Below are 48,917 nucleotides of genomic sequence, written 5' to 3'. Positions count from 1 at the left end.
TCCATCGGCGGCGCGGCCTCCGCGGCGGACGCCCCGCCGGACGCCGAACGCGCCGCCTTCCGCGCCTTCCGCCGCTCCCGCCGCCCCGGCTTCTTGCCGACCTTCGTCGGCGCGGCCTTCGCCTCCGGCGTCCCGCGTTCCGGGTCCTTCGCGCCTTCCCGGGAGGCGGGTGTCCCCGACCCCGCGGTGGGCTGGGGAGTCACCGTCTGCTGAGCTTCGCGTCCCGGGCTCTTCGCGATCCCCCCGGGCGCGGGTGTCTTCGGTCCTGCGGTGGGCTGGGGATCCGCTGCCTCCGGCGTCTGGCGTTCCGGGTTCCTTGCGGTCTCCTCAGACGCGGGTGTCTTCGGCCCTGCGGTGGGCTGGGGGCCCGCGGCCTCCGGTGTCTGGCGTTCGGGGTTCCTTGCGGTCTCCTCGGACGCGGGCGGTGTCTCCGGCCCCGCGGCGGGCTGAGGGCTCGCGGCCTCCGGCGTCTCGCGTTCTTCCCGGCGTTCCGGGTCCTTCGTGGCCTTCTCGGGCGCGGCGGCCTCGGCGGGTGGGGGGCTCGTCGCCTTCCGTGCCCTCCGGCGTTCCCGGCGTCCCGGTTTCTCCGGCGCGGACCTCGTCTCCGGCACGGCCTTCGCCTCCGGCGCGGGTTCCGACGCGGGCGCGGGCTCGGGAACGGTCCGCGGCGCGGCGGCCTCCCGCTCCTGACGATCCTTGCTACGGCGCGGCACGACCCGCATCGTCACCTCCCCGGCGGCATGATCTACAAGTGTTCCAGCAACGGGCGGTCCCACGCACCGTGCGACCGGCCGAAGCCGGACACCGTCCGGCTCCGAAGGGGAAGACGCGCGAGGGCCCGGTTCCGTTGATCGGAAACCGGGCCCCCGAGGGTCGAGCCGACAGGTCAGTCGATCCGCCAGGTGTCGCCGCTGCTCAGCAGCGCCGCCAGATCGCCCGCGCCCTGCTTGGCCACGGCGTCGTCCATCTGCGCCCGCATCTCCTCGTCGTAGGAGGGGCGGTCCACGTTACGGAAGACGCCGATCGGGGTGTGCGTGAACGCGGGCTGGTCCAGCCGCGACAGCGCGAACGCCTGCGACGGGTCCGGGTTGCCCGCGTCGTGCACCGCGATCTCCGACGGGTCCACGTCGGTGACGTTGACGACCTCGAACGCGCCGGTGTTGGTCCGGCGCAGCGCCTTCTCGCCGTTCGCGCCGAACACGATCGGCTGGCCGTCCTCCAGGCGGATGGTGACGTCGTCGCGGACCGCGGCGTCCTTCAGCGGGTCGAACGCCCCGTCGTTGAAGATGTTGCAGTTCTGGTAGATCTCCACCAGCGCGGTGCCCTCGTGCTGGGCGGCCGCGCGCAGCACCGACTGCAGGTGCTTGCGGTCGGAGTCGATGGTGCGCGCCACGAACGTGCCCTCCGCGCCGATCGCCAGCGAGATCGGGTTGAACGGCGCGTCCAGCGAGCCCATCGGCGTCGACTTGGTGATCTTGCCGACCTCGGAGGTGGGCGAGTACTGGCCCTTGGTCAGCCCGTAGATCCGGTTGTTGAACAGCAGGATCTTCAGGTTGACGTTGCGGCGCAGCGCGTGGATCAGGTGGTTGCCGCCGATCGACAGCGCGTCGCCGTCCCCGGTCACCACCCACACCGACAGGTCCGGCCGGGACGTGGCCAGGCCGGTCGCGATCGCGGGGGCGCGGCCGTGGATCGAGTGGAACCCGTAGGTGTTCATGTAGTACGGGAACCGCGACGAGCAGCCGATGCCGGACACGAACGTGATGTTCTCCCGGCGCAGCCCCAGCTCCGGCAGGAACGACTGCACGGCCGCGAGGATCGCGTAGTCACCGCAGCCGGGGCACCAGCGGACCTCCTGGTCGGTCTTGAAGTCCTTCAGCGTCTGCTTGGCGTCGGTCTTCGGCACCAGCGAGAGCGCCCGGTGGCCGTGGCCGTTCACGCCGTTCACGCCGTTCTCACTCACTGTCGATCACATCCTGGATGACGCCCGCCAGCTCCTCCGCCTTGAACGGCAGGCCGCGGACCCGGTTGTAGCCGATCACATCGACCAGGAACCGGCCGCGCAGCAGCAGCGCGAGCTGGCCCAGGTTGATCTCCGGCACCACGACCCTGTCGTAGGAGCGCAGCACCTGCTCGATGTTGGCCGGGAACGGGTTGAGGTGGCGCAGGTGGGCCTGCGCGACGCGCTGGCCGGACCGGCGCACGCGCCGCACCGCCGCCGAGATCGCGCCGTAGGTGCCGCCCCATCCCAGGACCAGCACCCTCGCCTCGCCGGACGGGTCGTCCACGGCGAGCGGCTCGATGTCCCTGGCGATGCCGTCGACCTTGGCCTGGCGGAGCCGGACCATCCGGTCGTGGTTGGCCGGGTCGTAGGAGATGTTGCCCGAGCCGTCGGCCTTCTCCAGACCGCCGATCCGGTGCTCCAGGCCGGGCGTGCCCGGGATCGCCCACGGCCGCGCCAGGGTCTCCGGGTCGCGCTGGAACGGCTGGAAGTCCTCCTGGTCGGCGGGTGCGAAGTCCGGCTCGATGCGCGGCAGCGCGGCCACGTCCGGGATCTTCCACGGCTCCGAGCCGTTGGCCAGGTAGCCGTCCGACAGCAGGATGACCGGGGTGCGGTACTTGACCGCGATCCGGCCCGCCTCCAGCGCCGCGTCGAAGCAGTCCGCCGGGGACCGCGGCGCGATCACCGGGACGGGGGCCTCGCCGTTGCGGCCGTGCATGGCCTGGAGCAGGTCGGCCTGCTCGGTCTTGGTGGGCATGCCGGTCGAGGGACCGGCGCGCTGCACGTCCACCACGACCAGCGGCAGCTCGGTCGCCACCGCCAGGCCGATGGTCTCGCTCTTGAGCGCCAGCCCCGGCCCGGAGGTGGTGGTCACGCCGAGCGAGCCGCCGAACGAGGCGCCGAGCGCCGCGCCGACCGCCGCGATCTCGTCCTCGGCCTGGAACGTCCGCACGCCGAACCGCTTGTGCCTGGACAGCTCGTGCAGGATGTCGGAGGCCGGGGTGATCGGGTAGGAGCCCAGGTAGATCGGCAGGCCGCTGAGCTGGCCGGCCGCGACCAGGCCGTAGGCCAGCGCGGTGTTGCCGGTGATGTTGCGGTACAGGCCCGGCTCGTGGTCGGCGGGCTTGATCTCGTACTGGACCGAGAACGCCTCGGTCGTCTCACCGAACGACCAGCCCGCCTGGAACGCGGCGATGTTGGCCTTCATGATCTCGGGCTTCTTCGCGAACTTCTTCTCCAGGAACGCGAGCGTGCCCTCGGTCGGCCGGTGGTACAGCCACGACAGCAGGCCCAGCGCGAACATGTTCTTCGCGCGCTCGGCGTCCTTCTTGGAGATGTCGAAGTCCTCAAGGGCCTTCACGGTCATCGAGGTGAGCGGCAGCGCGTGCACCCGATACTCGCTGAGCGACTCGTCCTCGACGGGGTTGGACGCGTACCCGACCTTGGCCAGGTTGCGCTTGGTGAACTCGTCGGTGTTGACGATCAGGTCGGCGCCGCGCGGCAGGTCGCCGAGGTTGGCCTTCAGCGCCGCCGGGTTCATGGCCACCAGGACGTTGGGCGCGTCACCGGGGGTCAGGATGTCGTGGTCGGCGAAGTGGAGCTGGAAGCTGGAGACGCCGGGGAGGGTCCCTGCCGGGGCGCGGATCTCGGCGGGGAAGTTCGGCAAGGTCGACAGGTCGTTGCCGAATGCCGCCGTCTCCTGGGTGAAGCGGTCACCGGTCAGCTGCATGCCGTCACCGGAGTCACCGGCGAAGCGGATGATGACGCGGTCGAGTTGCTGGACCTGTTTGGTCACAGAGGATGACCTCCTCGACGCGCAGCGTCCGTCCTGGGGGAGGCACCCAGGATCGTGGCGCTACTTAGGCTTACCTTCATTAGGTTACGTCCGGGAACGAATGCTCTTATCGGGGAACGGGAACTCCGAGGGTCCCCGGGGGTGAGAGGGCGAGGCGGGGCGGCGGCTCGCGGGCACCGCGTCCGGTGCGCGTCGCCGTGGCTGGTGTCGTGGCGCGGCGGTAAGGCGCCGCCGTGGCCGGTCGTTCCGCCCGTCATGTCGACGTCCCGCTTCCAGCGAGTCGTAACCCCGTACTTCCAGAGGTATCACCTCAAAAACGAGTTCATGCGTCTCGCCGGAATTCGGGCGGGTCCTATCGGGTGGTACGACCTGTGCGGCCCCCGCCGTTCATGCCGGTCCCGCGCCGTGATGGGCACGGCTCGTCACGGGGCACGGGATCACTGCGGGCACGGAGTCACCGCGGGCGCGGGGTCACTGCGGACACAGGCAGCTCGCGAGGCGGCACAGGTCGACGTGCAGCCGGCGCACGAGCCGCGGGTGGACGCGCGAGAAGCCGGAGCCTCCCGGGGGGACGGTGTTCACGCGACGAACGATAGCGAGGCCGAAACCCGTCGCGGCGCACCGCCCCCCGGCACTCACGGTCGCCCTGACGTGGGCACGGAAGTGGGTACTGACGCGCTCGGGGTGGGACGCGCGGTCCCGCCGTCCGCCGCGGCCCGTTCCCTGTCGACCGCCGTGACCAGCCTGGCGACCTCGCCGGGCGCGACCGCCTCGCCCAGCACGCGGGCGCTGGCCTGGTAGGCGTGCCTGCCGGGCTCGTCCATCGCCCGCTGCATCCAGGTGCGCCAGCCCTGGCCGACGACCGTGCAGCGCAGCGTCACCGACCGGCCCTCGGGCACCTCGCCCGACGTCCGGCAGCGACCCAGCGCCCGCCCGTCCGCCGTGATCGTCACCCACAGCCCCGCCCGCGCGCCGGACGGCACCCGGCCGGTGGGGGCGGTGAGGGTGGCGGGGACGCTGACGGTGCAGCCGTTGACGTTCTCGTTGCAGTTCACGAAGGTCGGCTTGCCGGGGGCGAAGCGCAGCGCCGGGTCCACGGCCCCGCCGAGCGCCCGCACCCTCGGGCGCGCCTCGGCCAGGAGAGGCCCGGCGTCGGTGAGTTCCGTCACGTCGAACCGGGGGTCGCCGGGTCCGGCGGTCTGCACCCGCAGCAGCCGGTGCGGCGCGGCCGTGGCGAACAGGTAGTCGGCGCGCGGGGTCTTCACGCGGTAGGCGGGGGTGCCGCCGACGTTCTCGGCGGCGGGCCCGGCCGGGGCCCTGGCCAGCAGCCTCGCGATGGCCTTGGGGCTCAGCAGGTCCCGCACGTCCACGCCGAACAGCGCGGCCGGGGCCTTGGTCCAGCGGCCCGCGTAGTCCCCGGCCCGGGTGGGCTCGCCGCCCTGGTCGCGCCAGAACGCCTGGTCGGCCTTCACGTACGTGGCCCCGCCCGCGGTGACCAGCAGCGCCGTCGCCGGACCGGCCGTGAGCGATCCGCTGGCGACGCCCTCCCGCGACACCCGCAGCCGCAGCCCCAGGGACCTGCCGTTGGCGGTGACGGTGCCGGAATAGGCCAGTCCGGGATCGGCCAGCAGCCGCTTGCCCGCCGCCACCGCCCATCCCGACGGCGCGACGGCCTTCGGCCTGCGCTTCTCCTCGCCGCCGGTCAGCACCACGGCCCCGGTGACCGCGCCGGCCAGCACGACCACGGCCCCGGCGGCGATAGCGATCTTGGGCAGCGGCCGCTTGCCGGGCGGCTTGCCCGGTCCGCCCGGCCCCGCCGTTCCCGGTCCCGGCACACCCGGCCCCGGCATTCCCGGCGGCACGCCCGGCCCCGGCGCGACCGACGGGCCGCCGGACGCCAGCCGCCCGGCCACCGGAACGTCGCCGTGCGGAACGCCCGCCCCCCGCGCGGGAGGAGGACCGACGGGCGGACCGTCCTGTTCAACGCTCACTGAACCCTCACAGTGCTCTACGGGATCCGGGACACCGCTTCGGGAAACGGTCCCGGACACAAAAGAGTGCCGGACGGGAGGCGATGGTGTTGCCACAACGCGCTCTCGTCCGGCACCCGTAGCCGGGATCACGTCCCGGAGATCACTCCTGGCTCAGGCCGTTCTGCAGGGACTGGATCTCCGTGTCGGACGCGCCGCTGACCTTGAAGTCGGCGTTCTGGTAGTAGCTGCGGCTGCCGCTGCGCGACCAGCTCGACCAGGCGCCGCCGGACACCCGGCACTCCGCCCACACGCCCTCCGAACCGCGCAGCGTGACGTCGGTGGTGCAGTTGCCCAGGTCACGGCCGGTCGACGATCCGGCGGTCAGCCGGAACCGGACCTCCACCTTCACCGACTCCGCCGAGGAGGACAGCATCCGCACCTTGCCGCGCACCCGGCAGCTGGAGCTGTTGGTCTGGCACAGGCCCTTGGCGTACTCCGCGACCATGGGCCGCACCGACGCGTCGAAGGAGTCCTTCAGCTCGCCCGCCCGGGTCCGCATCTCGCTGATCTCCGAGGACGCGTCGCCGCCGCTCCGGGCGGTGATGTCGGCCGACACGCGCGGCAGCGTGCTCTCGTAGCGCAGCAGTTCGGGGTCGTCGGAGTCGCTGAGGTAGAACGTCCCGCCGAGCACCCCGGAGATCCGCTTGGCCTTGCGGCCCGACACGGTCGTCTCGGTCGCCTTGGGCTTGTACCGCGCCGCCTGCCGCAGCTTGGACGCCAGGGTGGCCGGGGTCAGGTCCTTGAAGTCCAGCGTGAGCTTGCTGGTGCCGAGCTTGCCCCACTGCGGGCCGCTGCCCAGGAAGTAGGGCTCGTTCAGCGACAGCGTCTGCCGCTTCCAGTAGGTGCCGTCGGCCTTGACGTACAGCTTGCCGTCGGCCGACAGCAGCGTGACGTCGTCGCCGTTCCACGACACCTGGCCGGAGGCGCGGGCGCCCTTGGTCACCGACAGCTCGCCGTTCAGGGTGTCGCCGCCGCCGCTGACCGACCCCTTGTACGACACGACCCGGGCCGCGTCGATCTTGGCCGCCGCCGCGGTCAGCAGCTGCTCGGGGGTCTTGCCGCCGCCAGCCAGCGCCACCACCACGATCGCGATCAGGATGATCACGACCAGGCCGCCGCCGACCAGCGCGGCGATCAGCGCGCCGTTCGACCGCTTGGGCGGCATCCCCAGCGGCGCGCCGGGGGGCGGCGGGAACGGCGGCTGGCCCATGCCGGGAGCGCCGAAACCGGGGCCTCCGGGCGGCGGCGGGGGCGCGCCGGGGCCGCCGAAACCGGGCCCACCGGGAGGCGGCGGGCCATAACCCCCGGGAGGGGGAGGCGTACCGGGCCCACCGGGAGGCGGAGGGCCATAACCCCCGGGAGGGGGAGGCGTACCGGGACCGCCACCGCCCGGCGGCGGGGGCGGCGGCCACGAGGGGCCTGCTGGGGGCTCCCAGCCCGGGGGCGGCGGGGTGTTGCTCATCCGGTCACGTCCTTCCAGGTCAAAACGACCTCAAATGCCCTATCCAGTGTGCATTAAAGGAACGACAGTGTGATCCCTGATCTGACGTAACCGGGGAGGGCGGCGTTCCGGGGGATACTTGACGGGAGGCGTGCGGGCGGCTCCGCGCGCCAGGGAGGTTCGGGTGCAGGACTACTTCGACAAGTACCTGGTGGTGCTGGCGTTGCTCCTGGTGGGCGGCGGCATCGTCGGCGGCGGCCTGGCCGCCAACCGGCTGCTGCGCCCGCACCGTCCGACACGCGAGAAGCTCACCACCTACGAGTGCGGCGTCGATCCGGTCGGCGCGCACTGGGCGCAGTCCTACGTCCGCTACTACGTGTTCGCCTACCTGTATGTGATCTTCGCGGTGGACGCGGTGTTCCTGTTCCCGTGGGCGACGGTCTTCGCCGCGCCCGGCTACGGCATGACGACGCTGGTGGAGATGTTCGTCTTCCTGGGCTTCCTGGCCACGGGCCTGCTGTACGCCGGGAAGAAGGGCGTGCTGTCCTGGGTGTGACGGGCCTGTAAGAATGCTCGGGTGAGCACTGTCGATCTGCCCCCGCCGAGCGTCGGCCCGCTGTCGCGGCTGGCGCCCAAGCCGGTCAAGTTCGTGCTCAACTGGGGCCGCCGGTACTCCCTGTGGGTGTTCAACTTCGGGCTGGCCTGCTGCGCGATCGAGTTCATCGCGACCTCCATGGGGCGGCACGACTTCATCCGCCTCGGTGTGATCCCGCTGGCCCCCGGCCCCCGGCAGGCCGACCTGATGGTGGTGTCGGGCACCGTCAGCGACAAGATGGCCCCGGCCGTGCGCCGCCTGTACGAGCAGATGCCCGAGCCCAAGTACGTGATCTCGTTCGGGGCCTGCTCCAACTGCGGCGGCCCGTACTGGGACTCCTACTGCGTCACCAAGGGCGTCGACCAGATCATCCCGGTCGACGTGTACGTCCCCGGCTGCCCGCCGCGCCCCGAGGCGCTGCTGCACGGGATCATGAAGCTCCAGGAGAAGATCGCAGGGGAGTCGCTGGGCGACCGGTACGCGCGGGCCGGCGAGCCCGTGGCGCCCGCCCCGCCCCGGCGACCGCTTTCGGCCACGGTGCTGCGCCGCCCCCTCCTGCCCCCGCCGACCCAGGACGAGACACCGACCCTGGAAGTCCCGGTCGTCCCCGACGAGGCCCTACCACCGGAGGCGCGGGGTCCCGAGTCAGGCCCGGCGGATCAGACGGCTCCGCTGCCGTCTGAGGCGGCGCCGGAGTCGGAGACGCTGGAGGTCCCGGTCGTTCCGGATGAGGCTCTGCCGCCGGAGGCACGGGAGCCCAAGCCGGGTCCGGCGGGCCAGACGGCCCCACTGCCACCTGAGGCGGCACCCGAGTCGGAGACATTGGAAGTGCCGGTCATTCCGGACGAGGTCCTACCGCCGGAGGCGCGGGAGCCCAAGCCGGGTCCGGCGGGCCAGATGGCCTCGCTGCCGTCTGAGGCGGCACCCGAGTCGGAGACGCTGGAAGTGCCGGTCATTCCGGATGAGGCCCTACCACCGGAGGCGCGGGGTCCCGAGTCAGGCCCGGCGGATCAGACGGCTCCGCTGCCGTCTGAGGCGGCACCCGAGTCGGAGACGCTGGAAGTGCCGGTCGTTCCGGACGAGGCCCTGCCGCCCGAGGCGCGGGAGCCCGAGGCGGGTCCGGCGGGCCGGACGACGCCGCTCCCACCACCTGAGCCGAAGCCCGAGGTGGCGCCCGGGGTCGCGGGTCCGAGTGACGAGACGGCCCCGTTGACGCCGGTCACCGAACCCCCGCCCGAACCCGAACCGCCGGTCGAGGCCGGGCCGACCGACTCGACCGAGCCGCTGCGGCCGGTCGACAACTCGATCGTCCCGGGCTTCGACGACGGTGAGGACGACGACCAGATCGGACGGGCCCCCCGGTGAGCGCGCAGGAGAGCGCGGCGGCCTGGACGGAACGGTTCGGCGACGTGGCGGCCGTCGAGGAGACGTTCGGCGGGCTGGCGGTGACGGTGCCGGCGACGGCGTGGATCCCGGCGCTCACGTTCGCGCGCGACGAGCAGGGCTGCGGGTTCTTCGACTGGCTGACCGGCGTGGACGAGCTGGAGGACGGCTTCGCGGTCGTCGCGCACGTGTACTCGCTGGAGACGGGGCTGCACCTGCTGGTCCGCACGCGGGTGCCGCGCGAGGACCCGCGCCTGCCGACCGCGACCGGCGTGTACCGGGGCGCGAACTGGCACGAGCGTGAGACGACCGAGATGTTCGGCGTGGTCTTCGACGGGCACCCGAACCCGGTCCCCCTCCTGCTGCCGGACGGCTTCGAGGGGCACCCCCTGCGCAAGGACTTCGTGCTGGCCTCGCGCGTCGCCAAGCCGTGGCCGGGCGCGAAGGAACCGGGCGAGTCGGGCCACGGCGCGCCCAGCCGCCGCCGCGTCCGCCCGCCGGGCGTGCCCGAGGACTGGGGGTCCGGTGCTTGAGATCATCCTGAAGCTGGTCGCGGTCGCGGCGGCGTTCGCCGTCCTGCCGCTGATCGTCGGGCAGGTCGAGCACAAGGCGATGGCGCACATGCAGGGCCGGCTCGGCCCGATGTACGCCGGCGGCTTCCACGGCTGGGCGCAGCTGATCGCCGACGGCGTGAAGTTCGCGCAGAAGGAGGACGTGATCCCGCGCGCGGCCGACCGCCGCGTGTTCAAGCTGGCCCCGGCCGTCGCGCTGGTCCCGTACCTGCTGGTCCTGCTGGTGATCCCGGTCGGCCCGGACGGCCAGGTGGCGCTGGACCTCGGCATCGGCGTGTTCTTCGCGCTGGCCGTGATGGGCGTCGGCGTGATCGGCGCGATCATGGCGGGCTGGGCGAGCGCGAACAAGTACTCCCTGCTCGGCGGCATGCGCGTGGCGGCCCAGCTGATGTCCTACGAGCTGCCGATGGTGTTCGCGGCGTCCTCGGTCGCGATGGCCGCGGGCACCCTGTCGCTCAGCGGCATCGTCGAGGAGTGGCGCTGGTGGTGGCTGCCGTGGCAGGCGGTCGGCGCGGTGGTGTTCTTCGTCGCGGGCCTGGCCGAGCTGCGCCGCCCGCCGTTCGACATGCCGATCGCCGACTCCGAGATCATCTTCGGCCCGTACACCGAGTACGGCGGCCTGCGCTTCGCCCTGTTCATCCTGGCCGAGTACGCGGGCATCGTGGTGCTGTGCGCCCTGACGACGGTGCTGTTCCTGGGCGGCTGGAAGGGCCCGTTCCTGGACGCGGAGCTGGGCTGGCTGTGGACGCTGCTGAAGGTCTTCGCCCTGTCGTTCGTGGTGATCTGGCTGCGCGTCAGCTACCCCCGCCTGCGCGAGGACCAGCTCCAGAAGCTGGCCTGGGCGTGGCTGGTCCCGCTGTCCCTGGCCCAGCTCGCCCTGACCGGCGTCCTCCGCGTGGCCCTCGCCTGACCAGCGGCTCGTCCGGCTCCTGGAGGTGCTCGGCGCGGCCGGACCGGTCGTGATCCAGGTCGGCGGCACCGTGGTCCGCCTGTCGCGCGGCGAGGCGGGCGTGATCTGGCTCGACCTCGTCCTGCTGGCGGCCGCCGCCACGACCGCCTGGCTGGGTAGCGCCTGGTCGCGAACGGGAACGACACCCCCACACCCCTTTCGTGATCAAGGAGATAGGTGATGGCTTCGACCACCGTGGACTTCTGGTTCGACCCCATCTGCCCGTGGACCTGGCTGACCTCCCGCTGGCTGACCGAGGTCGAACGGATCCGCGATGTCCAGGTGAAGAGGAAGCCGGTCGGCTGTGGGACGCCGCGGTCCTGCTGGCCGCCACCCCCGGCTTCTACGAGATCAGGCGCGCCCGCCCCGACGGCCCCGACCTGAGCTGACGGGCCGGTCCCGTCCCGATCCACCATCCGCCCCCAAGGCGGCGCGGCTGTGGCGATGGTGGGTTCGGACCTTCTTCACGCTCAGGCGCGACCCCGACGACCCTGGGATCAGCGGTCGCGACAGGCGTTCCCGCGGATCACGCGACGCGAACCGCGCACGTCACGCCTCAACCCCCGGAACGGTACTGGGCGGCGAGCTGGTGCAGCCGGTCGATGAGATCGGTGACATGCGCGGCGGCCCGCGCGGTGGCATGTTCGGAGGCGTGCAGCTGGGCGCGCGCCCGCTGGACGGCGCGGTGAGCGTCGGCGACGACCCGGGTGTTGGCCTGCAGGGTCTGCTGGCACTGCTGGGCGGCGTCGGCGGCGACCGCCACGGCCGCGGCCAGATCCGGGTCCGGATGGTGGGCTGGGGGGTGGGGCGGGCTCTGGTGGGAGGCGGGAGCGTTCATGGAACCGACCGGCTTTCGGTTGCTGACAGCACACGAGTGAGCACGCAAGGTTCAACTGTGGCACAAGTGGGCCCGCGCCGTGCCGTGGTCGAGCGGTTGTTGACGTTCGGATTTCGACGCCTGCGACCTGCGCGTCTTCAGGGAAAGGACGCATAAGTCAAGACACGTCACGGGCGCGGGGGCGTGTCACCACCGCCCGGAGCCACCGCGCCCGCTCCGACGCCACGACCTAGACCCGCTGCGCCTCCTCCGCGAGGGTGCGGGCGGCCGCGGTGACGCCCTCGCGGACGAGCGGGTCGGTGATCGTTCCCGTCGCCGCGTCCACGGCCGTCCGGGGGACGGGCACGTGCACGCACGCGGCGTCGACGATCCGGGCCCCGGTGTACCGCAGCACCGTGGCCAGGGCCCGGTGCGCCCCCTCGGCACCGGTCGGCGCGGAGGAGGCGTTGATCCAGCCGACGGGCTTGTCCACGATCTCGATGCCGCCGACGGTCCAGTCCAGGAGGTTCTTGAACGAGCCGGGCAGGTCCCCGGCGTACTCGGGGGTGCAGAACAGGACCGCGTCGGCCCCGGCGATGAGAGCGCGCATCCGGGCGACCTCCGGGGGCGGCGGCTCGACGTCGTGGTCCGGGTTGAAGTGCGGGAGCCCCGCCAGCCCCAGGTACGGGCGGGCCGCGTCACCGAGGACCTCGGCCAGCGTCCGCACCACCGCGGTGTTGACCGAACCGGCCCGCGTGCTGCCGCTGATCAGCGCGAGTTCCATGCCGGGGTCAGCCGATGCTCTCGCCGTAGACGTGGTCGACGGTCATCGTCATGAGCACCCGGCGGTCGGACACCATCACCGAGCGGTACTCGTCCCAGTCCGGGTGCTCCCCGGCGGCCAGGCGGTAGTAGCGCACCAGAGCCTCGACCTCGGGGCCGTGGGGGTCGGTCCCCGGGCCGGTGAGCGTCGCGACGCCCTCGGCGGTGGCCCACGAACGGCCGTCGGGACCGGTGACCTCCAGCGTGGCGCGCGGGTCGCGGCGCAGGTTCACCGTCTTGGCCCGCCCCTCGGTCATCGACACGTGGATGACGTCGTTCTCCGGGTCGTAGTAGGGCATGACGGGGGACAGCTGCGGGCGGCCGTCGGACTTGATCGTGGCCAGGACGCCGAGGCGGCTGTCGGCGAGCAGCGCGCGGGGGTCGAACGGTTCGTCGCTCATACCAGGGTCGAACCGCGGCCGGAGGTCGATCATTCCGGGGGTGTCAGGGCAGGAAGATCGCGTACTCGGCCAGCTTCGGCAGGGCGTCGGCCGGGTAGTCGACGTCCAGCGCCAGCTCCTCCGCCGACACGAAACCGCCCTGCTCCCGGCGGCGTTTCACGACACGGGCCACCAGCTCGTCGGTCATGCCCGGCAGCGTCGCCAGCGCCTGGGGCGCGGCGTTGTTGACGTCGATCAGGCCCCCGTCGTCGTAGGCGCGGGGGAGGTCGGGACGGCCGATGCGCAGCTCGTGGGCCAGGGCCGGGTCCTCCGCCACCAGGGCGCGGGCCTCCTCGCGGAGCGCGCGGCGGTACTTCGCCACCTGGACGGCGTGCTGGTTCATCCGGTTGGGCGGCGTGGTGGGCGGGAACACCGAGGGCCGCACCGCGAAGGCGTGCACCGTCCCGCCGATCCACAGCAGCATCAGCAGGAAGCTGCCGAGCATCTCCAGGGCAGGGACGCCCATGTTCATCAGCGTGAACACCGACAGCAGCGTGCCGCCGTAGCTCGCCGCCGTCAGGCCGTACCCGGCCGAACGCCGCCGGGCCGCCGCGTACAGGAACGTGAACGGCGTCCCGAACCCGAACGTGAAGAACGGCGTGAACGCCCACAGGTACCCGCGCGGCTCCGGCTCGGGCGGCGGGAACAGCGGATACGCCGGGGGCGGCGGGGGCGGCATCTGGTACGGGGCGCGCCAGGCGGGCGGGACCGGCGGGACCGGACGCGGACCCGGCGGATACGGGTACCGGGAACCGGACGGGTACGAGCCGGTCCGGAACGGCTGATGGGGATGGTGCGACCGTGGCGGATGGGGGTATGACGCGTGCGGAGGCACGCCCGGAGGGGGATCCCCGTCCGGGTTGTAGGGGCCGTACCTGTTGTCGCTCACGGGCCCTCCCGAGGGGTGTCGGCGGTGCCGGCGTGCCGCCTGACCCATGCCCCGTTTGACGAACGCGACCCCCGCCGCGTTCCCCAGCGACGCAAGGTAAGGAATCATGTGACCCGTGGGACGGCTACCAGGAGGCGGGCTGGCCAAGGGGCTGGCCGTCACGTTGCGGACGATGACCAGGCGTTCGATCACGCGCCAGTACCCCGACGCGCGGCCGGAGCTGCCGCCGCGCAGCCGGGGCGTGATCGCGCTGTTCGAGGAGAACTGCACCGTGTGCATGCTGTGTGCGCGCGAGTGCCCCGACTGGTGCATCTACATCGACTCGCACAAGGAGACCCTGCCCGCCGAGGGCGGCGGGCGGCCCCGCACGCGGAACGTGCTCGACCGTTTCGCCATCGACTTCGCGCTGTGCATGTACTGCGGGATCTGCGTCGAGGTGTGCCCGTTCGACGCGCTGTTCTGGTCGCCGGAGTTCGAGTACGCCGAGTACGACATCGCCGAGCTCACCCATGAGAAGGACCGGCTGCGCGAGTGGATGTGGACGGTCCCGCCGCCGCAGGCCCACGACCCGCTCGCCGAGCCGCCCAAGGAGATCGCGACGGCGGAGAAGTCCGCGGCCCGCGCGGCGCGCCGCCCCGGAGGGGGCGCGTGACCGGGCCGGAGGTCGTCTTCACGCTGCTGGGCGTCGTCGCCGTCGGTTCGGGGATCATGGTCGTCACGACCCGGCAGCTCGTGCACGCGGCGCTGTGGCTGGTGGTGTCGTTCGGCGCGCTGGCGGGCGGCTACCTGGTGCTGACCGCCGAGTTCGTGGCGTGGGTCCAGGTGCTGATCTACGTGGGCGCGGTCGTGGTGCTGCTGCTGTTCGGCATCATGCTGACCCGCGCGCCGATCGGCGAGAGCGAGGACCTGGACTCCGGCAACCGCTGGGTCGCCCTCGGCGTCGCGCTGGCGACCGCCGGGGTGCTGGTGACGGTGCTGGTCATGGGCTTCCGCGACGCCTACACGCCGCTGAAGGGCGACCAGGGCGCGGCCGAGGGGCTCGGCGCGAGCATCTTCCGGACGTGGGTGCTGCCGTTCGAGGTGCTGTCGGTGCTGCTGCTGGCGGCGCTGGTCGGCGCGATCGTGCTGTCGCGCTCCGACATCGGCCCGCAGGACCCGGCGTCCGGGAACGGGAAGGGGAACCGCTGATGCACCTGGCGTATCCGGCGGTGGTGTCGGCGCTGCTGTTCTCGATCGGCGTGTACGGGGTCCTCGCCCGCCGCAACGCGATCCTCGTGCTGATGTCCGTCGAGCTCATGCTCAACGCCGTCAACCTCAACCTCGTCGCCTTCGACGTCCACTGGCGCGACCGGCTGCACGGCGGCCAGGTCCTCACGCTGTTCACCATCGTGATCGCGGCGGCCGAGGTCGGGCTCGGGCTGGCGATCGTGCTGCTGGTCTACCGCAACCGCCGGATGATCGACGTGGACCGGCTGCGGACCCTCGCCGAGGACGGCACCAACGGGAACGCCGCCGGGGAACGGCCGGACGCCGACGCGCGGCACGGGGCGGAGGTCTCCTCATCGTGATCGTTCTCGCCTCGCTGACGATCCTGCTGCCGTTCCTGGCGGCGTTCGCGGGCTTCCTGCTCGGGCCGAAGCTGTCGGAGGCGCTGCGGGCCGGGGGCGCGACGCCCGCCGGGCCCGAGCCGCCCGAGGACCCGCGCGCCGTCGTCTTCGAGAAGGTGCCCGGCGGCGGCCCCCGCACCGGCGAGCGCGTCTGGCGGCGCGCCGCCGTCGTCGCCGAACGCACCCCGCTGCGCAACGGCCCCGCGCTGGCCGCCTGCCTGCCGATGGCGGCGGCGACGGTGCTGGCGGCGATCGTGGCGTTCACCGTCTGGCGGTCGCCGGGCGAGCGCGCCGGCACGCTGACGCTGGTCGGGACCGGGTCGGTGCCGATCCGGATCGGTCTCCAGGTGGACGGCCTGGCCGCCGTCGTCGCGCTGATGGTGTGCTGCGTCGCGCTGGCCGTGCAGGTCTACTCGGTCGCCTACATGGCCAAGGACCCCCGATACTCGTCGTACGCGGCGTTCATCTCGCTGTTCACGGCGGCGATGCTGCTGGTGGTGTACGCGGGCGACCTGCTGCTGCTGTACGTCGGCTGGGAGGTCATGGGCGTCTGCTCGTACTTCCTGATCGGCCACCACTGGGAGAACCGCGAGAACTCGCGGGCCGCGGTGAAGGCGTTCCTGGTCACGCGGCTGGGCGATGTCGGCTTCCTGTTCGGGATCTTCCTGCTGGGGATCGGGGCGGGGTCGTTCCGGATCTCCGACGTGCTCCAGCGGGTGCCGCAGATGCCCGACACGACCGTGACCGTGGCGGCGTTGCTGCTGCTGGCGGGCGTGGCCGGCAAGAGCGCCCAGTTCCCGCTGCACACCTGGCTCCCCGACGCGATGGCCGGTCCCACGCCGATCAGCGCGCTGATCCACGCGGCGACGATGGTCGCGGCGGGGATCTACGTGGTCGCGCGGCTGTACGGGGTGTTCCTGACCGGCTCGGCGGCGCTGACCGTGCTCGGCGTCCTCGCGGTGATCTCCATGGTCGGCTCGGCGTTGGCGGCCCTGGCCCAGGACGACATCAAACGGGTGCTGGCCTACTCCACGATCAGCCAGCTCGCGGTGATGGCCGCCGGGCTGGCGGTCGGCGCGAAGTCGGCGGCGATCTTCCACCTGCTGACGCACGGCGCGTTCAAGGCGCTGCTGTTCCTGGCCGCCGGATCGGTGATCATGGTCGCCGGGTCCAACCTGCTGCGGCACTACGGCGGGCTGCGGCGCGCGATGCCGCTGACCTTCCTGTCGATGACGGTCGGGCTGGCCGCGCTGGTCGGGATCCCGCCGGTGAGCGGCTGGTTCAGCAAGGACTCGATCATCGAGGCGGCCCAGCACGCGGCGCTGGACGGCCACCGCGCTCCGGAGGCTCCGGCGGCGACGCTTTCGCGGGCGCACCTGCCCGACCTGTCCGCCCACATGCCGGTGAGCGGGACACCCCATCGCGACCTGGTCGCGAGGAGCCTGGCGGAGAGCCCCGGGCCGCTCTGGCCGGGCGTCCCGGGCTGGACCGCCTGGCTGATCTACCTCGGGCTGCTGGTCACCGTCGCGCTCACCGCCGCCTACGCCGCGCGGCTGTGGCTGATGACGTTCTTCGGGGAGACGCGCGGGGAGTTCGAGCCGCGCGAGGCCCCCAAGATCATGGCGTGGACGGTCGCGGCGCTGGCGGTGCCGTCGGCGATCCTCGGGTTCTTCGGCCTGGGGGCCGAGGAGCTCCGGCCGCATCTCGGGTCGGCCCTGCTGGCGCTGCTGCTGGCCGCGCTCGGCGCGGGCGGCGCGTTCCTGCTGTGGAACCGCGACCCCGCCGCCGACCCCGCCGGGAGGCTCGGCCCGCTGCGGCCGGTGTTCGCGAACGCCTTCCACGTGGACACGCTCTACGACGCCGTCGTCGTCCGTCCCGTGCTCGCCCTGGCCCGGCTGGTCGTCCGCGCCGACGACCGGGGCATCGACGCCGCCGTCCTCGGCACCGGGCGGGCCGCGCGCCGTCTCGGCGGGCTGCTGCGCCTGCCGCAGAACGGCAACCCGCAGACCTATCTCACCGGCGTGCTGGCCGGTGTCGTCGTCATCGCGGCCGTGGTGGTGATCTCGCTTTGATCTTCCTGCTGATGATGGCGATCCCGCTGGCGGGGGCCCTGGCGCTGGCGCTGCCACGCGAGCGGTTCCTCGGCGACGACGCCGCGCTCGGCCGGTTCGCCGTCGGGCTGTCCGGCGCGACGCTGCTGGTGGGGCTGTCGGCGCTGACCGCGTTCGACTTCGGCGCCCCGCAGCGCATGCAGCTGCGGGTGGACTGGCCGTGGGCCCCGTCGATCGGGCTCCGCTTCCACCTCGGCGTGGACGGGATCTCGCTGCCGCTGGTGCTGCTGACGGCGCTGCTGACGTTCCTGTGCCTGGTCTACACCGCCAAGCACCCGCCCGCCGGGGGACGGCTCCGCCTGTTCACCGCGCTGCTGCTGGTGCTCGAAGTCGGCATGCTCGGCACGTTCGTGGCGCTCGACCTGGTCCTGTTCTTCGTGTTCTTCGAGGTCGTGCTGGTCCCGATGTACGCGGTGATCGCGATCTGGGGGACCGGTGACCGGCGCGCGGCGGCCCTGAAGTTCATCCTGTACACGCTGCTCGGCTCCGGCCTGCTGCTGGCCGGGATGCTGCTGGTCGGGGTCAAGGCCGGAACGCTCGACATGACCGTCCTGGCGCAGCGGCACGGCGAGGGCCTGACCCGCGGCGTGCAGATCGTCGCGTTCCTGCTCATGGCCCTGGGCTTCGGGGTGAAGGCCCCGATGTGGCCGCTGCACACCTGGCTGCCCGACGCCCACACCGCCGCGCCCACCGCCGGATCGGTCCTGCTGGCCGGGGTCCTGCTGAAGATGGGCACCTACGGGATCGTCCGGATCGCGCTGCCGTCCGCGCCCGAGGGGGCCGAGTTCTGGGCCCCCTGGCTCGGGCTGCTCGCCGTGGTCGGGATCGTCTACGGGGCGCTGGCGTGCCTGGCGCAGACCGACCTCAAACGGATGATCGCGTTCTCGTCGGTCGGGCACATGGGCTTCGTGCTGCTGGGCATCGCCACGCTCACGCCGGTCGGGGTGAACGCCGCCCTGTTCGGCAACATCGCCCACGGCCTGATCACCGGCCTGCTGTTCTTCCTCGCCGGATCGGTCAAGGACCGGTACGGCACCGGCGACCTGCGGGAGCTCGGCGGCGGACTGCTGACCTCCGCGCCCCGGCTGGCGTCGGTGCTGACGTTCGCGTCGGTGGCGAGCCTGGGGCTGCCGGGGCTGGCCGGGTTCTGGGGCGAGATGCTCGCGCTGCTCGGGGCCTACCGGCCGGACGCGGACCTGCCGCGCGCGACGTTCGTGACGTTCATGGCCGTCGGCGGGATCGGCGCGGTGCTGACCGCCGCCTACTTCCTGCGGATGCTCTCCAGGATCACGCACGGGCCGGTGCCCGACGAACGCCTCACCGCCGGGCCGGTCGCGGCGGTCACCCGCCACGAGTACGCCGCGTGGCTGCCGCTGGTCGCGCTGACCCTGCTGGTCGGGCTCTGGCCGAAGACGCTGCTGGACGTGACCACCGCACCGGTGCGCGCGTTGCTGGGAGGTGGCTGACCCCATGATCCAGGGGATCGACTACGCGGCGATCGCGCCGCCGCTGATCCTGGCCGTCGCGGCGCTCGGGGCGCTGCTGGCCGACGCGTTCGGCGCGCCCCGCCGGGCGCTGGCGCTGGTCAGCGGCGGGGCCCTGGGCGTCGCGCTGCTCGCGGTGGCCGCGCTGGCGTTCGGCGGGCGGCGGGCGACGTTCTGCCTGCCCACCGGGCTGCGCGGGAACGGACCCCGCTCCTGCTCCTACGTCGCCGACGACTTCACGCTGCTGTTCCAGGGCGTCGTGCTCGCGGCGGCCGTGATCGTGGTGCTGCTGTCGGTCCGGGAGGTCGTCGAGTCGCGGATCCCGGCCGGGGAGTACCACTTCCTGCTGCTGGCCGCCGTCGTCGGGGCGCTGACCCTGGTCGCGGCGCGCGACCTGGTGCTGCTGGCGGTGTCCCTGGAGACGCTGTCGCTGCCGGTGTTCGCGCTGGTCGCGCTGCGCCGCTACGACGGGGTCGCCTCCGAGGCGGCGCTGAAGCTGTTCCTGGTCTCGGTGATCTCGGCGGCGGTGATGCTGTTCGGGATCAGCCTGGTGTACGGCGCGACCGGCGCGATGCACCTGGACCGGATCGCGCCCGCCCTGGACCGGCTGCCCACGGAGCTGGAACCGGTCGCGGTCGTGGGGATCGTGCTGGTGCTGGCCGGGTTCGCGTTCAAGGTCGCCGCCGTGCCGTTCCACTTCTGGGCCCCCGACGTGTACCAGGGGGCCCCGCTGCCGGTCGCGGCGTTCCTGTCGGTGGTGTCCAAGGCCGCCGGGTTCGCGGGGCTGGCGATCGTGCTGGCGCTGGGCTTCCCGGCGTTCGGGCACGTCTGGGGGCCGGTGGTCGCCGTGCTCGCCGCCGTCACCATGACCCTCGGCAACCTGCTGGCCCTCCGGCAGACCACCGCGATCCGCCTGCTGGCCTGGTCGTCGGTCGCCCAGTCCGGCTACATGCTCGCGCCGCTGGCCGTCGGCCGTAGCCGCCTGCCCGAGGCCGTCGCCGCCACCACCGCCTACGTCGCCCTGTACGCGGTGATGAACATCGGCGCGTTCGCCGTCATCGTCGCCGTCCGCGAACGCCTCACCCGCGACGCCCTCGACGACTACCGGGGCCTGGCCCGCACCCGCCCCGGCCTGGCCGCCGCGATGGCGTTCTTCCTGATCTGCCTGGCGGGCCTGCCGCCCGGCGTGATGGGGCTGTTCGCCAAGGTCGTGGTGTTCCGCGCGGCCGTCGCCGGGGACGTCACCTGGCTCGCCGTCGTCATGGCGGTCAACACGGTGATCGGCCTGTACTACTACCTGCTGTGGGCGGTCCGGCTGTTCACCGCCCCGGCCGGGCGGCCCGCCGACGTGGCCCCCGGAACGCCGGTGCGGGCCGCCATCGCCGCCGCGTTCGCCGGGGCCGTGGTGCTGTCGGTCGCGCCGCAGATCGTCCTGCAGACCGTCGCCACGGTGAGCTGACAGGGCGCATCCGGGAACATTTCACCTGGTCAAACCGTTGCATTGAGTGACACTCCGACAACGGGGAGGCAGGCGGAAGTGCGGTTCAACGGCGTCAAGACGGCGGTCCTCATCGCCGCGCTGTCGGCGCTGATGCTGGCGGTCGGCTGGGCCCTCGGCGGTCGTGCCGGGCTCACCATCGCCCTGGTCATCGCGCTGGTCACCAACGGGATCGCGTACTTCTACAGCGACCGGATCGCGCTGCGGTCCATGCACGCCCACCCGGTCAGCGAGGTCGAGGCCCCCGCCCTGTACCGCATCGTGCGGGAGCTGGCCACGGCCGCGCGCCAGCCCATGCCGCGGCTGTACGTGTCGGAGACGAGGCAGCCCAACGCGTTCGCCACCGGCCGCAACCCGCGCAACGCCGCGGTCTGCGCCACCCGGGGGATCCTGGAGATCCTCGACGAGCGCGAGCTGCGCGCCGTCCTCGGCCACGAGCTGTCGCACGTCCACAACCGCGACATCCTCATCTCCTCGGTCGCCGCCGCCCTCGCCACCGTGATCACCTATGTGGCCAATCTGGCGATCTTCCTGCCGGTCGGGCGGTCCGACGACGACGAGGGGCCCGGCCTGCTCGGCGCGCTGCTGATGATGGTCCTCGGCCCGCTCGCCGCCGCCGTCGTCCAGATGGCGATCTCCCGCACCCGCGAGTACCAGGCCGACGCCTCCGGCGCGCGGCTCACCGGCGACCCGCTGGCGCTCGCCTCCGCGCTGCGCAAGATCGAACGTGGCACGCAGGCGCTGCCGCTGCCGCAGGACCCGCAGCTGGCCTCCACCAGCTCGCTGATGATCGCCAACCCGTTCCGGGGCGGCGGCGTCGGCAGGCTGTTCTCCACCCACCCGCCGACCGCCGAGCGCATCGCCCGGCTGGAGCGGATGGCGGGTCACCGTTAGGGAAGGGTCAGGACCCGCGGTCCGTCCGCGGTGATCGCGACGGTGTGCTCGAAGTGCGCCGCGCGGCTCCCGTCGGCCGTCGCGATCGACCAGTCGTCGTCCAGCACCCGCGTCTCGTTCCCGCCGCCCTCGTGGAACATCGGCTCGATCGCGATCGTCAGGCCCTCCCGCAGCCGCAGGCCCCGGCCGGGCCTGCCCCGGTTGGGCACGCCCGGGTCCTCGTGCATGGCGGTGCCGATGCCGTGGCCGCCCCACCCGTCGGGGGCGCCGTAGCCGTTCGCCCGCGCGACCCGGTCCACCGCATGCGAGATGTCTCCCATCCGGTTGCCGGGCCGCGCCGCCGCGATCGCGTCGTCCAGCGCCCGCGCGGTCGCGGCGACCAGGCGTTCGGCGTCCGCGTCGGCCTCCCCGACCACGAACGTGATCGCCGCGTCGCCGTGGTAGCCGCCGACCTCGGCCCCGCAGTCCACCGACACCACGTCGCCGTCCTTCAACGTGATGTGCGCGTGCGGGACGCCGTGGACGATCACCTCGTTGACCGAGACGCAGACCATCGCGGGGTAGGGAACCGAGGTCCAGTCCGGCCGGTAGCCCAGGAACGACGAGCGCGCGTCCATCTCCTTCAGCGTCCGCGCCGCCACCGCGTCCAGCTCGGCCAGCGGCACGCCCGGCTCGGCCGCGTCGCGCACCGCGGCCAGTGTGCGCGCGACGGCACGTCCGGCCTCGCGCATGATCTTCCACTCCCGGGGGCTTCGATAGGTCACCATGACGCGTATTTTAATACCAGTATTAGAATGCTCGCATGGTCCGCACACCGCTCACCTCCGAACAGCGCGACCGGGGCCGCGCCCTCGGCCAGATCCTGCGCGCCGCCCGCGGCCCCCGCCCCGCCTCCTCCGTCGCCGCCGAGGCCGGGATCTCCATCGAGACCCTCAGAAAGATCGAACGCGGGGCCATCGCGGTCCCCGCGTTCTTCACCGTCGCCGCGCTCGCCCGCGTCCTCGACCTGGACCTCGCCGAGCTGGCCCGCACCCTCGACGGCTTCGAGGACCGCCGCGACGGCGCCTCCATGGCCGGCTGAAAAATCTCCGAACCTCCGGGCCGCCTCCGGCGTCAAAGAAACAAGAGCGCGCCGACGGCTTCTGCGGGGGAAGAGGTCGGCGCGCTCATCAGGGACGTCACGCGGCCGGACCACCAACCCCCCGGCGCTCCGGCCGCGTGACCCCGCGAGTCAGCGGTAGTTCACGAACTGCAACGCGACATCCAGGTCCTTGCCCTTCAGCAGCGAGATGACCTCCTGCAGGTCGTCCTTCTTCTTCGACGACACCCGCAGCTCCTCGCCCTGGATCTGGGCCTTCACGCCCTTCGGGCCCTCTTCCCGGATGATCTTGCTGATCTTCTTGGCGTTCTCCTGGGAGATGCCCTCCTTCAGCGACACCGACAGCTTGTAGAGCTTGCCCGAGAGCCGGGGCTCGCCCGCGTCGATCGCCTTCAGCGAGATCTGCCGCTTGACCAGCTTGTCCTTCAACACGTCCAGAACGGCGTTGGCGCGCTCCTCGGTGTTGGCCTGGATCTCGATCGTCTCGCCCGACCACCGGATGCCCGCGTCCACGTTCCGGAAGTCGAACCGGTTCGCGACCTCCTTGGTGGCCTGGTTCAGCGCGTTGTCGACCTCCTGCCGGTCGAGCTTGCTGACGATGTCAAAACTGCTGTCTGCCACTGCTGATCAGTCCCTCTAGCTGCGAGAACGCCTGCGCCGGTCCCCGGCCAGACGCGAACTTGCCAGCGCCACGGGCGCGTTCGCAGGCCCAGCGTATCGACCCGGACACCCCATCGTGCGCCTCCGCACACGCATCGAACGCGTCCGAGCGGGCACCACCCCACCGGCCATTCCAAGTCCGCTGAACCCCACCAAAACCAGGAAAACCCCCACTACGGTCTACCGAACACAGACCGTTCCCGGAGGAACCGTGAAACCGGCCGACCGCGAAGAACTCTCCAACATGCACATGGTGGACGCGCACCCCGACGTCCACCGCGCCACCGAACCCGACGAGGAGCAGATCCTCCGCGACCTCTACGGGCCCCCCGACGCCGACGGCGTCTACCGCGGGGAGGCCGACTGATGGGAACCGCCGCCGCGATGCTCGCCGAGGCCCGCCGTTCCCTCGGCCTGTCGGGCCGCCCGAACCGCATCACCCGCGACTACGCCTCCCGGCACGGCGACGACTTCCTGAGCGCCGCCTGGTGCGACATGGCCGTCACCTACTGGGCCCGACGCTCCGGCAACGCCAAGGCCGTGCTGCCCTCCGGCGACCGGGCCTACACCGTCTGGCACGCCCAGGACTTCCAGCGCATCGGCCGCTGGCACACCGGCACCGCGGCCAACCTGGACAAGGCGCGCCCCGGCGACATCGTCTTCTTCGACTGGGGCAACTCCAACTCCGTCGGCGCGATCGACCACGTCGGGATCATCGAGAAGGTGCTCGGCGGTGGCCGTGTCCAGACCATCGAGGGCAACACCGGCGACGCGGTGCGCCGCCGCGTCCGCTCGGCCAGCTCGATCGCCGGCTACGGCCGTCCCGCCTACGACTCCGCGCCGGGCGGCAGCACGCCCGCGCCCAACTGGACGGAGAACCTCGTGAAGAAACTGCCCACCCTCAAACGCGGCGCCAAGGGCGAGCACGTGGAGAGCGTCCAGGCGCTCCTGCTCGCCCGCTCCCACCCCGAGGTCGAGCTGGACGGCGACTTCGGCCGCACCACCGAGGACGCGGTGAAGGCCGTCCAGAAGTGGGGCGGCGTCACCGCCGACGGCGTGGTGGGACCCAAGACATGGGCCATCCTGCTGCGCGTCCACGCCTAGCCGCCCGATGTCACAACCACGCCCGGGTTCCGCTATTCTTTCCAGTGCCACCGCGGAACGCGGAGCCCCGGCGGGTTGCCCGAGTGGCCAATGGGAGCGGACTGTAAATCCGTCGGCTTAGCCTACGCAGGTTCGAACCCTGCACCCGCCACAGCACGAAAAAAGGCCCCTCACCAGGGCGAACCTGGTGAGGGGCCTTTTACGTTGATGTCCGGTTGTGTACGGCCGCGACCGGGGTTCTACGGCTGATCGGGACCTATACGGGACCCAGAATCAGAGGGGCCCCACGACCGGAACAGTAGAGGGTTACTCGCGAGCGCCTTCTGAGCGACGGCGAACTCCAGGACGTTGAACAGCACGGACCGCCGCCGGGCCGCGACGGCCGGCTGGGCGGGCTGGCCGTCCAGGCGGGTCCCGAGATGCTCCAGAACGCTTCGAAGGATCTCCACGTCCGCCAGAGAACCGACCAGGGGCGAGTGCTGTTCCACCCAGGCGATGACCTCGGCCTGGTCTCCGGGGATGTTCTCCCAGCGGTCGCGGTTGAAGGCGTAGGTGGTCAGAGCCCGGCCCAGTTGGGGTGTCGTCGGCCACGGCCCCTTGCGGGGGAGCATGGCCATCGTCACCTTGGTGAGGGCCTCGACGACGCCCCGGCGCGTTGTCGGCTTGATCGTTTCCCACTTCCAGTCGACGTAGTCCAGGGCCAGCTCACACCAGGTCACCTCCTCCAGCCGGATCGGCCACTCGACGTCGTAGTCCAGAGGCTGCTGCTCTTGCACGTCCATGCCCTGGTCCCAGCCCAGCTTGGCCAGCGCCTGGGCGACGCCGCCGGTCAGGCACTTGGCGTAGACGCCCAGCAGGACCTTGACGCTGTTGCCCGCCCACTCGGCGACCTGTGGAGGGTGGATCCCCGCGTTGAGCCAGATCGACAGGCGGGCATGCCGAAGGTCGTAGGGCCGCCTCGCCAAGGGACCCCTGACCTCGTGGGGGGTCAAGACGGCGTCCCGGGTCGCCTGCCAGACCCGGCTATAGACGCTCTCGGACAGGACATCGCCGCTCTCCCCGCGGAACAGCCGGCCGTCGGGGGCGGTGCCGAACAGGGCGATGTGCCTGCGCAGCAGCTTGCACAGCGGCGGGCAGGCCGGAACCGACCGGGTCTCCTTCTCGCTCCGGTGCTTGAGAGAGCGCCTCTCGCGCTTGCCGCTGTCGGTCCAGCGACCGCTCACCTCGGGGGAGGAATCCCCCAGGTGGATCCAACCCCACTCGTTCTCGTTTTCGGGAAGGTCCAGCTCATCCTGGTCCAGCAGGACCGCCTCGCCCGGCCGGAGCCCAGCCAGGAAGAGGCAACCGAAGAACGCCTGGAGATGCTGACCCATCGAACCCTGACAGCCGACCCCGTCCACCAGGGCATGCCCCTGCACCTCGTTGACCACCTGGTTGCGCTCGACAACATCGGTGCTCTTGGGAGGCGTCCAGCTGACCGACGGCAGGGGGTTAGCGTCGAAGTGCTTCTTCTGGACCGCATACGACAGGGCGTTGTAGAAGGTCGCCCGCTTTCGCCAGTACGTGGCGGCAGCGGCCTTCGTGCCGTCCAGCGTCAGCGAGAGCCGTCGGAGCACTTCCCTCAGCAGGTCCGGATCGGCCAGCTCGGTGACGTCCACCGAGTGAGCCTTCACCCAGTCGATGACCTTCACCAGCTCCGCAGGAGGCTCGGCACTACGGGCCTCACCGGTGAAGGCCCATGTCGTCAGCGCCTGGTAGATCTCGCCGTGAGCCGGGGGTCTGTCCTCCCACCGCACCAGCGCCAACGTCGCGGTCCCCAGGGCCTCAGCGATGCCCCGGCGGGACTTGGGCGAGACCTCCTTCCATTTCATGTCGGCGTAGGACATCGCGAACTCGTACCACGTGGGAGGCGGGGCGGCCTCTTCCGGTTCCTCCTTCGGAATCAAGGACAGGGGGAGGCCGGACTCGACGTCGAACGGCTCGCCCTCGTTCGCGGCGGTGCGCAGCTTGGACTGGAAACTGATGGCCAGGGCGCTGTTGGTGAAGTTCCGGCTCTTGCGATGCCCGGCGACCCGCCACCGCACCCGGTAGGAGCGCTTGCCCTTGGCGCGGTCGATTCTCTGGATGTTCTCGGAGATCCGTACTTCGTAGGAGACGGTCTGGGGGCCGGGCCCCGGCTCCACCAAGGAGCCGGGGCCGGTCTTGCGTGCGCGGGTCACGCAACGTCCTTTCGCTCGTTCAGCCACGCCTTGTAGTCGGCCAGCGCGATGCGGATCTGCCGGTTGGGCAGCACGTGGCAGGTCGGGGCCGTGCCCTTCTGCCGCCAGTCGTAGAAGGTCTGGCGGGAGATCTTCAGCGCCTTGCAGAATTCCGCCAGCGTGAGGAACTCCTCGGGCCCGTCGTGGAGGGCTTTTGCGCCGACTGGCCTCTTGACCATGGTCGATCGGGGCATCCTTCTAACGCTCCTTGGTGAAAGGGGTGGCGGCCTCGACGGTGTGCTTGGCGGTACGGCCGTCGGGGCCGTCGAACTTGGGGGATTGCGCGGAGGGGCAGCCTCCGCGCCTGGGGGGTGTCAGCAGGCCGGGGCGGCCTCGGTCTCGGCTTCCAGCAGCGCGACGTACTCGGCGATGGCGGTGGCGGGGATCAGGCGGGAACGGCCGCGCTTGACCCAGCGGAGCCGCCCCTGCTTCATCTCCTCGTAGAGAACCGAGCGGCTCAGCGACAGGATCCGCGCCGCGTCGGGAACGGTGTGCAACTGGACGTCCGAGGCGGGGCTGACCTCGACGGTGCGAACAGAGATCATGTGGGCTCCTTTCGTAGCGGCAGTGGTGGTGGGTGCCCGGATCAGCGGACCGCTGTGGATGCGTGCCTGGTCGGTCCGGCGAGCGGGCGAGCGAGGCCGTTGGTCAGGGCGCGGTGGACGATGCGGCGGGTAAGGCGTTGGGGCAGGCCACTGGCCAGTCCGGCGTCGACGAGGCGGTCCTCGACGTCGCCGCGGTTCAGCCCGGACCAGGACAGGAGACCGCCGACCTTGTAGGCCAGGGCCGACAGGGCGCGCTGGCGGCCGTCGGCGAGGGCGGCCAGCTCGGCGGCGCCGTTGTCGATGACGGTGGTCAGGTAGGCAGCCGGTCGGCCGCCGCTGGCCGGTGGCGCGGCAGGCGCCGGGGCCGGTGGGGGAACGGGCCGGTCGGTGGCGACGCGCAGGACTTCGTCGGCCAGCCAGTCGGGCATGCGGCCGACGTGGGCGGGGTCGCCGGTGACGACCTGGTAGGGGCCTTTGGCGGTGGTGGCACCAGGGGCGATGCCGTAGCTCCATCCGGCCTTGATGTCGATCTGCCAGCCGAGCGTCCCCAGGGCCTGGCGGAGCCGACGGCCGCCGTCCGTGCGCGGGGCGCGGTACCACAGGTGGCGGCCTCTGGAGGGGGTGACGACGCTGACGGGCCGGTGGACGGGGTCGGAGGGCCAAGGGTGGTTGCCGCCGCGGATCCGGGCCAGCAGCAGCAGGACGTCGCGACCGGTGCGGATCTGATCGAACCCGCCGGGGAGGTCGCCGGGGGTGATCGGGGTGCCGGGCAGCAGCTCGGTGGCGGGGTCGGCGGGGAGCTGGTCGGTGTGGGCGTCCAGGTCGATCAGCACCAGGTCGGACGGCCCGGCGGCCACGGCGGGCACGGCGGCGGGCTGGCGTCGCCACCAGGTGCGGATGCGGTCGGGGTCGGTGGTGGCGGCGCGCACGCCGTGGCACCACTGTCCGTCGGGCAGGCACGGGCAGGCGGTGTAGTCGTCGCGGGCGCACTCAGGGTTGTCGCGACAGTCCAGGCAGTTGGCGAGGGGCCGCTTGTCGCGGGCCGACAGCGGGAACACGTGCCAGCCGAGCGCGGCCAGGGTCAGGGCGAGGTCGCCGGAGGGCCGTGACGGTGAGGACATGAAGGTGGTCATCAACGCTCCGTTCTCGGATGGGGGGATGTCTCGGTCGGGTTGGCGCGGAGGCCGGATGCGCTCGGCGTCCAAGCGGGGCAGGAGGCATCCCCCTGCGCACACGTTTCGAGGGCGGTCTTCTGCACTGCTGTGGGGGAGGGGCCAAACCATCTCCGCAACTCCGCAACTCCGCAGTTGTGGCGGTGACCTGCGGTGAGACGTGCGGAGATGGAGATAGCCGGGGTGTGGCCATCTCCGCAGCCGGGGGGTGAACTCCGCACCGGTTGCGGAGTTGCGGAGATGGAGGATCGGCGGGGAGTTCTATCTCCGCACGCGTTTTTGCTGGTGGCTGGCACCGTTGCGGAGATGCGGAGATTGCGGAGATGTTTCGGCGGTCTTGGGCTCGTGGCGCGAGTCGGTTCAGGCATGGCGCTCAACCCAGAACACGTTGCGGTCGCCGCGGTCGTTCTTGGCGCAGCGGATGACGTATTCGCCGCGCCACCGGCCGACCTGACCGGTGAGGAGCCGACCCAGGCCCAGCACGTTGGGCGGGCGGCCGGCAGGGGTGGTGATGAACTGGCCTTCCCAGGGGTCGTGTTCGCCCATTGCGCCGAACCGGTCGGGTTCGCCGGAGGCGCGTAGTTCGGCGGCGGTCATGCGCTTGGTGCCGTGCAGGCTGTGCCAGCAGGCCAGGAACGCGCGCCAGCGGGTTTCGTCTTCGTCGATGCCGCGCACGTCGGCAGCGTTGGCCAAGAACCCCTCGATCCCGTGGTGGGCCAGGAACCCGCCCAGGGCTTGCGCCCAGGGAGTGAACTGGCGCATCGACACGGTGTCGGCGCGCGGGGCACTCTGTCGGGTCCAGTCCAGGACCAGCACCAGCAGATGCCACAGCACCGTCAGCTGGTTGGCGGGGACGGTGATCCACTGGTCCAGGTGCGGGATGCCGAACCGACTCTGGTCGCGTTGCTCGGGCCGCGGCATGTTCGGGTCCAGGTGCACCCGCACGGTGCGCGAAGCCATGTCGCCGCCGACCTGAAGGTTGTTCCCGGTGGCCATCCACAGCCGGTCGTTGACGGTGGCGACGGTGCGCGAGGCCCCCAGCTGACGGTCCGACCACACGCCGGTGGTGAGCAGCAGCGCCAGGGTGGCCGAGTCGATCACGGTGCCTTCGGCCAGGTTGTCCCACACCACCACGCCCACCTGTTCGGCCAGCACGGCGGTGATGCTCTTGCGTAGCTCCTCTTCGGTGTAGGCCCAGGGGATGACGCGCTGGCCGTACAACATGCCGGGGCCGCCGGTCAGGATGCTCTTGCCCGAGGCGGGCATGGTCGCGTCGATCAATGCGAATGGGGTCAGTGAGCGGGTGAAGTGTCGCAGGATCGGGGTGACCAGCAGCGCGATGTAGTTGGCGCGGTCGGCCGCACTCGCCCAGGGGAAGTCGCGCAGGAACCGGTTGAGTAGGAACTCGCGGGCGGCGGCCACCTGCTGGCCGGTGGGGTGATCGGGAACCGGGGGCAAGGCGACCTTGGAGGCCAGGTACAGGCCGGTGGCCGGGTCGTAGCCGGGCTTTTGGAGCAGGGTGCCGTCGCGGCGTAGCACCGGAGCGCCGATCACCCCGCGCAGCGGCAGTACGCCGGGCCAGGTCTTGGCGGCCAGGACGGCGGCCAGGATCTCGCGCGGCGGGGTGATCTCCTCCTCGTAGAACTCCGGATCGCCTTTGCCGTTCTTGCGGGCCCGGACCCGGTAGACGTAGGCGTGTTCGGCCAGCTGGGCAGCGAGGGTGGCAGGGGTGATGGGGCTGGCGGTGATCGGCAGTGGGGAGTCCTCGTCAGCGGCCGGGCTGGCGAGCCCGCCCGACACGGTCTCCATGTGCACCAGGGACCCGGCCGACACGTAGGTGTCGGGCAGCGTGTTCCGCGCGAGGGCGGCCTTCAGGACGCGGATGGTCTCAGGGCCCGACCCTGCTTGCAGGCGCGGCAGGTTGGCTCTGCTGCCTCCTTCGTCGACGGCATTGGTCGCTGCGGTGTTGACGGCCGGATCCTGCACGGGCGGCACGGGCTGCGGCCCTTGCTCGTGCTGGGTGGCATCGGGCGTGTTGGGGACGTTGTGCTCGTTGTCCGCCACGTGCGACCCTCCTGTTAGAGCGTGTGGTTCGCGACGGGGCCCTCTTGCCTGGCCGGGTGAGGAGGGCCCCGTTGCATGTGCGGTGGCCGCCGAGGCGGCCGATGCGGGGATCGAGCTGATCCCGCTGCTGGGAACCCGCGGATGGAAACGGGTTACGAGATGGGGCTCTGCAGCGCGGCGAGCCAGCCGTCCAGCGCCGAGCGGCGGATACGCAGACGGCCGCCGGGCAGCAGGACGCACACCGGGCCGTGGCCGCGGCGTCGCCACTCGAAGAAGGTGGAGCGAGAGATCTTCAGTTCCGCGCAGACCTGGGAGACGGTCAGCAGCGCTTCGCCGGTGTGGGACATGGCCACCCTTTCGTCATGCCGGTCCAGGACGGTCCTGAACGGGCCGTCGGAACCTGGAGGTGTCCGACAGGGTGGGATCGTGGCGAGGCGGGTCCGCTTAAGTCCGGAGAGCACCCACCCAGAACTGACGTGACCTCGATCACATGTGCTGTTTGGGTGGCTGACCAGGCCCCGAGCGAAGGCGCGGACGCAAGATTCGGTCAGGTCATAGGGTCTGGCAGCCATGAACGAGCGTGAACGCGGTCGCGGTCGACCGCTGCGGTTGCTGGACGAGCATCTCCGCACCAAGGTCCTGGACGCGATCGGCTACGGCCTCACCGTGCAGGCTGCCGCTCAGGCTGCCGGGATCGGCGAGCGCACTCTGTACCGGTGGCTGCAACGAGGCCGCCAAGCCGACGAAGCCGCCGACCGGGGCGAGACCGTCGCGGACAGCGAGCTACCTTTTCGACATTTCTGGCAGGCAGCTACGCGCGCGCACGCGCAAGGGGAACTCCATGCTGCCCGGCGGCTGCGGACGCTGGTCGAGGGCGGCTATGTGGTCAAGAGCCGCACCCGGCGCTATCGCGACGCGGCCACCGGTCAACTGGTGCAGGAGACCGAGGAGGACCTGGCACCGCCGAACCTGCGCGCGGTCATCTTCTATCTGGAGCGTCGTCACCCCCAGACCTGGGGCCGCAACGCCCAGCCCACCACCGTGGACGAGAACCCAGAGCAGCAGTACGACGCCAGTCTGCGAGCGGCAGCCAAACGGGTGCGCCAGGTCCGCGAGGAGTTCCAGCGGATGCAGGCGTTGGAAGCTGTTGCGGGCCACGGCGTCGACGAGGAACCTCGGTCCGCACAAGGACTCCTTTCTGGTTGAGGGCAGCGCAAAGCAAGCCGGGAGAAGGCTGGTGTGGCGGGGGTACCTGCCGCGGGGCCATGTCGCCGGGGCGGCATGCGGAAGATCATGCATCACCGGTGAAGGGCGGGCAATCCATGATCGTCCACCGGCGACCGTAGCCGTTTACGCAGCGTGTTGATGCTGAACGATCGTTCGTGAGGACACGTTGGCCCTGGTTGGTTCCAGTTGGCCCTGGTTTGGTTCTGTGGGGCCCCTCCCTACTCGCAGCCACCGCCCACCGAGACGCAGATCACACACCGTCTCCTAGGCGCGGTCGATCTCCGGTTCAGCGCTACGCGCGGGCGCGCTTTTTAGCGCTGTGACCGGTCACAGTGCGATGAAATGCCAGGTCATAGCGTTGTTGTGGTCGCGGTGGCGAGAGCTGCCGTGGCGGTCGGCGCGGTCGCTGCTGGTGATGCTGGTGGGGTGTGAAGGGGCGAAGAAAAGCCCGGACGGCGCGGGGCCGTCCGGGCGTGGAGGGTGAGTGGGCCGTGGTCCTGGTGGTCAGGTGTCGGGGGTGGTTCGCTGCATGATCTCGAAGAGCATGTCGGTGGGGCGTAGGCCGCGCTCGATGGCGGCTAGCTCGGCGAACGCGGCAGCGAGCTGTTCCCGCTTGGCGTTCAGGACTTCGGGGTTGTCCTTGTTGGCCTTCTCGTTGTAGTCGGAGACCCGCCGCAACAACTTGGCGGCCTCTTGCAGGTAGTAGGACATCCTCGGGGTGTTCCCCGAGCCAGGCGCGGAGACGCCGATTGGGAGGCGGCCGCCAGGGCCGCCCGGCCGACGCGGCGGCGTGTTCGGGCGCACGCCGGGTGGTCAGCGGGGCAGGTTGCGGGTGGGGCCGGTGGGGCGGCGGGCTCCGGGGCGTAGCTGGCGGCGGGTGCCGTTGCAGCGAGGGCAGATCCGCATGGCGTCGTTGAACATCGCCGAGCGCTGCCAGCCGGTGCCGTTGCAGCGGCGGCAGGTCCGCAGCGGGTAGTGGGAGGCGTCGATGAGGTAGACGGTCCCCCACAGCAGCCCGAACAGCAGCAGCAGGAAGATCAGGCCGCCGGAACCGGTGGCCTCGCCGGGCTCGGGGGTGCCGGGCGTGGTGCTGGGCGGGGTGGGGGCCGGGGTGAGCGTCGCGGTGACGGTCGGGGCGGGCGAGGCCAGAGCCGGGGGCAAGAGGGGACCGAACATAGAGCTCTCCTGGAAGGGGCGGCAGGGCGCGGCGGGCAGGTGCGGCCGGGTCCGAACGAGGGCCGCGTGACGGAAGGGGCGACGCTGGGCACGTCCGGGTAGGCCGGGGCGTGTCGGCGTCCGCGTAACAGGGAGTGAGCAGAGGTGAGACGGGGATTCGACCCGGTGATTCGACCCGTCATTCGATCCATTCGGCCGTTATTGCTGACTACGCGCGCGCGAGGTCGAATCGTGGGTCAAATGACGGGTCGAATCACCCGGTCGAAACGGCAGACCGAGGGGAACCCCTGACGGTCACTGTTGGTGATCGTCGGGGGCGTACTCGGGGAGGTAGTAGCGGGTGGCCTTGGTGTTGCCGCGCCGGGCGATCAGACCGTGGTCCAGCAAGAGCTTGATCCAGTCGGTGCCCTTGGTCTTGGAGGTGCCCAGCACTTCGTCGATCTCTCCGCGGCGGGCGCCGTCGGCGGCGCGGGCGCGCAGCAGGTGCAGCACCGGGCCCGCGATGTGCGGCGGTACCGGCAGCTTGCGGTTGGCCTCGGGCGAGTTGGTCCCGATGCTGCCGAGCGCGTCTTTTGCCGCCAGCAGCTCCTCCAGCGAGGTGGGGGTGGCCGGGGGCTCGGGCATGTTGGCCAGGTGCCGTTCTATCTCGGCGGTCAGGCCGTCGGCTGCTTGGGTGACGGCCTGGTCGTCGCCGGGGTCGATGCCGAAGCTGCCGTCACCGCCGCGCGGCGACCCCACCGGCGGGGCGGGTTCGGGCGGCCGGGGCGGCTGCGTGGCGTCGGGGCTCGGAGGGAGGCCGGCGTCGTCGGGCAGGGACGGCTGTTGATGGGTGGCCGGGTCGTCGCCGGGACCACCGCCGGGGCCACCGGCGGCGACGAAGTGGCGCTGGGTGTAGCCGGGCAGACGCTGGGCGATGTGGGGTTCCAGGTGGGCGATGGGGCCACCGCGCCGCTGCGACAGCTCGCGCACGGCGTCGAAGTCGCTCAGGTCGCGGACCCGGCCTACCGCCCAGTCGCCGCCGTCGCCGACGACCAGGGCCACGCCCTTGACGCCGGGGGCGTAGGTGGCCATGTCGGGCAAGCCCAGGGTCTGCCACTCCTCGATGGTGCGGGTCATCTCCTTGGTGGTCTTCAGACGCAGCACGATGGTGGTGGTGGCGTTGGCCTGGCCCTCCCTGCTGCCGGTGTGCTGGACGACGTTGCGCTGCCCGGCGCGGACCAGCACCACTCCACCGGAGCGGCCGCGCTTGTGGATGTGGTTGACCAGCGGCTTGGCCTCGCGGGCGATCGCCGAGTCGGTGCCGACCAGGGTGTCCATCTCGTCCAGGATCAGGATCACGGCGGGGGCGGTCGGGGTCGGGACGTGGTTGCGGCCGCCAGATTCCAGGGAGCGTTCGTCGACCAGGGCGGCGGCCCACTCCAGGATCTGCAGCGCCTTGTCTTCTTCACCGATTCCGGCGGCGGCGTCCAGGACCTCGCGCCACAGGTGGGGGATGGTTCCCTTGCCCAGGTCGATGGCCATCACCAGCGCGTCGCGGCACTCGTCGGCCTGTTCGACCAGGTTGGACAGCAACGTGGACTTGCCGCCGCCGGTGCCGGCGAACACATCGACGTGCATCGCGCCGCCTTCGTCGTAGACCTCCACGACCAGGTCCTGGCCGGTCTCGGGGATGGTGCCCAGGACGAACGGGCCATCGGTGATGGATCGCCATCCCTTGCCCGGCGCGGTCGGACCGGCGCCGAACGCGCCAGGGACCAGGGCCGCATCGGCCCCACCGGCGTCGAGCGCCGCAGCGGCGTCGGTGGCGGTGTCGGTGGGGGCCAGGACGGGGTGCAGGACGGGCTGGGCCCAGGGGTCGCGCAGCTGCAGGGTGATCCACAGGATGCGGGCGCTGGAGGATTGGCCGCTCAACTGGACCTGGTCGACCCCGATGCCGTACAGCCGGGCGATCTGTTCGGCCAGGTTCCCGCGCAGCAGCTGGGACACCGACGGCCCGTCGGTCCCGACGTCGACCTTGAACCGCACCCCCACGTGGGTGGGTTCGGTCTTGACCAGCCGGGAGCCTTCCAGCTCGGTGCCGGTGGCGATGGTCTGCCACTGGGCTTGGCGGGCGGCCAGGGCGCGGCGGTGCTTGAGGACATCGGACCAGGTGTAGGCCGACCACGTGGCCGACGCGGCGGCGGTGTAGGCCAGCAGGGTGGGCAGGTTGGTGATGCCGGTGTGGGCGGCGGTGGCCAGCCACACCGGAACCCCGGCGGCGGTGGCCGCCAACGTCGCCGAGTAGCGGGGCGAGCCGTGCCGCTTGTAGGTGGCCACCCAGGCCGCCAGCGCGGCCGGGGGCGCGAACGCGCCCAGCAGCAGGGCATCGGCGGCGGCGTACTGGTGCGCCAGGTGCCCGACCGGGTAGAGGGCGGCCAGCCCGGTGCCCAGGCCGCGGGTGTCGGGCGACTGGCGGACCCACCCGACATAGCCGTGCACCGCCGCGCGGGCCATGCGCCCGATCCAGGAGGGGCGGGATTGTGCGGCGTAGTACTCGGCGGGCACCGGAATCACCAGGTCGCTGTGGTCGGACCACGCGGCCGGACCACGACCACGACCACGGCCGAAGGGCCCGCGGCCCTTGCCGGGGCGGCCGGGTTGGCGGGGGGCGGGGCGGCCAAAGCCGCGGGAGGAACGCGCCATGGGAGATCACTCCTTCGCAGGATCTGCAGGTTGCGGGGGCAGGCGAAAAGCGCCGCTGCGCCGCCGGGGGAGGTCGGCGGCGCAGCGGCGTAGCGAGCGAGACGAAACGAGACGGACAGACGGGTCAGGCGGCGTTGCGGCCGCCCAGGATGCGGATCCCGGCCGCGGCGATCTCGCGGGACTCCTCGAAGATGTCGGCGAAGGTCGTCGCGGCGTTGCGGGCGTTGTAGGCGGCCTCGCGCAGCTCCTCGGCGGCGGTCGTCCACTGGGCGACGATCGGAGCGGGCATGCGCCGCCTGATCAGGTCGTCGCGGTAGTCCTCGACCATGTCGGCCAAGGCGGCCAGTAGATCGGCGATGCCCAGGGTGGTGGAGATGAACTCGGCGTCGGACTCGGGCGGCTCGAACACCACCTGATAGGCGCCCTGGCGGCTGAAGCGGTGCCGCCGAGGTCGGGGACGGGGCGGGGGTGTGGGCATGGGCGTCCTCCCTCACAGAGAGCTGAAGGCGAAACAGGAACGAGTAGGCGAGCGGGGGATGGCTCAGACGGGGTCGTCGCCGGTGAACTTGATCCCGGCGGCGGCCAGGTCGATGGCTTCCTCGAAGAGGGCCTCGGATACCGTCGCGCCATGCTGCATGGCTACGGCCCTAAATTTTTCCGAGCGCTGTACTAGCCATGTCCGCAGGTAGACGCTTGATCATGTCCGATTTGTGGACATTTTCAGCGCTGTCCTAAAGAACAAAGGTGACGTTGCTGTGTGTCGCTGCAGCTTGTTCTTGTTGTAGAGATTCTACAAAAAATAGGGCCGAGAAACGCCGCCGGAGAGTGTCGGCGTGTACGAAATGCACAAGTTTCGGTTGCGCTTGGTGTGTGGCATCGCCAGAATCGCTAAGGCGACAGATGAGCAGATGATGCGAGGGGCTCGCCAGCGCCTGAATGTTGCGTTGGGGTTGACCTTCGACTGTCGTGATGTGGGTTCTTTCTCGGCTTCCTGTGTGAGAGCGCTCCACGCAGGGAGGTGAGAATGGAGTGAGGAAGAACCGCATCGAAGTATGGGCGGTTGCAGTGTCTGCTGCCGCAGCGGCTGTTGCCGCTGCGGCACAGGTCATTGAGGTGGTGACGCACCTCTTCTGACCAAGGCAGGCACTCGCCTTTGGTGCAGGCGTCCTGACCCTCGGGTGAGGGCGCCTGCTTCCTTGGAACTTCGTACCTTTAGAAGGTACGAGGTCCAGTTGGAACTCTAATGCTTCACCTCCCTCTACAAGCCTTTAACGCTCAGCTTTTGTGACGCAGACGGGCCGTTTGCGGAGCTGGGTGAGCGCGGAAGAGCTGGCACGAGAAGAGCGAAAGTTGTTACACAGGGTCGTCGCCGGTGAACTTGATCCCGGCGGCGGCCAGGTCGATGGCCTCTTCGAAGATGACCTCGAACACCGTCGCGCCGCGCTGCACAGCGGCGGAGGCTTCGGTCATGTGCTCGCCGATCTGCAGCAGGGGATTGGTGACGGCGGCGGGCATGCGGCGGATCATCACCTCGTCGGTGAAGTCCTCCACGGCTGCGGCGAACCCGCGCAAGAACTGCTGCAGGTCGATGCTGGTCTCGATGAACTCGGCGTCGGAGGTGGGCGGGTCCATGTTGATTGGCGGACCGGCCGCCCACACCCGAGCGCGCGCCCGCCGCCGCGCCCCGGCGGCACCCGCCGCCGCGGTCCCCGGCCGGGACGGCGCGGCAGACGGCGAAGCAGACCGGGCGGCAAAGTGGTCGCCGATGGGGCGCGGTGCGGGTTGCGGGCCGCCCCCGGCCTGCTGGTCGGGGAACAGCGGCGGGGGCGTGCCCTGGCGGCGTGGTGGGGCGGGCTGCCGCGCCGCATCCCTGCCGGGCGGGGTGGAACCGGCGGGCCGCGCCTGGTTGTCCTGGTCGCCGCTGTCGCCGTGGCCGCGGCGATGGGGGAAGGCGATGAAAGCCCGGTGGGGACGTTCCCGTCGTTCCCAACGGCGCTCGGCGGTCCGGGTAGCCCACCGCCCGGCACGGCGACCCTGGCGACCAGCCGCGCGGCCGCTCTGGCCGATCGGGCGGGCGGTGCCGCGCACCGCCTTGCCGAGGGCGCGGCCGCCCAGGTCGGCGATGGCGTCGGCCAATTGTTCTTCCTCTGTGTAAGGGCCACCGGCTGACTTCCACGCCTTGACCAGCAGGGAGGGGCGCGGCTCGGTCCAGCCACCGGCGCGACCCGGCTGGGTGCGTCGGGCCGGGCCGGTGGGGTGGGCGGCGCGGGCCTGACGGGCGGCGTGGGCCGCGCCCGCGAACGCCGCGCCCCCCAGAAACAGCAACTCGATCACGGCTGGTGGTCCTCCTTCCTCGGCTTGGCGGCGGGCGAGTCGGTGGACGGGGTGACGGCCGGGGGGTGACGCAGCTCGGTGATGGAGACGAACAGCATCAGCGCCACATACAGCCCCCACAGCGGGGCGGCCACGGTCCAGATCGGCCAGCTCAGCACCGCGTGCGCGGCACCGGGCACCGCCAGCAGGAACGCCACCGCGCCCAGCGAGGGGCGGTTGCGAACCATCTGCACGCCAACAGCCCGCACCGTCATGCGTGCGACGGGCGGTGGCGGGGGGCCGGCGGGCCGGGAAGGGATGGGGTGGGTCATGACAGCCACCCGTCGATCTGGTTGGACAGACCGCGCAGGATCTTCACCATCGGTTCGCCGATCGGGGTGGAGGCCGCCAGCAGCCCCCAGGAGATCAGGACGAACGCGAGGAAGTTGTTGATCTGACGAGACCAGATCAAGATGATCAGCCCGCCGGTGAGCACAGCGAACAGGGCCATGAGAGGTTCTCCTAACAAGTGATGAGCCCCCAGGCCGGATGACCGGGGGCGGAACCGGAGCGGAGACGCCAGGTCTCCACCGGGGATGGATCAGGCGGCGGTGATGTGCTTGCTGCGGATCTTTTGGACCAGGTCCAGGGCGGCGGGTTTGCCGATGCGCATCGCGCGGGCGAGCTTCTCGGCGGGGATGGGCCGTCCGTGCTCGGCGCGGTATTGGGCGTCGATGGTGCGGGCCTCCTCCAGGCGCTCGTGCGGCGAGGTTCGGGCCCGCTTGCGCTTGCGGGTCCGGCGCGGCTTGGACGGCTCTGGGACCTCCTTTCCCAAGGCGGTGTCGGCGGGGTGGTTGGTGTCGGCGGACCGGTCCGATGCCAGGTCCGCATCCGGGGCCGGGACGGCGTTGATGTCGGGGTCCGAACTCGATGACGTCGCCGGGTCTGGGACCTGGCCGTCAGAGGGTGGTGGGACCTGGGTCCGGTCACGGGCGGGTCCCTGGTCGCCGGGCCGGTCGTGGACCTGGTTCGCTGCGCGACCTGCGACCAGGTCCGGCACCGGGTCCGTGGCCTGCTTGGGGAGCTGGTCTGAGACCGGGACTGGTGGGGTGACCGGGTCGGGGGTCGTCTGAGCCGCGGAGTCGTCGGGGTCTGCCTGGCGGGGTGGGGCGATGCCCAGGCGGGCGTGCAGCGCCGCGGCCGGGGCCGCGCCGGGGGTGTGGGCCATGGCGCGGGTGATGTCGCCTTCGGCCAGCTGCAGGCCGAACCGGTCGGCCAGGTAGGTCTGGACCTTGGCCGACTCGAACCCCAGCGCCACCAGCTCCTCCGAGCGGGGCCGGTCGGCGGGCGGCAAAAGCGCCGCGGTCGAAGCCGAGGGGGCCGGGGCGGGTTGCCAGGGGGCGTCCAGGTTCAGGTCGGCCAGGTCCGAGGCGTGATACAGCAGGCTGATTTGGGCCAGCAGGGTCTGCTGGCGGGTCGGGTCGGTGGCCAGGTGGGCGTGTTCGACAGCGGCGTCCATCGCCTTGTCCAGGCGGGCCAGCGCTCGCGCCAGGGTGCGGGGCTTGGCGCCTGCGGCGCGCAGGATGCGGACCTTCTTGGCGGCCTTGGCCAGACGGGCCAGGCGGCGGTGGCCATCGACGTCGGAGGCGGTACGCCCGGTTGGCTCGGCGACCCCCAAGCGCACCAGCAGCCGTTCGGGAGTGAGCCGCCAGTGGATACGGCCGGCGCGGCCGGTGGCGCGGCGGCGGTCGGCGGCCAGGCCGCGTTCCCATAGCCAGGCGGCCACCAGCGGAGCCGCCAGGCGGATCAGGGCCTGGCGGACGCCGTCGGCGTCGCTGGCCGACAGCACCGCCGACAGCGCGGTGAACACCCACACCGCGATCCCGTCAGCCCCGGCTGAATGGCTGGCGGACTCGCGGACGTTGCGGCGGGCGCGCAGCGCCGAGGTGACCATGGCGACCTCGACGAAGGCGAACAGCGCCACCCGTAGCGGGATCGGCAGGTCCAGCACGTCGCCGAAGAACTTCCACATACCGGTGGCGGCCACGGCGGTGGCCAGGCACGCGGCCAGCACGGTGGTGACGTCCTCCAACCGAGCACGGGGCGCGGTGCGCGAGCCCGTAGCGGGGGCATCGGGGTGAGGAGAGCGGTGAGCACGAGTGAGAGCCCACAGGAGCCAGGTCAGGAGAGTCAGAGCGCACAGTGCGGCCAGGCCGCCGCCGACCAGCACAGCCAGGTCGGGGGCGCGGGGAAGGTCGGGCAGCATCACAGATCACCTCTGCTTCAAAAAGTGCGTGGGCGGTGACCAGCGAAGGCCGGTCACCGCAGGTCGTGGTCGTGGTCGAGGTGGTTGGTGGCCGGTGGTGGTCGTGGGGGCGTCGCCGAAGCGCGCGGGTGGTACGTCATGTTTTGTCGGGGGGCTGGCGGGAGTGAGGGAGCGCGGCGATGGGGGCCTTCGCTGATCAGCCGTCGTTGTTTGGACCCGACCCCGATGAGCCGCTGGTCAAGCCGACCGTGCGGATGCCGATCGAGATGCGGGTGCTGATCACGGTGAAGGCCGCGCCGAACCCCTCGCAGACCTACGGCGAGACGGTGTGCGTGGCCGGGATCCGCCTGGACACCGAGCGGCCGGGGTGGGTGCGGCTGTACCCGATCAACTTCCGGGCGTTGGAGGACGACAAGCAGTTCCGCAAGTACGACGTGGTGCGGCTGCGAGCCCGTCCTAGCGCCACCGACCCAAGACCGGAAAGCTTCCGGCCTGAGCTGGGCAGCGCGGTCAGCGAGAGCCATCTGAGCAGCTGGGCCAAGCGGCGGCCGCTGGTGCTGGACCTGGTGAACAAGTCGATGTGCCAGGTCCAGCAGGAGGCCCGCGACGGACGGCCGGGCCAGGTGGCCTCGATGGCGGCGATCCGCCCCCGCACGGTGCTGGGCCTGGATCTGCAGCCGCATCCGGGGTGGAGCCCGGCCGAGAAGAAAAAGATCGACGCCTATGTGCAGCAGCTCGCCCTGGATGAGGACGGGCCCCGCACCCCTTTGCAGGCGCCCCGGTTCAAGGGCTGGTACCGGTACCTGTGCCAGTCACCGGACTGCCGCGGGCACCGGCAGGGCCTGTACGACTGGGAGTTCGTGGTCCTGCAGCGCCGCCTGACCGGGCTGGACGACGCCGAAGCGATGGTGCGGTTGCGGCGGAACTTCCTGGAGATCATGTGCGCGCCGGACCGCGACACCGTGTTCTACGTCGGCAACCAGCAAAAACGCATGACCTCTTTCATCATCGGCGGGGTGTTCTACCCGCCCGCCTGACCCCAGAGTGGACGAACCGTCCCGGTCGGTGGCACCGGCGTGCAGGGGCGCGGGGTCAGGGACGACAGGATCAGAGGTGTAGGTGTTCCTGGAGCGCGGCTTGGACGACGTCGCGGTGGCAGCGTTGCTGATCGGCCTCGAAACACAGCAACGCCACCCGCCGATCGGCCGCCAGCTCCGCGATCGCGGCCAGCTGCTGGCGGGCGGGCTCGGTGGCGATGTGCGCGGCGTAGCGGGCCTTGGCCTGTTCCACCTCGGCGGCCCCGGCGGCAAATCCGGGCCGGTTGTCCTTGGGGTTGCCCAACTGGGGGACATGCCAGTAGTCGATTCCGGCGTCGGCGAGCGCGGCGGCCAGGGCGCGCTTGGAGAACCCGCGCCTGCGGGAGATCGGCGTCAACCGGACGTCCACCACCGTGCCGACCGCCTCGGCGGCCAGGATGCTGAGGAAGGAGTCCAGGTCGTGGCCCTGATAGCCCAGGCCGGTCACCCCACACCGCTGACCGAGACGCTGGCTGGCACGCTGGTCGGGGCGCTGGTTGAGAGGCTGGTTGGGGTTGGGCATGCCGCTCACCTTTCCACCGGGTCGCCGGACGGGGAACCGGTCCCCGCTGGTTGCGGCGTGTTCGTTACCCCGGGGCCCCTGACCTCGCCATGGAACGGCAGGGCTAGGAGCGCCGGGGCGGCCGAGAGGGCGGTCAGGGCTGACGGTGCGGGTCGGGCACGGTCGCCGGGGCGTCGACGGTGTTGCTGGCGTCAGCCTCGTTGAGGCCGTCGGCCAGCTCGTCCTGGCCCTCCTCTTGGTCCTCGCGTTCGTCCTCGTGCGGGGCGTGGTGGCGCAGGTGCCGCTGACGGAACTGGGCGAAGGCCAGCAGCGCGACGATGAGGGTCAGCAGCCCCGCCACGCTGGCCGGGGCACACAGGAGGTGGGTCAGGATCAGCCAGGTGGCCCCGGCGGCGATGCCGGTGAGCATGTACACCTCGCCCGCGGACCAGTCGGCCGGGGCCAGCAGGTAACCGATCAGACCGCGCCGCTGTTCGGCGTCGGACGCGGAGTCAGTCGCGGAGTCGGCCGCGGGGTCGGGGGCGAGATCGGGGGTGTGGCCGTGGGGAGTGGTCATCGTCGGGCCTCCGTGCGGTCGGGCCGGACCGGGAGCGGGGCTAGGCGGTTCAGCGGGACGGCTTGGGCGGGTTGGGTGTTGCGGTGGATGACCACCCACGGCTGGTCCATGGCGGGGTCGGTGATCCACCACAGCACGTGCACGACCTCGTCGGGCGGGGCGTCGGGGCCGTTGACGGCGACGGGGTCGGCGGCGGGGTGGGTGAGCAGGACGGTCTGGCCAGGGGCGTACCAGCGGCGCCGTGGCCGGTAGCCGGTGGTGGTGAGCCGGTAGCCGAACCCGGTGGTCGGGTCCCAGGTGCGGGGCCACTGGTAGTGCTGGGTGGTCCAGTCCCACAGCGTGGTGGCGGCCATGCACAGCCCGTACAGGGCCGCCAGCGTGGTGAGCAGTTCCCACAGCGCGGCCAGCGACAGCGTGGCGGCCAGCGTCACGCCGAGCACCGCCACCAGGACGGCGAAGGCGAGGTGGGCCAGGGCGCGCTGGCGGTGGACGCGGGCGGCTTGGTCGTGCAGTCGCCACAGGTCGGCGACCTGACTGGTCTGGTCGTCGGCGGGCTGGATGACGGTCAGGGAGCGGCCGGTGGGCGGCACGAACGTGACCCCAGTGCGGGCTTGGTCGGCCCGGTGGGGTGGGGCGGTCTTGCGCAGGTTGATCATCGGTTCTCCTGGTGGCGGATCAGGGGACGGTGGGTCTCGTGGGGCAGGTCGGCGGCGGGCAGGCCGCGACCGCAGGGAGTGCAGTAGAAGTGGGTGGGGCCGCCGTCCAGCGGCCCGTTGCAGCGCGGGCAGGACCAGGTCGGCCACGGCGACCGCCCCGGTCGCCCACCCGCCGGCACACGGCCGGACCAGGCGGGCGAGGGGACGGCGGCGGAGGCGGACACGGCGTCGGCGGGGGAGGCCATGACGGTTGCCGGGGCTACCAGCCGGTGGGGCTGACCGGTTGGACCACCTCCGCGGCCCAGAAGGGCAGGGCCTCCTCTGCCAGGAGGTGGAGGCACGGGGCCGCCGGGCCGTCGGGTCGCGGGGTGCACAGCGGGTGGGTGGGGCCCTGGACCAGGGCGCGGCCGACGTCGGCCAGGGTCTCCAGCGGTCCGGCGTCGCCCAAGCCCTGACCGGTGGCGTCGGAGGCGCGCAGCCACAGCCAGCCCTGCCGGGCGCACGCCCACACGTACCGACCACGTGCGACCGCCTGGCCGTCGTCGTCGATGACCCAGGAGGGCGCGGCGATCAGGGTGGTGACGGTGCCGTCGGCCTCGATGTGCATCGGGGGGCCGACCAGCCCGTCCTCCTGGTCGGTCTCGCTGAAGTCGTCGGGGTCGTCGGTGGGGATCGGGGTGATGTTGAGTTCGGCCAGGGCGCGGGTCAGGGCGGCGGTGTCGGTGATGGCGGCCTGGCGGCGGGCGTAGCGGTAGGCGTCTTCGGCCAGCTCCAGGCCGTCGGGATCGGGCGAGCGGTCCACCGGTCGCGCGCCGGTGAGGACGGAGTTCAGGAACATGGAGCACCTCGCAGGTGAACAGGGAAAAGAGGGGAAGACCGGGCCGTTGCCGCGCAGGCGGCAACGGCTCAGCCGAAAGCAGGCGGGAGTCGCCGGGAACGCTGCGGTGATCGGGCCACCGGGGCTGTCAGCGCAGGCCGGGCGGAACGGGATCAGCGAGCGGAGCCGCCGAGGCGGCGGACCAGGGGGAAGGGCAGCGTGCGGGCCAGGCGGCGGGCCGCCGGGCGGGCGCGGTGCGGCAGGCGGCGGGCCTGCTGGGTGAGGTCGTAGACCAAGCCCGCCAGGCCGGACGGCCGGAAGAGGGGGTCGATGAGGCGCGCGGCCAGCAGGGGAACGCAGTCGGGGCAGTACACCGCCTGCTCCACGCGGGGACCGGCCAGCCACGGGTCGATGTCGGCCGCCGACGCGGCGACGACACAGTGGTCGCAGGTGGCGATCCACTCGTTCAGGCGGGTCAGGTCGGGCACGCCGTTGGCGTCGAACACCGGGTGGATCATCGGTGCTCACCCCCCGGCAACCCGGCCGACGGGCGGCGGACGGGCGGGGGCGTGCACAGCGGGCACGGGACCGGCCCGATGGGCGGGTTCCACATCTGCCGGGTGCCGTGACAGCTCAGGCAGGAGCGGTCCGGCGGCCGCGCGCGAGCGACGGCCGGACGCGTCATGATGGCCATGGACGGTTCCTCCAGGGGAGATCTGGATGGGATCGAGCAAAGAGGGCCCCGGCCGGTGCGGACACACCGGCCGGGGCCTTTTCGTGTTCGGGGTCAGCCGCCGTCGGGGTCGCCGGTGGGGGCGGTGTCGGGGACCACGACGGTCAGGTAGCGGCGCACGCCGTCCTCGCGCCGGTTGGGGTAGGGCGCCGAGACGTCGGCGACGTCCAGCCCGGCGCCGATCTGGTCGATCACGCCTGCCACGTCGCCCGCCTCGCCCGACAGGCGGATCTTGACCAGGCGGCTCATCGGTTGCCCGCCTCGGCGGCCTCCAGCGCGTGAAGGACGTCGATCAGCTGCTCGTCCAGCCATTCGGCCAGCCGCCAGACGGCGGTCTTGGCGGTGATGGTGTCGGGCACGGGCAGCTCCGGCATGTCGGGGTCGGCCTGCGGCCGGGTCAGCGCCTGGTCGGGGACGCGCAGCAGCAGGGTGGTGCTGGTGAGCATCGCCGGGCCGTGCTTGAGCATCCGGTCCTCGGGGGTGAAGTAGCCGCTGTAGCCGAACCCGGCGCTGCGGTCCCACTCGCGCCAGCCACGCAGGGCCAGCAGCTCGGGCGGGCGCGGCACCGCGATCTCCACGCGCGCGATCAGAGAGCAGTCGTCCTCGCTGAAGTAGGTGTCGATGTCGCGGATGCGGTCGGGCAGCCACTCCAGGTAGGGCGGGGACATGATCGGGCCGGTGGCCACTTCCCAGGCCGCCGCGGTGAACTCGGCCGGGTTGGCGGTGAGGGCCTGGTCGTCGTCGAAGTCGGCGAACTTGTGCTTGTGGTGGCGCAGGTAGGCGCCGTAGCGGCTGGCGCGGTCACTGGCGCGGTCGCGGTCGTCGGCCTCGTTCAGCCGGAACACCCGGAAGGAGGTGGTCAGATCCTGACCGGTGAACAGCACGGCGGTCGGGTGGGTGGTGGGGGTCATCGAAGGGGCTCCAGATCTTCGGGGGCGATGCAGTCCAGGCACAGCCCGAACCGGGTGGGCAGCACGTACTCGCGGACCCGGCCGCATCCGCCGCGCTCAACGCGGCAAGTGCGGCGGGCACGCAACGCTCGTTGCAGGGCGTGGTGCTGGGCGGGGGTGGGGGTGCGCTTGGGGCGGGCCAGGTCGACCCGGTACAGCAGCGCGGTGCGCACCCCGTCGGGGGTGGTGGCGCGGCGCGAGCGCCACATCAGTTGGGCGACCGGTTCCTGGCCGCCGGGCCGAAGCCCGCGCGCGGCCAGCTCCGGGGACAGGCCGCGCGCCCACCCCCAGGGGTAGGTCGGCAGCCCGTAGCAGGAACCGGTCGGGTCGTAGAACCGCGCCAACGTCGCCGACCGGCGACCCATCACGCCACCCTGGGGGCGACGGTCGTGCGGTTGGTCGTGCGGTTGGTCGTGCGGGCGGCCTGGTGGCGGCGGCGTTTGTACTCGCGCGCCCCGGCCACCACCAGCGGGGAGAGGTCTCCGAGCTTGTAGCGGGCGTTGTGGCAGGCGGCGGCCTGGTCGTCGTCCATGACCGCCGCCCGCCGCGCCAGTTCCTGCTGCAGGTCGGCCTCGGGCAGGTCGATCAGGTCCTCGTCCCAGGCCAGTGGTGGCACCCAGCCTTTGCGGGCGGCCTCGGCGCGGGCCCGGGCCACCCCGTTGCGCCCGGCTGGGTCCGGCACGACCATCGACAGCTGCTCATACAGGGCTCGGACCTGGCGGGCGGTGGCGACGGTGACGTACTGGCGGCGCATCAGCGTGGAGTAGTTGCTGACCGAGCGGTCCAGCCGCCGGGCCTGTTCGCACACCGACCAGCCCAACGCGGCCAGGGCCTGAATCCGGCGGCGGGTCCCGGCCGCGTCGATCCGCGCCCCGGGGGCCAGGGTGTCCAGGTCGGCGCGCACCGCCAGCAGCGCCGCGGCGGTGTCGGGACGCAGCTTGCGTGAGGGTAGCCGTCCGGTGCGCCGGTCGCCGTACAGCAGCTTGCACAGGGCGCCGTTGGACACCCCAGCCAGGGCGGCGATGCGTCGCCACCCCAGTCCGGCCTGCATCAACTGCCGCACGTGGGCCCGGACCGGGGCCGCGTCCACATAGGGCTGCCACCGCCCGTAGGCGATCAGCCGGGTCCGGCGGTTGACGTAGCGGCGGTTGGCGGCCGTGCACGCCGGGCATCGGCATAGGCGGATCTTGTAGCCGGTCAGGGTGCCGTGCTCGACGACATCCGAACCGGCGGCACCATCGTTCATCGTGCCGGTTCCTCTTTCTCGTTGGCGACGGCGTCAGGGCGGGTGTTCCAGGGCGCGGCCGGGCTGGTGGGCCGGTCGTTGAAGGCGACCGTCAGCAGCGCATCGGCCAGGGCGGCGATGTCGTGGAGCGGGTGGCCGATCGCGCCGGGCAGCGGCAGGGTGCGGTCGGGGTGGAAGTAGGCCGGGTTGGTCTCGCCGTGCATCGGCTGGCCGTACCAGGCCCCGTACAGGCCCTGCAGGTCAACGACGTTGTTGTAGCCGGTCAGCCACGGCAGGTTCCCGGCGCGGCGGCGGGCCTGCGACAGCGCTGCCTCCCGCCGGGCGCTGATCTCCTCATAGGGGCCGTCGCCGTAGGAGGGGAAGGGCAGCTCGGGGACCAGGAGCCGAAGCAGCCCCTCGCGCACCTGCCAGGAGGTCTCCCAGCACAGCAGGATCGGGGTGGGGTTGCCCCACGCTTCCAGGCGGGCGGCCACCATCCGCAGCGCCAGCAGCACGTCCTTGGCCGGGGCCTGGCCCGGCACGGTGTCGTGTGCGGGGGCCAGCGTCGTGGTGAACGCCACCCCGCGCCCGGCGACCGCCAAGCGGTGCGGTTCGCCGATGTCGTCGACCATCAGCAGCACCGCCTGGTGGTCACGCAGCTGCTGGACGTGGTGGGCGGCCTGGTCGAACGCGCCCTGGTGGTGACGGCGAAACACCGCGCGCACCGCCCGGCAGCGGCCGCAGGTGCGGCCTTTGCCCAGCGGCTCCTCCTCGCGGCGCGCACACAGGCGGCACACGTGCTGCAGCTCGCGCGCTCGGTTCAGCGCCGCGCGCTGAGCCGCCGACACCGGCCGCTTGGGCACGGTGGCCGCCAACACGTACAGCGGGGCGTAGCAGTTGCCGTGGTAGAGCACCTGCCCGACCGGGCGGGCGCCGGGCGCGGGCTTGCGCGGCGGCGTCAGGCGGGCCAGCTCGGTGCGGGTGTACAGGTAGGCCGGGACCTTATCCCAGGAGGTGTAGCGGGGAACGCCGTCCAGGGCGGGCCGGTAGCTGCTGCTCACGCCACGGCTTCCGTTCGGGCGGCCCGGCCGGAACGGCAGGTGCGACGACGGATCAGCTTCTGGCGCTCCTCGGCGGTCAGCCCGGCACGGATGCCGTGCTGGTCGAAGGGGCCCAACGCCAGCTCGGTCTCCAAGCAGAACTCCACGACCGGGCACCACGCGCACAGGTCCTTGGCCTCCTCCTCACGGGCCGCGGCCTCTTTGGGAGACTCGCGGCGGCCGTCCTCGGGGCCGAACCACAACTCGATCGGCGTGCCCAGGCACGGCCGGGCGTTCCAGTCGGCGGGTTCTCGCTGCCAGGTCAGCTTCGGCGGCGGGGTGGACTGGGTGGTCTTCATCGGCGGTCAACTCCTTGCGGTCACAGGTGGAAAGGGTGGGAAGCACGAAGTGCTCCGCCCGTGAGGAAGCCGGGCGGAGCACTTCGCGAGAAGGGGAGAGAGCGGGGGTCAGCCGATCAGATGCCGGTGGAGGCGGGAGCGTCGTTGCTGGTACCGGACGGGGCGGGCCAGTCGTCGGGAGCGCTGGCGTTCCGCAGCTTGCGCGCCAGCGTCCGCAACGTCGTGGCGGCCGGGAGCTCGCTGGCCGGGTCGGGACCGGTGCCCAGCAGGGACTGAACGGCCGCGCCGAAGGCGACCACCTCGGCGCTGGTCAGCAACACCACGCAGCGGCCGGTGGGGGAGAACGGTGTGGCCAGGGCGGCGTCGATGTGGTGCGGCAGGCCGGGGTCCTCCAGCGGCAGGGTGAACAGCGGGTCGTAGCCGTTGAACAGCATCCGCACCTGCCACCGCTCCAACCGCCAGGCGGCCGGGTCGGGGTCGGGGTCGGCCTGCTCCAGCACCACCATCAGGTCCGGGCCCTCGGCGCAGGGCAGCGACCACAGCAGCATCAGACAGTCGAACGACTCCAGCTCGAACCCGTGCAGGCACAGCCGGGTGTTCAGATCGGCCAGCAGAGAGCGCGCCGGACCGCGCGAGGTGGCGTGAGGCAAGGGGATGGTCATCGCGGATTCTCCGTTCCGGAGGCCGCCAAGGCAGCGGCCAGGGCCTTTTCCCGGGCGCGGGCGATCTGGTGCACGGCGAGCGGAACCGGCGGGCGCGGCTTGGTGAACTGCGGGGCCGAACGGCGGGTGCTGGCGTCGGCGACGACCTGGGCCAGCTGCTCACGCCAGGTGTCGTAGGAGATGTTGACGATGACGCGCTGGCCACTACCTGGGCAGCGGGGAACGCGACCGTCGATGGGACGGCGGCGCCGATCGCGGTGCGGGTGGACCATGTGGCGCTTGAGGGCCACCCACCAACCGCAGTCGGGACACACGATCAGCGTTTCCGGGCCCTCGGGGGGACGGCCCTTGGTCTTCGGCTTGGGCCTCAGGCGCAGGTCCAGGTGGGTGATGGGGAGATCGCTGGCGTAGATCGGGGGGCG

55 protein-coding genes, 1 tRNA gene and 1 pseudogene (1 of these 57 running past the window's edge) are annotated in these 48,917 nt (G+C 71.8%); 19 read left to right on the top strand and 38 right to left on the bottom strand.

The genetic code is table 11. From position 1 onward, the window contains the following. Positions 1-213 (top strand): hypothetical protein (locus tag AKI01S_RS51570; RefSeq protein ID WP_169813897.1); only part of this gene is annotated, 213 nt, incomplete at its 5' end. A gap of 673 nt (positions 214-886) precedes the next feature. On the opposite strand, the gene AKI01S_RS04055 is transcribed toward AKI01S_RS51570, so the two are convergent. From AKI01S_RS04055 to AKI01S_RS04040, 5 genes are all read right to left on the bottom strand, one after another. Continuing rightward, on the bottom strand, positions 887-1,963 hold the full coding sequence (locus tag AKI01S_RS04055) for a 2-oxoacid:ferredoxin oxidoreductase subunit beta (RefSeq protein ID WP_245681464.1): 1,077 nt from the start codon (positions 1,961-1,963) through the stop codon (positions 887-889). Beyond that, a complete protein-coding gene (locus tag AKI01S_RS04050; RefSeq protein WP_067812363.1) occupies positions 1,956-3,797 on the bottom strand; it encodes a 2-oxoacid:acceptor oxidoreductase subunit alpha in 1,842 nt (613 codons plus the stop codon). The genes AKI01S_RS04055 and AKI01S_RS04050 overlap by 8 nt, the downstream gene beginning before the upstream one ends. Before the next feature lie 471 nt (positions 3,798-4,268). After that, positions 4,269-4,379, bottom strand: coding sequence for a putative leader peptide (locus AKI01S_RS54580; RefSeq protein ID WP_369688700.1), 111 nt, complete (start codon positions 4,377-4,379; stop codon positions 4,269-4,271). Between the two features lie 53 nt (positions 4,380-4,432). Then, a complete protein-coding gene (locus AKI01S_RS04045) occupies positions 4,433-5,788 on the bottom strand; it encodes a LolA-like protein (RefSeq protein WP_157419648.1) in 1,356 nt (451 codons plus the stop codon). Between the two features lie 142 nt (positions 5,789-5,930). Continuing rightward, complete coding sequence (locus AKI01S_RS04040) at positions 5,931-7,040, bottom strand: hypothetical protein (RefSeq protein ID WP_157419647.1); 1,110 nt, start codon at positions 7,038-7,040, stop codon at positions 5,931-5,933. Positions 7,041-7,455: 415 nt separating this feature from the next. On the opposite strand from AKI01S_RS04040, the gene AKI01S_RS04035 reads away from it, so the two are divergent. The 5 genes and pseudogenes from AKI01S_RS04035 to AKI01S_RS50180 form a co-directional block, all read left to right on the top strand. Next, positions 7,456-7,827: an NADH-quinone oxidoreductase subunit A gene (locus tag AKI01S_RS04035; protein ID WP_083998863.1), complete on the top strand. Its 372-nt coding sequence runs from the start codon at positions 7,456-7,458 to the stop codon at positions 7,825-7,827. Positions 7,828-7,848: 21 nt separating this feature from the next. After that, the gene (locus AKI01S_RS54815) at positions 7,849-9,231 is read left to right on the top strand and encodes an NADH-quinone oxidoreductase subunit B (RefSeq protein WP_305790796.1); all 1,383 of its coding nucleotides are present in this window, start codon (positions 7,849-7,851) and stop codon (positions 9,229-9,231) included. Next, positions 9,228-9,782 (top strand): NADH-quinone oxidoreductase subunit C, encoded by a 555-nt coding sequence (locus tag AKI01S_RS04025; RefSeq protein ID WP_067812356.1) that lies wholly within the window; start codon positions 9,228-9,230, stop codon positions 9,780-9,782. Before AKI01S_RS54815 ends, AKI01S_RS04025 begins: the two co-directional genes overlap by 4 nt. Further along, positions 9,775-10,731, top strand: coding sequence for a complex I subunit 1/NuoH family protein (locus tag AKI01S_RS04020; RefSeq protein ID WP_067812354.1), 957 nt, complete (start codon positions 9,775-9,777; stop codon positions 10,729-10,731). The genes AKI01S_RS04025 and AKI01S_RS04020 overlap by 8 nt, the downstream gene beginning before the upstream one ends. 219 nt (positions 10,732-10,950) lie before the next feature. Beyond that, positions 10,951-11,058, top strand: a pseudogene (locus AKI01S_RS50180) (mycothiol-dependent nitroreductase Rv2466c family protein); the annotation flags it as partial. Between the two features lie 268 nt (positions 11,059-11,326). Here the strand turns inward: AKI01S_RS50180 and AKI01S_RS04015 are convergent. From AKI01S_RS04015 to AKI01S_RS52470, 4 genes are all read right to left on the bottom strand, one after another. Then, positions 11,327-11,608, bottom strand: coding sequence for a hypothetical protein (locus tag AKI01S_RS04015; RefSeq protein WP_157419646.1), 282 nt, complete (start codon positions 11,606-11,608; stop codon positions 11,327-11,329). 229 nt (positions 11,609-11,837) lie between these two features. Further along, positions 11,838-12,371 carry an NADPH-dependent FMN reductase gene (locus tag AKI01S_RS04010; RefSeq protein WP_067812351.1) on the bottom strand — a complete coding sequence of 178 codons (534 nt, stop codon included), beginning with the start codon at positions 12,369-12,371 and terminating at the stop codon, positions 11,838-11,840. A gap of 7 nt (positions 12,372-12,378) precedes the next feature. Continuing rightward, entirely contained in the window at positions 12,379-12,810 is a 432-nt protein-coding gene (locus AKI01S_RS04005) for a PPOX class F420-dependent oxidoreductase (RefSeq protein WP_067812349.1), read from the bottom strand. A gap of 43 nt (positions 12,811-12,853) precedes the next feature. Beyond that, on the bottom strand, positions 12,854-13,738 hold the full coding sequence (locus tag AKI01S_RS52470) for a helix-hairpin-helix domain-containing protein (protein ID WP_083998860.1): 885 nt from the start codon (positions 13,736-13,738) through the stop codon (positions 12,854-12,856). A 115-nt stretch (positions 13,739-13,853) separates the two neighbouring features. Between AKI01S_RS52470 and AKI01S_RS03995 the strand changes: the two genes are divergently transcribed. From AKI01S_RS03995 to htpX, 7 genes are all read left to right on the top strand, one after another. Then, positions 13,854-14,390 carry a NuoI/complex I 23 kDa subunit family protein gene (locus AKI01S_RS03995; protein ID WP_174567347.1) on the top strand — a complete coding sequence of 179 codons (537 nt, stop codon included), beginning with the start codon at positions 13,854-13,856 and terminating at the stop codon, positions 14,388-14,390. Next, positions 14,387-14,926: an NADH-quinone oxidoreductase subunit J family protein gene (locus AKI01S_RS03990; RefSeq protein ID WP_067812347.1), complete on the top strand. Its 540-nt coding sequence runs from the start codon at positions 14,387-14,389 to the stop codon at positions 14,924-14,926. The genes AKI01S_RS03995 and AKI01S_RS03990 overlap by 4 nt, the downstream gene beginning before the upstream one ends. Next, a complete protein-coding gene (gene nuoK, locus AKI01S_RS03985) occupies positions 14,926-15,306 on the top strand; it encodes an NADH-quinone oxidoreductase subunit NuoK (protein ID WP_067812345.1) in 381 nt (126 codons plus the stop codon). The genes AKI01S_RS03990 and nuoK overlap by 1 nt, the downstream gene beginning before the upstream one ends. Next, positions 15,303-17,417, top strand: a complete 2,115-nt coding sequence (locus AKI01S_RS03980) for an NADH-quinone oxidoreductase subunit 5 family protein (protein ID WP_067812344.1) — start codon at positions 15,303-15,305, stop codon at positions 17,415-17,417. The genes nuoK and AKI01S_RS03980 overlap by 4 nt, the downstream gene beginning before the upstream one ends. Further along, complete coding sequence (locus AKI01S_RS03975; RefSeq protein ID WP_369688699.1) at positions 17,414-18,922, top strand: complex I subunit 4 family protein; 1,509 nt, start codon at positions 17,414-17,416, stop codon at positions 18,920-18,922. Before AKI01S_RS03980 ends, AKI01S_RS03975 begins: the two co-directional genes overlap by 4 nt. Positions 18,923-18,926: 4 nt before the next feature. After that, positions 18,927-20,399: an NADH-quinone oxidoreductase subunit N gene (locus AKI01S_RS03970; RefSeq protein ID WP_067812342.1), complete on the top strand. Its 1,473-nt coding sequence runs from the start codon at positions 18,927-18,929 to the stop codon at positions 20,397-20,399. 78 nt (positions 20,400-20,477) lie between these two features. Then, positions 20,478-21,332 carry a zinc metalloprotease HtpX gene (gene htpX / locus AKI01S_RS03965; RefSeq protein WP_083998858.1) on the top strand — a complete coding sequence of 285 codons (855 nt, stop codon included), beginning with the start codon at positions 20,478-20,480 and terminating at the stop codon, positions 21,330-21,332. Here the strand turns inward: htpX and map are convergent. Then, a complete protein-coding gene (map, locus tag AKI01S_RS03960; RefSeq protein ID WP_067812341.1) occupies positions 21,329-22,099 on the bottom strand; it encodes a type I methionyl aminopeptidase in 771 nt (256 codons plus the stop codon). The two genes, htpX and map, sit on opposite strands and share 4 nt — an antisense overlap. A 35-nt stretch (positions 22,100-22,134) precedes the next feature. On the opposite strand from map, the gene AKI01S_RS03955 reads away from it, so the two are divergent. After that, positions 22,135-22,413, top strand: a complete 279-nt coding sequence (locus AKI01S_RS03955) for a helix-turn-helix domain-containing protein (RefSeq protein WP_067812339.1) — start codon at positions 22,135-22,137, stop codon at positions 22,411-22,413. Between the two features lie 150 nt (positions 22,414-22,563). Here the strand turns inward: AKI01S_RS03955 and AKI01S_RS03950 are convergent, their stop codons facing one another. After that, entirely contained in the window at positions 22,564-23,052 is a 489-nt protein-coding gene (locus AKI01S_RS03950; RefSeq protein WP_067812338.1) for a YajQ family cyclic di-GMP-binding protein, read from the bottom strand. Positions 23,053-23,302: 250 nt separating this feature from the next. Between AKI01S_RS03950 and AKI01S_RS50170 the strand changes: the two genes are divergently transcribed. The 3 genes from AKI01S_RS50170 to AKI01S_RS03940 all read left to right on the top strand — a co-directional run bounded on the left by AKI01S_RS50170 (position 23,303) and on the right by AKI01S_RS03940 (position 24,346). After that, complete coding sequence (locus AKI01S_RS50170; RefSeq protein ID WP_157419645.1) at positions 23,303-23,458, top strand: hypothetical protein; 156 nt, start codon at positions 23,303-23,305, stop codon at positions 23,456-23,458. Next, positions 23,458-24,195 carry a peptidoglycan-binding protein gene (locus AKI01S_RS03945; RefSeq protein ID WP_067812336.1) on the top strand — a complete coding sequence of 246 codons (738 nt, stop codon included), beginning with the start codon at positions 23,458-23,460 and terminating at the stop codon, positions 24,193-24,195. The genes AKI01S_RS50170 and AKI01S_RS03945 overlap by 1 nt, the downstream gene beginning before the upstream one ends. Positions 24,196-24,264: 69 nt before the next feature. Continuing rightward, a tRNA-Tyr gene (locus AKI01S_RS03940) sits at positions 24,265-24,346 on the top strand. Between the two features lie 88 nt (positions 24,347-24,434). On the opposite strand, the gene AKI01S_RS52465 is transcribed toward AKI01S_RS03940, so the two are convergent. The 6 genes from AKI01S_RS52465 to AKI01S_RS03910 all read right to left on the bottom strand — a co-directional run bounded on the left by AKI01S_RS52465 (position 24,435) and on the right by AKI01S_RS03910 (position 30,581). Continuing rightward, the gene (locus AKI01S_RS52465) at positions 24,435-26,414 is read right to left on the bottom strand and encodes a tyrosine-type recombinase/integrase (RefSeq protein ID WP_067812334.1); all 1,980 of its coding nucleotides are present in this window, start codon (positions 26,412-26,414) and stop codon (positions 24,435-24,437) included. Next, positions 26,411-26,632 carry a helix-turn-helix transcriptional regulator gene (locus tag AKI01S_RS03930; protein ID WP_067812333.1) on the bottom strand — a complete coding sequence of 74 codons (222 nt, stop codon included), beginning with the start codon at positions 26,630-26,632 and terminating at the stop codon, positions 26,411-26,413. The genes AKI01S_RS52465 and AKI01S_RS03930 overlap by 4 nt, the downstream gene beginning before the upstream one ends. A gap of 135 nt (positions 26,633-26,767) precedes the next feature. Further along, positions 26,768-26,998, bottom strand: coding sequence for a helix-turn-helix domain-containing protein (locus tag AKI01S_RS03925; protein ID WP_067812331.1), 231 nt, complete (start codon positions 26,996-26,998; stop codon positions 26,768-26,770). Between the two features lie 41 nt (positions 26,999-27,039). Next, entirely contained in the window at positions 27,040-28,131 is a 1,092-nt protein-coding gene (locus AKI01S_RS03920) for a bifunctional DNA primase/polymerase (protein ID WP_067812329.1), read from the bottom strand. A gap of 399 nt (positions 28,132-28,530) precedes the next feature. Continuing rightward, positions 28,531-30,234, bottom strand: coding sequence for a hypothetical protein (locus tag AKI01S_RS03915; protein WP_218009541.1), 1,704 nt, complete (start codon positions 30,232-30,234; stop codon positions 28,531-28,533). 152 nt (positions 30,235-30,386) lie between these two features. Further along, positions 30,387-30,581 (bottom strand): helix-turn-helix transcriptional regulator, encoded by a 195-nt coding sequence (locus AKI01S_RS03910; RefSeq protein WP_067812327.1) that lies wholly within the window; start codon positions 30,579-30,581, stop codon positions 30,387-30,389. A 223-nt stretch (positions 30,582-30,804) separates the two neighbouring features. Here AKI01S_RS03910 and AKI01S_RS03905 point away from each other — a divergent pair, with 223 nt between their 5' ends. Next, positions 30,805-31,440, top strand: a complete 636-nt coding sequence (locus tag AKI01S_RS03905; protein WP_083998854.1) for an IS630 transposase-related protein — start codon at positions 30,805-30,807, stop codon at positions 31,438-31,440. A gap of 525 nt (positions 31,441-31,965) precedes the next feature. Here AKI01S_RS03905 and AKI01S_RS03900 read toward each other — a convergent pair. The 8 genes from AKI01S_RS03900 to AKI01S_RS03860 all read right to left on the bottom strand — a co-directional run bounded on the left by AKI01S_RS03900 (position 31,966) and on the right by AKI01S_RS03860 (position 39,724). Next, the gene (locus AKI01S_RS03900; RefSeq protein ID WP_067812324.1) at positions 31,966-32,172 is read right to left on the bottom strand and encodes a hypothetical protein; all 207 of its coding nucleotides are present in this window, start codon (positions 32,170-32,172) and stop codon (positions 31,966-31,968) included. A 102-nt stretch (positions 32,173-32,274) separates the two neighbouring features. Continuing rightward, positions 32,275-32,637: a hypothetical protein gene (locus AKI01S_RS03895; RefSeq protein ID WP_067812322.1), complete on the bottom strand. Its 363-nt coding sequence runs from the start codon at positions 32,635-32,637 to the stop codon at positions 32,275-32,277. A gap of 294 nt (positions 32,638-32,931) precedes the next feature. After that, on the bottom strand, positions 32,932-35,319 hold the full coding sequence (locus AKI01S_RS03890; protein ID WP_157419644.1) for a P-loop NTPase family protein: 2,388 nt from the start codon (positions 35,317-35,319) through the stop codon (positions 32,932-32,934). A 124-nt stretch (positions 35,320-35,443) separates the two neighbouring features. Continuing rightward, positions 35,444-35,797 carry a hypothetical protein gene (locus AKI01S_RS03885; RefSeq protein ID WP_157419643.1) on the bottom strand — a complete coding sequence of 118 codons (354 nt, stop codon included), beginning with the start codon at positions 35,795-35,797 and terminating at the stop codon, positions 35,444-35,446. Positions 35,798-36,672: 875 nt separating this feature from the next. Continuing rightward, entirely contained in the window at positions 36,673-37,653 is a 981-nt protein-coding gene (locus AKI01S_RS50165) for a hypothetical protein (RefSeq protein WP_157419642.1), read from the bottom strand. After that, positions 37,650-37,886, bottom strand: coding sequence for a hypothetical protein (locus tag AKI01S_RS03870; RefSeq protein WP_067812314.1), 237 nt, complete (start codon positions 37,884-37,886; stop codon positions 37,650-37,652). Before AKI01S_RS03870 ends, AKI01S_RS50165 begins: the two co-directional genes overlap by 4 nt. Positions 37,887-37,960: 74 nt before the next feature. Continuing rightward, the gene (locus AKI01S_RS03865) at positions 37,961-38,143 is read right to left on the bottom strand and encodes a hypothetical protein (RefSeq protein ID WP_067812312.1); all 183 of its coding nucleotides are present in this window, start codon (positions 38,141-38,143) and stop codon (positions 37,961-37,963) included. 90 nt (positions 38,144-38,233) lie between these two features. After that, positions 38,234-39,724 (bottom strand): hypothetical protein, encoded by a 1,491-nt coding sequence (locus AKI01S_RS03860; RefSeq protein ID WP_067812310.1) that lies wholly within the window; start codon positions 39,722-39,724, stop codon positions 38,234-38,236. A gap of 353 nt (positions 39,725-40,077) precedes the next feature. Here AKI01S_RS03860 and AKI01S_RS03855 point away from each other — a divergent pair, with 353 nt between their 5' ends. Further along, complete coding sequence (locus AKI01S_RS03855) at positions 40,078-40,935, top strand: DUF8757 domain-containing protein (RefSeq protein WP_067812309.1); 858 nt, start codon at positions 40,078-40,080, stop codon at positions 40,933-40,935. A gap of 70 nt (positions 40,936-41,005) precedes the next feature. On the opposite strand, the gene AKI01S_RS03850 is transcribed toward AKI01S_RS03855, so the two are convergent. The 13 genes from AKI01S_RS03850 to AKI01S_RS03785 form a co-directional block, all read right to left on the bottom strand. Continuing rightward, complete coding sequence (locus AKI01S_RS03850; protein WP_067812307.1) at positions 41,006-41,497, bottom strand: DUF488 domain-containing protein; 492 nt, start codon at positions 41,495-41,497, stop codon at positions 41,006-41,008. Between the two features lie 133 nt (positions 41,498-41,630). Continuing rightward, positions 41,631-42,053, bottom strand: a complete 423-nt coding sequence (locus AKI01S_RS03845; RefSeq protein WP_067812305.1) for a hypothetical protein — start codon at positions 42,051-42,053, stop codon at positions 41,631-41,633. After that, positions 42,050-42,709, bottom strand: coding sequence for a hypothetical protein (locus AKI01S_RS03840; RefSeq protein ID WP_067812303.1), 660 nt, complete (start codon positions 42,707-42,709; stop codon positions 42,050-42,052). The genes AKI01S_RS03845 and AKI01S_RS03840 overlap by 4 nt, the downstream gene beginning before the upstream one ends. Before the next feature lie 259 nt (positions 42,710-42,968). Further along, positions 42,969-43,547: a hypothetical protein gene (locus AKI01S_RS03830; protein WP_067812300.1), complete on the bottom strand. Its 579-nt coding sequence runs from the start codon at positions 43,545-43,547 to the stop codon at positions 42,969-42,971. Positions 43,548-43,699: 152 nt separating this feature from the next. Then, positions 43,700-44,044: a hypothetical protein gene (locus AKI01S_RS03825; protein WP_067812299.1), complete on the bottom strand. Its 345-nt coding sequence runs from the start codon at positions 44,042-44,044 to the stop codon at positions 43,700-43,702. Between the two features lie 269 nt (positions 44,045-44,313). Further along, entirely contained in the window at positions 44,314-44,508 is a 195-nt protein-coding gene (locus AKI01S_RS03820) for a hypothetical protein (RefSeq protein ID WP_067812298.1), read from the bottom strand. Further along, entirely contained in the window at positions 44,505-45,170 is a 666-nt protein-coding gene (locus tag AKI01S_RS03815; RefSeq protein ID WP_067812297.1) for a hypothetical protein, read from the bottom strand. The genes AKI01S_RS03820 and AKI01S_RS03815 overlap by 4 nt, the downstream gene beginning before the upstream one ends. Then, complete coding sequence (locus AKI01S_RS03810; protein WP_067812296.1) at positions 45,167-45,574, bottom strand: RRQRL motif-containing zinc-binding protein; 408 nt, start codon at positions 45,572-45,574, stop codon at positions 45,167-45,169. Before AKI01S_RS03810 ends, AKI01S_RS03815 begins: the two co-directional genes overlap by 4 nt. Further along, positions 45,574-46,455, bottom strand: coding sequence for a helix-turn-helix domain-containing protein (locus tag AKI01S_RS03805; RefSeq protein ID WP_067812295.1), 882 nt, complete (start codon positions 46,453-46,455; stop codon positions 45,574-45,576). The genes AKI01S_RS03810 and AKI01S_RS03805 overlap by 1 nt, the downstream gene beginning before the upstream one ends. Continuing rightward, a complete protein-coding gene (locus tag AKI01S_RS03800) occupies positions 46,452-47,495 on the bottom strand; it encodes a hypothetical protein (protein WP_067812293.1) in 1,044 nt (347 codons plus the stop codon). The genes AKI01S_RS03805 and AKI01S_RS03800 overlap by 4 nt, the downstream gene beginning before the upstream one ends. After that, complete coding sequence (locus tag AKI01S_RS03795; protein WP_083998852.1) at positions 47,492-47,833, bottom strand: WhiB family transcriptional regulator; 342 nt, start codon at positions 47,831-47,833, stop codon at positions 47,492-47,494. Before AKI01S_RS03795 ends, AKI01S_RS03800 begins: the two co-directional genes overlap by 4 nt. A gap of 116 nt (positions 47,834-47,949) precedes the next feature. Beyond that, positions 47,950-48,495, bottom strand: a complete 546-nt coding sequence (locus AKI01S_RS03790; RefSeq protein WP_067812291.1) for a hypothetical protein — start codon at positions 48,493-48,495, stop codon at positions 47,950-47,952. Further along, positions 48,492-48,917: the 3' portion of a hypothetical protein gene (locus tag AKI01S_RS03785; protein ID WP_067812289.1), read on the bottom strand. Its footprint extends 15 nt past the window's final position; only the last 426 of its 441 coding nucleotides appear in the window; its start codon lies off the right edge, out of view; it ends in the stop codon at positions 48,492-48,494. Before AKI01S_RS03785 ends, AKI01S_RS03790 begins: the two co-directional genes overlap by 4 nt.

It is taken from the genome of Actinomadura kijaniata NBRC 14229 (assembly GCF_001552175.1).
GTDB classification, from domain to species: domain Bacteria; phylum Actinomycetota; class Actinomycetes; order Streptosporangiales; family Streptosporangiaceae; genus Spirillospora; species Spirillospora kijaniata.
The sequence above is the reverse complement of the archived record's forward strand: the minus strand, read 5'-3'. Positions and strand labels throughout refer to the sequence as shown.

Coding starts and splice junctions, on each gene's coding strand:
- AKI01S_RS03825 (WP_067812299.1), bottom strand. CDS start 44,044: ATGATCCACCCGGTGTTCGACGCCAACGGCGTGCCCGACCTGACCCGC.
- AKI01S_RS03820 (WP_067812298.1), bottom strand. CDS start 44,508: ATGAGCCGCCTGGTCAAGATCCGCCTGTCGGGCGAGGCGGGCGACGTG.
- AKI01S_RS03955 (WP_067812339.1), top strand. CDS start 22,135: ATGGTCCGCACACCGCTCACCTCCGAACAGCGCGACCGGGGCCGCGCC.
- AKI01S_RS03920 (WP_067812329.1), bottom strand. CDS start 28,131: ATGACCACCTTCATGTCCTCACCGTCACGGCCCTCCGGCGACCTCGCC.
- AKI01S_RS03930 (WP_067812333.1), bottom strand. CDS start 26,632: ATGGTCAAGAGGCCAGTCGGCGCAAAAGCCCTCCACGACGGGCCCGAG.
- AKI01S_RS03850 (WP_067812307.1), bottom strand. CDS start 41,497: ATGCCCAACCCCAACCAGCCTCTCAACCAGCGCCCCGACCAGCGTGCC.
- AKI01S_RS04015 (WP_157419646.1), bottom strand. CDS start 11,608: ATGAACGCTCCCGCCTCCCACCAGAGCCCGCCCCACCCCCCAGCCCAC.
- AKI01S_RS03970 (WP_067812342.1), top strand. CDS start 18,927: ATGATCCAGGGGATCGACTACGCGGCGATCGCGCCGCCGCTGATCCTG.
- map (WP_067812341.1), bottom strand. CDS start 22,099: ATGGTGACCTATCGAAGCCCCCGGGAGTGGAAGATCATGCGCGAGGCC.
- AKI01S_RS03885 (WP_157419643.1), bottom strand. CDS start 35,797: ATGCCCACACCCCCGCCCCGTCCCCGACCTCGGCGGCACCGCTTCAGC.
- AKI01S_RS03805 (WP_067812295.1), bottom strand. CDS start 46,455: ATGAACGATGGTGCCGCCGGTTCGGATGTCGTCGAGCACGGCACCCTG.
- AKI01S_RS03865 (WP_067812312.1), bottom strand. CDS start 38,143: ATGGCCCTGTTCGCTGTGCTCACCGGCGGGCTGATCATCTTGATCTGG.
- nuoK (WP_067812345.1), top strand. CDS start 14,926: ATGCACCTGGCGTATCCGGCGGTGGTGTCGGCGCTGCTGTTCTCGATC.
- AKI01S_RS03810 (WP_067812296.1), bottom strand. CDS start 45,574: ATGGGTCGCCGGTCGGCGACGTTGGCGCGGTTCTACGACCCGACCGGT.
- AKI01S_RS03815 (WP_067812297.1), bottom strand. CDS start 45,170: ATGACCCCCACCACCCACCCGACCGCCGTGCTGTTCACCGGTCAGGAT.
- AKI01S_RS03910 (WP_067812327.1), bottom strand. CDS start 30,581: ATGTCCCACACCGGCGAAGCGCTGCTGACCGTCTCCCAGGTCTGCGCG.
- AKI01S_RS03790 (WP_067812291.1), bottom strand. CDS start 48,495: ATGACCATCCCCTTGCCTCACGCCACCTCGCGCGGTCCGGCGCGCTCT.
- AKI01S_RS03900 (WP_067812324.1), bottom strand. CDS start 32,172: ATGTCCTACTACCTGCAAGAGGCCGCCAAGTTGTTGCGGCGGGTCTCC.
- AKI01S_RS03890 (WP_157419644.1), bottom strand. CDS start 35,319: ATGGCGCGTTCCTCCCGCGGCTTTGGCCGCCCCGCCCCCCGCCAACCC.
- AKI01S_RS04005 (WP_067812349.1), bottom strand. CDS start 12,810: ATGAGCGACGAACCGTTCGACCCCCGCGCGCTGCTCGCCGACAGCCGC.
- AKI01S_RS03895 (WP_067812322.1), bottom strand. CDS start 32,637: ATGTTCGGTCCCCTCTTGCCCCCGGCTCTGGCCTCGCCCGCCCCGACC.
- AKI01S_RS04040 (WP_157419647.1), bottom strand. CDS start 7,040: ATGGGCCAGCCGCCGTTCCCGCCGCCCCCCGGCGCGCCGCTGGGGATG.
- AKI01S_RS03925 (WP_067812331.1), bottom strand. CDS start 26,998: ATGATCTCTGTTCGCACCGTCGAGGTCAGCCCCGCCTCGGACGTCCAG.
- AKI01S_RS04010 (WP_067812351.1), bottom strand. CDS start 12,371: ATGGAACTCGCGCTGATCAGCGGCAGCACGCGGGCCGGTTCGGTCAAC.
- AKI01S_RS03855 (WP_067812309.1), top strand. CDS start 40,078: ATGGGGGCCTTCGCTGATCAGCCGTCGTTGTTTGGACCCGACCCCGAT.
- AKI01S_RS03795 (WP_083998852.1), bottom strand. CDS start 47,833: ATGAAGACCACCCAGTCCACCCCGCCGCCGAAGCTGACCTGGCAGCGA.
- AKI01S_RS03945 (WP_067812336.1), top strand. CDS start 23,458: ATGGGAACCGCCGCCGCGATGCTCGCCGAGGCCCGCCGTTCCCTCGGC.
- AKI01S_RS03840 (WP_067812303.1), bottom strand. CDS start 42,709: ATGATCAACCTGCGCAAGACCGCCCCACCCCACCGGGCCGACCAAGCC.
- AKI01S_RS03905 (WP_083998854.1), top strand. CDS start 30,805: ATGAACGAGCGTGAACGCGGTCGCGGTCGACCGCTGCGGTTGCTGGAC.
- AKI01S_RS03845 (WP_067812305.1), bottom strand. CDS start 42,053: ATGACCACTCCCCACGGCCACACCCCCGATCTCGCCCCCGACCCCGCG.
- AKI01S_RS03830 (WP_067812300.1), bottom strand. CDS start 43,547: ATGTTCCTGAACTCCGTCCTCACCGGCGCGCGACCGGTGGACCGCTCG.